The sequence below is a fragment of the Halobacillus sp. A1 genome (assembly GCF_024189295.1).
Taxonomy (GTDB): domain Bacteria; phylum Bacillota; class Bacilli; order Bacillales; family Halobacillaceae; genus Halobacillus_A.
Genome location: NZ_JAIZEN010000001.1, coordinates 1 through 56,924, shown reverse-complemented (window position 1 = coordinate 56,924; position 56,924 = coordinate 1). Strand labels below are relative to the sequence as shown.

Here is a 56,924-nt window from a genome sequence, read left to right as displayed (position 1 = left end):
GATGATTTAACTATATCAAGGAGTGATTATAGTGAGTAATGTTATGTTTACTTCTCATGCGACAGCTAAAGGCGGTCGTGAGGGTCATGTAAAATCAGATGACGGAATTATCGATGTAAATCTTGTACAGCCGGGCAGCGGCAATCAGGAAGGTTCCAATCCTGAGCAACTATTCGCAGCAGGATATTCAGCATGCTTCGACGGAGCATTAAATTTAATAGCAAGCAAACAAAGTAAAGATATTGAGTCCGAAACTACAGCAGACGTGAGTCTAATTAAAGACGAATCAGATGACGGTTTTAAAATCGGCGTTATTCTGAACGTAAGCGTTAAAGGAGTTTCTCAAGATGAAGCTGAAAAGCTTGTCAAAGATGCTCACGACTTTTGTCCTTATTCAAAAGCGACAAGAGGAAATATTGATGTGGAGTTGAAAGCAACAGCTGTTTAATTTCTCATTAAATCCAAGCCTCCTCGTATGCAGGGGGCTTGTTTTTTTACTTTTTCTTCGGCCGTCATGAGCATATCTTTACTAGAAAATCTAAAAAACATTCATAATAGAAGTATCCAGACGGCTTAAGGAGAGTACATGTATGAAAATCACAGATCAGGCTCGTGATTTATTGGATCAATTGATTGAAGATTCAGGGGGAGGGTGTCTTCGGCTGTATTTTGCAGGATATGGCTGCGGAGAACCTGACATCGGGATGACGATTGCTGAACCAGAAGCAGACGATGAACTCCAACATATCAATGCCATTCCAGTAGCAATTGATAAAAAAATTCTACATTTAACAGAGGACTTAACGATTGAAGGTAAGCAGACGATGGAAGGCCCGAAATTCCAAATGACAGGACTTCCCGAGAAAGATTGCTGAATCCCCATAAAAAAGAGCTGCCGGGTGTAGCTCTTTTTTTTATCAATAGGCACAGCAGCAATATGAAAGGAAGATCAATGTGCACTCATTCGATACATTATTTAACCCACATTCCTCTACCAGAATGACTACCTACGCTACGAAAGGAATGGTAGCTACGTCTCAACCGCTTGCTGCTCAGGCAGGTTTGGACATTTTAAAAAAAGGAGGCAACGCCGTTGATGCTGCTATCGCAACCGCCGCCTGTTTAACAGTCGTAGAGCCTACGTCCAATGGCATCGGTGGCGACGCTTTCGCTCTTGTCTGGATGAGGGATCACCTTTATGGCTTGAATGCAAGTGGACCTGCCCCCCACTCTCTTTCCATTCCAGCTGTAAAAGAAAAAGGGTATAAATCAATACCGGAGCACGGATTTGTCCCGGTGACGGTTCCAGGAGCACCAGCCGCGTGGGCGGAGCTATCCGATAAGTTCGGTAAACTCGATTTTCACGAATTGTTCACGCCTGCTATTTCACATGCCGAAAATGGTTATGCTTTAACGCCCGATCTGGGCAGGCAATGGGAGAAGGCTTTCGATAAATTCAAAGGTTTATTATCAGATGAACAATTCCAGCCATGGTTTGATACGTTTGCACCTTCTGGCAAGGCGCCCGGCATTGGTGAAGTATGGTCTTCTGCTGATCACGCCTCGACGTTAAGAGCTATCGCTGAGACGAAAGGCGCAGATTTTTACAAAGGTGATTTAGCGGGCCAGATCGATTCGTTTTCTAGAAAGTGCGGGGGGTTCATTCGAAAAGAAGATCTGCAGCAATTCAAGCCGGAGTGGGTAGAACCGATTTCCGTAAATTATAAAGGATACGACGTATGGGAAATCCCGCCGAATGGACAGGGTTTGATCGCTTTGATGGGATTGAATATTACGAACCATTTTCAATTCGAGTCGACATTTAACGTGGACGACTATCATAGACAAATCGAAGCCATGAAATTTGCTTATAGTGACGGGATGAATCAACTCACAGACCAAATGGATATGAAGCACACCATCGGAACTCTTCTTTCTCAGGAACGTGCTGAAGAAAGGGCTAAGCAGATTGATCAAGAAGCCGGCATTCCCAAAGCAAGTGAGCTTTCTCAAGAAGGAAATGTCTACTTAGCGACAGCTGATGAGGAAGGAAACATGGTTTCTTTCATTCAAAGCAACTATGATGGATTCGGCTCTGGAATTGTAGTGCCGGGAACAGGAATTGCACTGCAGAACAGAGGGAGCAGCTTTTCTATGAACGTGAAACAAGTCAATGCGCTGGCAGGAGGAAAACGCAGTTTCCATACGATTATTCCTGGGTTCATCACAAAAGATGACGAAGCGGTTGGTCCATTTGGAGTGATGGGTGGTACGGTGCAGCCTCAAGGCCACCTCCAATTGGTCAGCCAATTAATTGATGCTAAAGCCAATCCTCAGATGGCATTGGACGCACCTAGGTGGAAGTGGCTGAAAGAAAGAGAGGTCATCGTCGAACCCTCTTTTCCTAATCATGTGGCCCAGGGGTTGGAAAGGAAGGGACACAGAATAACTGTAGCCTTAAGTCGAATAGATTTCGGGCGAGGACAAATTATTGTCAGGCAGCCGGAGTCAGGCGTCCTTGCTGGTGGTACAGAGTCACGCACGGATGGGGCGATCGCTGTTTGGTAAGTTTACGGTAAATGAAAATTCAGGTAATATGAGAATGGCCCTGAGCTGGATGGTTCAGGGCTTAATTTTGTATGGATTGAGAGGGATCACGGTACACCATGATGGCATCTGGACACCAGGCTTTAGGTTTTACAAGCGGGCTTCTCACCCTGGCTATTCTCCCAGGATTCGGGGTTATGCCCGACACACCGTTAGAAGCGGTTTTATTTTTTTCGTTCGTCATGATCGGCTCTCTATTACCGGATATTGACACCCCTCATTCTAAGCTGGGACAGAAATTCTGGAGGGGCATTATGATCACGTTGATGTTCGCTTTAGGCATGTACTTATTCGCCCCCGATTATTTAGATGTGTATAGAGAAGAGTTGAAGATTTTTGTGTTTTTATGTTTACCACTGCTGATTATGGTGAAAAGTCACCGTAAAATGACGCACTCTATTTCATTTCTAGTTTTACTGGGGCTTTACCATATGCTGATCAGTGGAGTATGGGATATCCCATCGTTCTATTTTATAGGATTTATAGCGGGAGTTTTATCTCATTTAATAGGCGATTATATGACGAAGCGGGGCATTCCGGTATTTTATCCTTTTGTAAAAAAGTATTTTCGCTTTTTTATCACGTTCCGAACAGGTTCCTTAACTGAAAAGCTTATGATACTCATTCTTTCGATGTGGAATTTGTGGTATTTGGTTTCACAGGTTTTTTGACTTTCGGAGCAGATTGGTGGTTAAGCTCTTCTCTTTTCGTGGTACATACAAAAAGAAATGGAGTGTAAATAAAAAGGGGGGCAACCATCATGTTGATTACAGGAGTGACGGGGTTCGTCGGTCGTGAACTGGCTGGTTGGTTTGTGGACAAAGGCATTCCTTTTCGTTCAGCCTCACGTCACCCGGAAGCAGCAAGGCTATTATTCGATGACCCCCTCATCGATTGTAAACAGTTCGACTTTGAGAATTCTCAATCGTATGGGCAGGTTTTTGAAGGGATAAAGTCACTTTTTTTGACAAGGCCTACGGAAATTAAACACGTGGAGCCGATTATCGAAACTTTACATGCCGCAAAAGAGGCAGGAGTTCAAAAAATTGTGTTTTTATCGGTTCTTGGAGCCGAAAGAATGTCTTTTTTACCTCATAGAAAAATTGAAAAAAAGATTATCAGTTTAGGTTTTGACTATACATTTTTAAGAGCAAGCTCTTTTATGCAGGATCTTTTAAAGTCTCAGCTATATGACATACGGGAGCGCCATCAATTGAATATTCCAGCGGGTTCTGCTGAAATAAGTTTTATCGACAGCCGGGATGTAGCTGAAATAGCTTTTCTAGCGTTGATGGGTAAAACACCAGTCAATGATGCTGTCAAGCTGACGGGAAAGCAGGCGCTTACTTGTTATCAAGTCGCTGATATTCTTTCTGAAGAAATAGGAGAAGAAATCAAGTACGTTAATCCAACGAAGTATCAATTCCTACAGGATTGTTACCACCGCGGATATTCCAGTGATTTTGCTTCACAATTAGCGAATGTCTACACTTCCTCGAAAAATGGAATTTCCAGACGGATCAGTTTAGAAGCGGAGAAAATCCTGCAGAGGGAGCCAAGGTACATGAGGGAATTTGTCAGAGATTACAGAAACGCATTTATTAAAATAAATGCTGATAAAGCTTAATGTTGCTTATTCTGTAGGGTAGGCTAATCTTCAGGCGAGAAGCACGATTATAAATTTTCAGGTGGAATTTTGGAAAATGAAGTACTTAACAAAGCAGCGGATCTTCACATGGAGCCGCTGCTTTTTTTGTACTCTTCTCTCAATAAACCCATAAGCACCGTGTCATAATATTCTCCATCGATGAACTCGTTCTGACGAAGCTTACCTTCATGTTTGAACCCGCATTTCTCGTATAAACGAATAGCCTGATGGTTGCCGCTCCATGTATCTAATTGAACCCGCCGGACATTCAATGTGTAAAATAGGTGTTTAAGCATTGTCCGGATGATGTCCTGACCGTAACCTTTCCCCCAGAACGAACGCTCTCCTATATTAAGGCCGATTTCAGCACTTCGCGTGATCGGGTTGACTTGACGGAAATCACATTTTCCGATAACCTCATCCGTGGCCAAAGTATATACGATAAACACTTTTCCGTGAGTCCACATATCGTGAGAAGTTAAATTCTTTTCGTAATGAGCTTCAATGGCTTCTTTTGGATTATTGTTCTGTAGAGCGGCCGAGCTGCCGGATCCTAGCTGGGTCAGCTTCTCGTCATTCGCCCAGCGATACAGATGCGCTAAATCTTCTCGTGAAACAGGACGTAATTCAACAATTTCTCCCTTTAGCATGTATGTACCTCCCAAAAATGTAAGTTTCTCTATTCTAACAGATTCGATGTTGTAGAAAGTCTATTTATAGGGAATAGTAAAGTTTACAGCAGAAAGGGGAGAAGGCTTATATGTTTGAAACGTGCATGAATGCAAAAGAATTTATGGAAGGTTTTAAGGGCAAGTGGATGGTTGCAGGGGGATGGGCGATCGATTTACATATCGGGGAAGAAACGAGGGAACATGAAGATATTGAAATAGTGGTTTTTCGTGAAGATTTACAAAAACTGTCTGAGCACCTTCAAGGCTGGAAAACGTATGTCACGGAAGATGCTCAACTGGTGGAGTGGGATTTAAGTCAGCCATTCGATTCAAGGATCCATGAAATCCATGCTCGCCATGAGGAGGAGCAATTAGAATTTCTTCTTAACTTCAGGGAGAAAAACAAATGGAAGTTTCGAAGAGATGAAAATATCACCTTTCCGCTGGATCATATGAATTTGCATTCTGCACAAGGGATCCCTTACCTGAATCCAGAAATCGCCCTTTTATATAAATCCAAAAACACTCGTGAAAAGGACGATAACGACTTCAACTATGTATTTCCATTTTTGAATGAAAGGCAGAAGGAATGGCTGAAGCAGGCACTGATTCAACATTCACCCACCCATCCGTGGCTGGAAAAACTTTTGTATTAATTTTCCTGTAACTTTCATCCTGTTTATATTTTCCTAGCTGGGGTAATCTTTAATCATAAACCTCGTCACCGTCCCATCGATCGTTTTCTTCGAATAATCCCACAGATAGAAAAAAAATGAGTGAGAAAGGAGTCAATTATGAAAAAAGTCAGCACAGTATTTTGGGTTACATTAGCCATCGCTTTATTCTCGGTGGTATGGGGGGCCGTTGCACCTTCCAACCTCGAGAACATCACAGGGAAGATTCAAACTTATCTTTCCGTACACTTCGGCTGGTATTATTTATTAATTGTCACGGGGTTTGTCGTTTTCTGTTTATACATGATTGTCAGTCCTTACGGGAAAATTAAATTAGGTAAAAAAGATGACAAACCAGACTACAGTTATCCTACATGGTTCGCTATGCTGTTTAGCGCAGGGATGGGAATCGGTCTTGTTTTCTGGGGAGCTGCGGAACCGATTTACTTCTTCGGCACACAGCCTCCTACAACGGAAGCTGGTTCGGCTGCCGCTATGAAAGAGTCTATGCAATTCGTTTATTTCCACTGGGGCGTTCACGCCTGGGGGATCTATGCCATTGTAGCTCTTGTTTTAGCTTATTTTAAATTCCGCCGAGGCGCTCCCGCTCTCATTAGTTCAACATTAGAACCTTTATTCGGCGATAAAATGAAAGGTCCCTGGGGTAAAGTCGTGGACGTTATAGCCGTTTTTGCCACCATCGTTGGTGTAGCTACTACTTTAGGTTTCGGTGCTGCCCAGATTAACGGTGGACTTACTTATTTGACCGGGTTGGACGAGTCGTTCGGCCTTCAATTAGCAATCATCGGAGTCGTAACCGTATTGTTCATGATTTCTGCTTACACGGGTTTAAGCAAAGGGATCAAATACCTAAGTAATACGAACATGGTTCTGGCTTTAGCTTTACTCGTCATCATGTTGATTGTCGGGCCGACACTGTTGATCATGAATATGTTCACGGACACGATCGGCGCTTATATTCAGAACCTTCCTTCGATGAGTTTCCGAATGGCGCCCGGAAATGAAGAGAACCGCGCATGGATCCAGGATTGGACCGTTTTCTACTGGGCATGGTGGATTGCCTGGTCACCATTTGTCGGAATCTTTATTGCTCGTGTCTCCAAGGGGCGTACGATCAGAGAGTTTCTATCTGGCGTCCTGCTCGTCCCATCAGTTGTAGGTTTCTTATGGTTTTCAACTTTCGGGTCTTCAGCAATCGAGCTTCAGGATCAGGGCACAGCGGATATTGCCGGTTTAGCGACAGAACAAGCACTATTTGGGGTGTTTGATCACTATCCACTAGGATTAATCATGTCGATCATCGCGATGGCTTTAATCGGTACTTTCTTTATTACGTCGGCCGACTCTGCCACCTTTGTATTAGGGATGCAGACGACGAACGGTTCCTTGACGCCCCCTACGATGGTGAAGTTTGTATGGGGACTGGCTCAGTCATCTATGGCTGCGGTCTTGCTTTACACCGGTGGCCTTCAGGCATTGCAGAACGCATTGATTTCCGCCGCTTTTCCATTCTCGTTCATTATGATATTAATGGTCGTATCACTTTATAAAGCGCTTCGGGCTGATCGTGCGGATATTGAAAAGGAATACTGATGATTTCAAAAATAAGACTGTAGAACCATTTGCAGTCTTATTTTTATTGAAATAATAATATATTAAACTAATTTCTGATAAAATAAGAATGTTACTAATTAGATATAGACTGAGATGGAGAAGGAGAACTGAATTTATGTGGAAGTGGAAAAATATTTACCGCGGGATGCTCATGGGGGCAAGTGATGTTGTGCCTGGAGTAAGCGGCGGTACTATAGCTGTCGTGTTAGGGATATATGATCAATTGATTGCGGCCATCAACGGATTTTTCAGTAAAGAATGGAAGCATCACTTGAAGTTCTTATTACCGCTAGGTTTGGGAGTGATAACTTCAATATTGCTTCTGGCCAACCTCATTGACTGGCTCTTTGAGCATTACCCTGGACCGACACAATTCTTCTTTTTAGGCTTGATTATCGGAGTTCTGCCTTTTTTGACCCATAAAGCGGATGCGAAAAATAAGTTTGAAGGCAGACATTATCTTCTATTGATCATCGGTGCCCTTGTAGTTGGATCCATGGTCATTTTCCAAACTTCTGAAAGCCAACCTATGACAGACTTGACCTTTGCTTCCTACGCCGGTCTCTTTTTCTCGGGATGGCTTGCAAGCAGTGCTATGATTCTCCCAGGAATCAGCGGTTCCTTTTTATTGTTGATTATCGGCATGTATACCACGATTATCGAAGGTGTAGCTGATTTAAAACTGGATATCATTCTAACCGTTGGTTTAGGAGTATTGATTGGAATTGTTATTATGAGCAAAATCATTAAGTTCTTCCTGGAAAATTACACATCAGCTACGTTTGGTTTAATTATCGGCCTTGTCTTAGGATCCGTTGTTGTCATCTTTCCTGGTATTCCGGAAAACGGAGTAATGTGGTTAGTTAGCATCATTACTTTCCTGGGAGGTTTGACAGGCGCATGGGTACTCGGTAGATTCGAGTATAAGTGAGCTGGACATGAGACAGTTCGATGATTTTATCGTATGATGAAAGAATAGATTCAAAGATAGTAAAGGGGTCGATTAAGAATGGAATCAATTCATAAACTGGATGTTTTTCAGGACGTGATCCAAAGTGAGCAGCCGGTACTCATCAAATTCCAGGCGGACTGGTGTCCGGACTGCCGTCGGATGGACATGTTTATCGGAGACATTTTAGAGGAATATAAAGAATACAAATGGTACGACATCAACAGAGACGAACTTCCGGAAGTTGCTGACAAATATGAAGTAATGGGGATTCCAAGTATCCTGATCTTTAAAAAAGGCGAAAAAATCGCCCACTTGCATAGTGCTTATGCTAAAACGCCTGAGGAAGTCGAAGAATTTTTACAAAATCAACTGTAGCAGTCGCGCCCACATGGATTATCCGTGTGGGTGTTTTTAAAACGCAAAATTTAATAGAAGGCCGGTGGTTTTATGAGAAGGCGTTTGATCCTGGTCGGGGCAGGCCATGCTCATCTGGAAGTGATGAGGCTTCACAAAAACAATCCATTATCAGATATTGATATGTGTCTCATCAATCCCTCGAATTATCAATATTATTCTGGAATGTTCTCTGGCTACGCAGAAGGGCTTTATACGGAAGAAGAAACGAGAATCGACCTTGCAGAGTTCGCTGAAAGGTGCGGTGTCCATTTTATAAAAAAGAAAGCCAGCCGTGTTTTTCCGGAACGAAAGAAGCTCTTCTGTGAAGGGGGAGCGGTATACCCTTTTGATATCATTAGTTTTGATATAGGTTCAAAAAGCATTCCGTACGAATTTGCAGGATCGGATGCCAGGTCTGTAAAGCCGAACTACCAGTTTGTGGAGCAAATGGATGCTCTCCGGGCTACTTCAACGCCTCTTGTAGTCGGAGGAGGAGCAGCGGGGTGCGAACTCGCTGTTTCTATCCAAACGTTCAAAAATAAACATGAAATAGCCGGAAATGTCCGGCTGGTGACCTCATCAAATGTCCTGGCTGCTTCTCCCAGAAAAACGTCTAAAAAACTCAAATCGATTTTGGAGGAAACAGGGGTTCAGATTTGGGAAAATGAAAAAGTGAAAGATATTTATGATGAGTGTATCGTGACTGAGATGAATAACCGAATCCGACACACAGGCGTCCTTTGGCTTGGCGGACCATTAGCCGATCCGATCTTTGCCTTGTCGAACATCGAGGTCGATACCAGAGGATTCGCTTATGTAAGGTCCACTCTTCAATTTGAAAAACACAGATTCATGTTCGGCGCAGGAGACTGTGTAACTCTGCGGACATACCCTAATCTAGATAAAAGCGGGGTTTATGCTGTAAGACAGGGGCCAGTGCTTTTTGAGAATTTGAAAGCTTACTTGGATGATGAACCTCTTAAGGAGTTTGAACCTCAGAAAAAGGCTATGTATATTCTCTCGGCCGGTAAGAAAAAAGGGTTGTTAATGTATGGAGGATTCTCCCATTACAGCGGTAAAGCGTGGAACCTTAAGAATAAAATAGATACGAATTTTATGAAAAAATACAAATAAGACGTTCCATTTCTCTCAGGAGAAGGAACGTCTTATTTATTTGGATTTACTATTACTCGGTGATAAATCGAATGTGATGAGCTGAAGGCCCCACTGTATTCTCTCACCGTTGAAAAGGATTAAATTCTCAGATCTTTCTTAGATATAAAAACCGAACCATTTATTTAGTAAGCCAGGAGCGCACTTTGTTCCTGAATAGGAAAGTGATCAAAAGGAGCAAGGTAAAAACGGAAACGGCGCCGATAATCAGTGTGCGGTCACCACTGGCTAAGCTTGTTCCTACCAGGCTGTAGGCGAATGTACCAGGAAGCATTCCAATCACAGTAGCAAGAACAAAAGACCGTAACTTTACTCTGGCGATTCCTGCTCCGTAACTGAGAATGTCGAATCCTACAATGGGGATAAGCCGCAGAATTAAAACGTAAAGAAAGCCGTTATCGCTCATACGTTTGTAAAGGGGTCCTGCCCATTTCGAATCCTGGAATTTCACCACTGAATCTCCAAAGAAGCGGCCCATGATGTAACCGACAACGGCAGCCCCTGTAGCTCCGATCACGATATAAAGCATGCCAGGCCATAGCCCATACGCAAAGGCTGCCGCAAGCGATAAGATGGATGTAGGAAAAGCGACAATCGGACCGATGGTATACAATCCCATGAAAATCAAAGGACCGAGAAGACCGAAAGAAAGAATATAAGATCGGATCTCCTGAGGGGACGCATCTACTTGGCTTCTGATAAGCCAAGCGAGGGTGATGAAAGCGATAAGGAATAAAACAGCGCGCAGGATCAATTTACTGTTCATCATTACACTTCCCATCTGATTGGAAGTGTTGAACTGCGTCCTTAGGAATATACAGTTCAATATGCTTCGATAAATCATCATCAGGGGTTGGCAGAGTAATTTTTTCGTCAAACTCTTTCACGTAGAGGTGAGCGACTTTCTCGCTGAACCGGAACGTTGTTTGCAGCAGCTCAGCTTCGTACGTAATACAAGGGCCAGACGGTTCAGAGAATTGGATATCTTGTATGTGAACATACTGCTGATCGTTGAGAAGCAGGTGATGATCGAAAAATTCCACAATAAAAGGGTTGCGTGGATTTCGTTTGATTTCTTCAGCTGTAGCGAACTGCTGGAAAGTCCCCTCATGGAACACTCCGATTTTATCTCCCATCAGCATCGCTTCTTCCCGGTCATGGGTGACAAAAATCGAGGTGATGCCTCGCTTGTCCAGCAGATCCCTCACCCAATACCTCATGTCCTGTCTTAAGTTAGGATCGAGGCTGCTGAAGGGTTCATCCAGTAAAAGAATCTCAGGTTCATTGGCGAGAGCTCTAGCGAGAGCTGCCCGCTGCTGCTGGCCGCCTGATAATTCTGCGGGGAATTGAGCGGAAGCTTCTGTTAAGTTAACAGCAGCTAACAAGTCTTTTACGGTTGATTCGGTTTTCTTCCCATTCATATGAGCTCCATAAGCTATATTTTCTGCGACTGTCATATGAGGGAACAGGAGCGGCTGTTGAAAAACGAGTCCAATATTACGCTTGCGCGCGGATAAACGGGTTACATCTTTTTCTTCTAATAAAATGGTCCCCTGGTCTGGTATTTCCAACCCCGCTAAAATGCGTAGAAGGGTAGTTTTACCACTTCCAGAGGGTCCGACGATGCTCATTTTTTCTCCTGCTTCTAATTTGAAACTTAAGCTGTTCAGCACCTGGTCGATGCGAAACTTCTTAGAAAGACGTTCGACTTGAATAGTCATGTTTGGATCCTCCATGGTTTTCTTGAATAAGGGAGCAGCTGCAGCAGTCCCTCCACTACGATGTACATAACTAACGGGAGAATGGCAAACCAAACGGAGAAGGCAGCCATCACAGAGGCATTAGCTGTATCCAGAAAGGGAAAGAAAATCATCGGCAGCGTAATGACCTGCCCTCCTCCTATGATGGCAGTAATTGCATATTGACTTAAACTGATGACGATGGTTAGAAATGTAACGCTTCTGATGGACGTCCGCAATAAGGGCAGCTCAATCGTCAGAAACTGCTTGATCACGGAAGCTCCGAGCATTTGGGATTGTTCCATAAGCGGCCTGCCCACCTCACTGTAAGCATGATGAAAAATCTTGATGCTGTATGGGACGGTGGGAACGAGGTGAATCAATACGACGCCCACCCAGGTATCCGCTAAACCGACTCTGATCATAAAGAGGTGTAGGCCCATCGCGACCGCTAACACTGGAATCAGGATCGGTGCCAGCAGCAGACTCTCTACTATCGTTCTTCCTTGAAAGGAATAGAGGGCTAATGCTTTTCCACTCGTCAGTCCGATGAATACATTCATGAGCAGAACCATTGCTCCAATGACAAGCGACCATAGGGTGGCGCTCCAGAGGTTCGGGTCAGAAAACAACAAGCTCCAGCTGTTCAACTGGAACTGAAGCCCTTCACCACGTTGAAATCTCCAAGGAGCTGTAAAGCTTTGAACAAGGAGAAGGAGCGTTGGAGCAATGAATAATAACCCGGCAATAAAATAAAAAGGAAGATGGTTTCGTTTCATTACAATCTCCCCCTCATGGCGCGCATACGCTTGCGGTTTAAATAGAGATAAGCGGCTAACGCGCCCAGCATAATCAAGAAGCTTGTGCCCGTCATGGCGGCGAACGCCAGCGGCCGATCCTCAAAACTTCCACTGTAGAACCATTGATAACTTAGGACAGAAACCATTTCCGGAAAGGTAGTCCCAAGCAGTGCTGGCACTTCATAGGCTGTCAACGTAAAGGCGAAAATGATCAAAAATACTTCCAGCAGCACTGGCAGAATCCTCGGCCATTCGACGGTTTTGAACTGGTCCCATCGACTTCCTCCGAGTGTTTCTACCAGGTCATAATAAGAACGGGGGATGGCGCTGTAGACCGGAAATAACATTAAAATGACGAAAGGAATCTCCTTCCAGATGTACGTGAGAATAATGCCGATTCCATTCGAATCCCTCGTCCAAATTGGAAATTCATTTGAACTTTCAATCCAGCCCAGGGAGACGAGGAGCTGAGAGAACAGCCCAGTTTCAGCAAACAGCAGTATCATAATATATCCCCAAACGAGATGAGGAAAAACCATAGGCAGCCACACAGACAGCCTGGGTATATTTTTTTCTAAATAGCCTGAGAAGGTACGGGTGAGGAGTACACCCGCGGCAAGCGACAAAACACTCGCAATAAGGGCTGTCCGGACACTGAACAGGAAGGAGGCTGTGAAACGATCGGACGCAAATAGTGTTTCATAATGCTCTCCTGTAAAGCCATCTGTTCCTCTTATGCTTTCAAGGATAGCCGTCGCTAGACCATAAGAAGGGAGAATAAGAAACAAAAGAGCGGGCAGAAGGAGGAACCAAGGCTTATTTCTGAACAATCTCATCAAACCACTGATCCTCGATCCACTCTACATAGTCCGCTTCTGACTCCGGTAAAAAGCTCTCTTCCAACTCCTGCTGGTCCAACACACTGTCTCCTCGTTCTACTTTTTCGAATTCTTCACGCATGCTGTCTGGTAATTTCTCATAACTGATCGGCGTATTTTCACCCCAGTAGTCCTGCTTCAACTTTGAAAGCTGAGCCTCGGGTGAAAGCATATAATTGATGGCGGTGAGAGCTCCTTCTTTATTCGTACTATTGAATGGAATGGATAAAAAGTGAGTATTTCCTATCGAACCTGGCTCCATAACGAAGGATTTTGTGGAATCAGGGAAGGTACCTTCATCGATAAGTTTTTCAGCCCTCGCTTCGTTGTACCCCATTGTCATTGACACTTCACCTTCTCCGTATAAGCGGTCAAGCTCTGTCAATGAGTTCGGATAATGATCCCCGGAACGCCATAAGTCATGTTCTATTTCATTTAAATATGTCCACATTCCTTCTGCCTTTTCGTTCACCTCATCGGCTTCGAACGGCTCACTGTAAATGTCAGACGGCTGCTCGGTCTGTTCGTATAAAAGGTGACGCAAGAAAGCATTGCCAGTGAAATCTTCCGCATTAGGGTAAGTGAATTCCCCTGGATTCTCTAAAATCCATTGCTTCAGTTCAGCAAAGGAAGAAGGGGGCTGCTCCACTTTTTCACTATCGTAATGAAATACGAACTGAACCTTCCCCCACGGGGCTTCCATTCCGTTGACATCCGTTCCGAAGTCTGTCGAAAAAGCTGGGTCGTCCGTTTGATAGTATTCGTTGAAGTTCGGCAAAACATCTACAAAAGAGCCGGCAAGCAGGTCATTGTCTTTAGCCGTTTTGAAATTCTCCCCGTTCAGCCAAATGATATCAATGGTTCCTTCTTGCTTCCCGGCCTGCTGCTCTGTTTGGAGTTTTTGCAGAATTTCTTCGGTCTCCATAGGAATGCGTTCCAGCTCCACCCCGTACTCATCTTCTAATTGAGGCTGCAGCCATTCATCAATATATTGATTGATCCCTTCATCGCCGCCCCACATATAAAGGCGCACTTCTGTACCTTCTGATTCAGCTTCAATATCCGCCCACGACTGTGCGGTTATGTCGTCGATAGAAGAAGCGCCTTCTTCCTGACTGCATGCACTAATTATGAGAAGTGAAGCAAGGATGATTGGAAAATAAAATGTTTTCATGAGAATCTCCTATCCGAAAGGTGGTGGTCTTCGTAATGTAGCAAAGAAATCATAGTGTGTATGTAACCTATCATACAAATATTTTATGCTCAGGGAAACCATTTAAACTGCATGAATATGTAAAAACGGGGGTAGGTAATAAGAGGAGGTGGAACATATGCTGACGCATCAATTCGAACAGCCCAAAGGCCGGATAGGAAAACTGATCGGCCGTTTCATGGCTTATGAAAATAATGAACTAAACAATTGGACGCAATCCTTTTTGAATATAGAGAATGGAGATACGGTGCTTGAGGTGGGATTTGGTCCCGGAGAAGGACTCACTACGCTTGCAGAAAATTATCCAGCTTCCGATTTGATAGGGATCGATCCTTCGGAAGCTATGGTGGATATGGTAGTGAAAAAGCTGCATGAAAAAAGGGGAGACCAGCAGTTTCTTCTCATTCATGGGAAGGCGGAAACGATTTCCTCTGTGAGACAGCCGATAGATAAGGTGTATGCAGTGAATAATGTCACCTTTTGGGGTAACCCTGTGCAAAGGCTGAGTGAGATTCGTCAAAGAATGGTCAAGGGAGGAAAGATCGCTCTTACACTTTGTCCGCATGAAGAGGGAGCGACAGATGATACGACTGAAGTGCTCGGCGGGCAGTTGACCTCCTTGCTGCAAGATGCGGGGTTTCAGCAAATCGAAGTCTTTATTAAGCCGACAGAACCGAACAATACCGTATGCGCTGTCGCTATGAATTGATACATGGCTTATTTAATGTATGGGGTGACAGTACATGGTGAGACCGGAAGGCGTTAGCCTGACCACCTGGAAAGAGAGTGATTTCCCGGACCTTCAACCGCAATTTTTGTCACGGGAACTTCCTGAAACCAGCTTCCACTCTTCACGATGACAGAACGGTTTCAGTAGGATTTCCTCCTTAAGTTTAGGATGTGCTAATATAGAATCATCCAGGGAGGGAAGACGATGATCAAAACGTTGACTAAAGAACAAAGAGAATACATGGTGGAACGCATTCAGACTTATTTTGAACTGGAGCGAGATGAAGAAATAGGTACGATTGCGTCAGAGCAGCTGCTGCAATTCATGATCCAGGAGCTCGGTCCTTTTATGTATAACAAAGGGATAAACGATGCCCGTCAGATGGTAGAACAGAAGGTAGTGAACCTTGATGAAGACTTATTATCGCTAGAACGTCCATCAGGTCATTCTTCCCGATGATTTCTCTTAAATGTTTACGATAAAAACGAATTTCCCCTTCAAAAAAAGGAAGGGTATTGATAAGTGAGTTATTCAACAATATGGTAGGATACTTGAAGACTTGAATTCGAGACATTGGGTGTGTGGATCAAAGCGGCGGGGAATGACTCGCTTTCCGTGGAAGCTCACCACATGCCCACGGAAAGCGATCCGTTTTCTAAAGCCACCATATCCTCATACAAAAGTCTCGAAACTAAGTATTAAGAATAGGGTGCTTATTTGATATCAACACGGAACTTTAACATAGCTTAAATGAAAAAACGCGTGAAATCAGTCTTAGAATACTGATTTCACACGTTTTTTGTTCAGAGGTTGTTTTGTCCTGCCTCTTAGTTTCAACGATGCTTTAATAATCGCAAACTATTTAAAGTAACTAAAATAGTAGCTCCCATATCAGCAAATATAGCGATCCAAAGCGTCAGCCAGCCAGGAATGACGAGAAGCAGCGCCACGAGTTTGATCCCAATGGAAAATGTAATATTCTGCTTGATGATGGAAAGCGTATGGCGGCTGAGACGAATGGTGAACGGAAGTTTCGATAAATCGTCCTTCATGAAGACGATATCTGCCGTTTCTAAAGCGGTATCCGTTCCCGCACCTCCAAGTGAAGTGCCTATGTCGGCTGTCGCAAGGGCTGGTGCGTCATTCACGCCATCGCCGATCATCATGATTTTTCCGTATTTCTTTCGGTATTCTTCAATCGCTTCCAGCTTCTGCTCAGGCAGGAGTTCAGCTTGATAATCAGTGATCCCGATTTCTTCTGCAAGGGACTGGGCGGTTCTCTTGTTATCACCAGTCAGCATGGTCGTACGATTGATCCCTATTTCATGCAGACGCTGAACGATTTCGCGGCTTTCTTTCCGCACACGGTCCTTACTGGCTAATAAGGTGTGCAGAGCTTCTTCTGTGCCAGCGGCAATTACAGTATGGCCTTCTGCCTGCCACTTCTCGATCAACGATAATTGATCCTCATCCAAATGACCGTGGAAAAGAGAAGGGGAACCTACATAGTATGTCTTTCCGCTAATTTGACCCATTACCCCTCTCCCTGTCATTGACTCAAATTCCTCTACAGGAAGGTTGTAATTGGTTGAATCACTCTCGGCCTTTTTGACAATAGCCGAAGCGAGAGGGTGGTGCGAGTATTTTTCGATCGCAGTAATCCACGCCATGTTTTCAGCTGGATTCCCTTGATAGTGGTGAACATCCGTAACTTCAGGAAATCCTTTCGTCAAAGTACCTGTTTTATCAAAGGCGACCGTTTGTATCGTGCCGGCTTGCTCCAAGTAAACACCGCCCTTGATCAATACTCCGTTTTTTGCGGCATTGCCGATTGCCGTCACGATTGATACGGGAGTAGAGATAACTAAAGCACATGGGCAGCCGACGACAAGCACGGCTAAACCTTGGTATATCCATGTAGACCACTCAGCTCCCAGTAAAAGGGGCGGAAAAACAGCTGTAATTACAGCTACAACGATGATCGCAGGCGTGTAATAATGAGCGAACCGATCCACGAAATGCTGAGACGGGGCTTTTTCAGACTGTGCCTTTTCAACCAACTCAATGATTTTAGCAAGCTTTGTATTTGAGGAAGTTGAAGAAGCGGTTACTTCCACGTATCCGTGCTCGTTTAAGGTCCCAGCGAACACCTCATCTCCCACTCCTTTTTGTACAGGAATGGATTCTCCGGTAATCGCGGCCTGGTTGAAGGAAGAGTTCCCTAATGAAATTTCTCCATCGACAGGGATTTTCTGGCCGGGTTTAATGAGCAGTGTGTCGCCTATAATAATTTCTTTTGAGGCTATTTCCTGTTCGACTCCGTTGCGTCGTACGAGAGCTCGGTCCGGCGCCATGTTAAATAAAGTTCTAATAGATTCACGGGCTTTGTTCATCGAATTTGCTTCCAAAGCTTCACTGATCGCAAAAAGAATGACGACTACAGCAGCCTCGCCCCATTCTCCTAGAATCGAAGCTCCGATAATAGCGAGCGTCATTAATGTCCTCATATCGAAAGTAGCCCGGGTGAGATTTTGCAGACCTGTAATGAATAGTCTGGTTCCTCCTGTGAGGATGGCAGCTATGAATAATCCCGTTGTATAAATGGATGGTTCACCTGCAGTCCAGAGCACTGTATAAGCCGCGATAAGGAAAAATGCAGCCAGTAACTCCCGAAAATATTTCGAGAAAAAGTGAGGGGAGGGAGCAGGTGATTCCGACTGATCCTCGCGAACGCTTAATTTTTCAAAAGCGCCTGCTTTTTCCAGCTGTTTGACAGTAACGTCACCTGAGACCGTGATTTTGGAGGCGGCAAAATTCACCTCAGCATGATCCACCCCTCGAATATTCTTGACGTTTTTTTCAAATGTCCCCGCACAGCCGGCACAAGAGAAACCTTCTACGTAGTACGTTTTTTCTGTTTGTTCAGACATGTGCACCACAACCTTCATTTAATTGAAAAGCCATAGTTACCATCTGTTTCACCGTAGGGTCAGCCAACGAGTAATAAACTAGCTTGCCTTTCTTTTGCTGTTCCGCTAAACCGAGCTTCCTTAAGTGTCGTAGATGATGGGACGCGGTAGCGGATGAACCACCGATGATGTTAGCCACATCACATACACAGAGTTCATCTTCGATCGTAAGCGCAAAGGCTATTTTAAGACGCGTCTGATCCGCCAATACCTTGAAGATTTCTGAGGCATTGGGCTGAAAGTGCTGATCTATTTTGGATTGGACATGATCGACTGTGTCCTGGTGGATACATGTTACGTCACATGTTTCTTTAGGCATATTCATTCCCCTAACATTCAAATGATTGTTTGATTATATTATATTCAAGTGGTCGTTTGAATGTCAATGTCAGCCCGCCTTTTTTTGCTGCCCCTTTGTGGCTTGTCCGCCATTATGAAATCGTTATTCATGATGATACAGTATGGTCGCGGCCTAATTTATGGTAATAAAAAAAGCCGCGGACTGCGGCTTCTTCATGTTAACTAGCTTCAGCTCGAAAATTTTCCGTTTGAAGCGGTTCAACCGTGGCATTTTCATCTTGGATATCCCACTGAAAATGCTCCAGATGCTGATTCAATTCACTAACCATATATTCGAGATCGTCGGCTTCCTTCCTCAGCTGGTTGAACGCGTGCTGTTGTTCTCCCGCACTTGCTGAGATTTCCTCCGTACCGGCTGCCGTTTGTTCGGTGATGGCACTTACGTTTTCTATGGATGAAGTGACCTGGGAGCTTTGTGATTTAGATTCAACCATCCCTTCTACAAGTCCATTCAGCTGTTTGTAAATAGCGTCGACTTGCGTGTGAATCACTTTAAATGATTGTTCTGACGCATCAAGGGACTGGTGCTGTTGTTTTGTAAGCTCCATGGTTTCATGCATTTCTTTTTCAATGGTGGTGACACCGGTTTTGATTTGCTGGACCATCGTTGAAATCTGTCCGGTAGCTTTTGTGGATTGGTCAGCAAGTTTTCTAACTTCTTCTGCTACGACTGCAAAACCTTTCCCGTGTTCACCGGCACGGGCCGCTTCGATCGCAGCATTCAATGCCAGCAGGTTTGTCTGCTCAGCGATATCATTCACAAGCTTAACCGTCACTTCAATTTGGTCGGTATAGCCGATAAAATCATTCACCGAGTTCTCGACGTTGGTGATGGATTGAGTGTTTTTTTCCATGACAACTCGCTGATCTTCAATAGCAGATTGACCGTTTTCTGCGGAAGATAAAGCTTGCGTGCTTTTTTCGGAAGCTTTTTTACTTTCTTCCGTATTCATCTCAAAGCTGCGGTTCATATTTTCCATCAAGGAAGCGACGTCCTGAATATCCTGAGAAATAGACTGACTCCCCTGGGCAAGCTCATCAGTGGAGCTAGTTACCTGTTCGGTCACCTCAGACAGCCCGTTCATTTCATGATTAAGTTTAGAGCTGAACTTCTCTACATTATTTCCGATACGATGCACCGATTGCATCGTAGAGGTAAGGTTTCTGATCATAACCTGAAATGCCTGCTTGAGCTGCCCGATCTCGTCTTTTTCTTTATCTGACGTTTCAATCCTGGTCGTTAAATCTCCTTCTGCTACACGAGAGGCTTGCCTTGCCAGTTCCTGTAATGGTTTGGCGATTGATTTAGTCAAGCGGGAAGTGGAGAAGATAGAGCTGGCGATCAAAACTACAGCTGCTGCAACCGCAAATAATATCAAACTGCGGATATCATCCGCTTGAGCTGCCACTTTGTTGTCATACCATGCTTGAGCTTCTCTTTGCAGCATATACATGTCGTTGATGATGCCTGAAGTACGGGAAGCCTGGCGCTGCACTTCGTTACGGTCTTCACTCTCAAGTGCAGCTGCTGCGGTTTGCTGCCAATCTGCATATTTACTTTCGGCCTGCTCATACCATTGTTCCTGAGCTGGCGTCTGAACCATAGATTCCAGGCTCCCAAATGCTTCATCTGTTACTTCAATTTGAGTAAGAGCTTCATCCTTCGTAGCAGCGGAAGGACTGAAGCCATATGTATCTAATGCTTGTTCCACAGAAATAAGCTGGCTGTTCACTTCCTTACCTTCTAATAAAAATTGCACATCCTCATTAGTAGAGCTTTCAAAGCTGAACATCTGGAAAATTATATAAGAGATAAGCAATAAAACTAACAGCAACGGAAGCAGTGTGAGCGTATATAACCTTTTGCCTATTGTCATTGGGCAACCTCCTCATCCATACGGTTCTGCTCTTCATCAGTCAATTCAATCAGACGGATTGGCGCAAGACCGACACCTTCTTCCTCAATGCCGAGTTCCTTTAAGCCACCTTCTAAAGATTCACCTTCCACGAGCTGAGCCATTACATCATAAAGAGCAACATTCAAGTTTTTAATCATTGAAGATACGACAGCATCTTCTGCGACATAGTATTGATCACTGTCAGCGCCGAATGCGTAGATCCCTTGTTTTTGAGCCTCTTTCATCACACCGACACCTGTAAATCCGGCGGCGTGGAATATGTAGTCTGCCTCTTTTTCTACCATAGATCCAACGATGTCAGCGCCTCTTTTATCATCATCGAATGTCTGCGCATATTCGATCAGCACCTCTGCCTCTGAATTGACTTCAGCCACACCATCGCGAAAACCTGTTTCGAAACGTTCGACCACCTCAATCTGTTCCCCGCCGACAAAACCGACCACATTCGACTCTGTTTTCATGCCGGCAAGCAGACCAATTAAATAACTACCTTCATCCTCTTTAAACGTGATTGATGTCACATTTTCGAACTCTGAAACGGCATCAATCAACACATAATGCTGCTCAGGATACTTTTCAGCTAACGCATCTATGGAAGCCTGCGAATCATAGCCGAGCCCGATGATAACATCATGTTCCTGATCAATTAATTCTTCCATGTCTTCTTCAAAATCTCCTTCAAAAGGTTCTCGATAATCGAATGTGATGCCAAGTTCGTCCCTGGCTTGCTCCAGTCCTTGAAATGCCGAGTCGCTAAACGAATCGTCACCAAGCCCGCTTTCTGTAACGAGCAGGCCGGCACTGATGCCATCAGCTGCACTCGCAGACTCTGTTTCCCCTTTACTACAACCCATCAACGCTAAACATAAAATGATGAAACCGATCCATCCTCGTTTATTCATGATGCCCCTCCTCCTATAAGATGTCTGACAACCTAATTATCGGTTAATTTTGGAAAAAATTAAGTTTTAGAATCTAAAAAAGAGCGATGAAATGAATCATCGCTCTTCTTATGGTCATCTATAATTGGAAGGTATCGAAATGAACAAATATGTGCTGCCCTTTAGTGAGGATAAGCTCCCCGTTTTGTAACGGCCAACGATAGGTCAATTGGGAAGGCTCTTCCATGTTTTTAAGCTGGAACGTGTGTACGAGTACTTCTTTATAGCGTTCAATTTCCTCCGTCCCTATGGACAGTGACTGGAACTTTTCTGCATTAATGTCGGAAGCCTGACTGGGTTCATTTACACCTTCCCATTCGATCAGGAAAGGGAGAGGAGGGAGGCCGGCTGGTCCTTTAGGAAAAAGCATCCTCCATTTTAAAACCGAACCATCCGGCCGCATCCTTTCACCTGGAAATGGACCAGTATACGCTATGTTCTGTGATCGGAAATAGCTGATATATCCATCCATATCGGTAGTACGCAGCGCAAATTGAAAAGGGCCCATATTACCTTGGTCAAACGTTTGTTTAAACTGCTGAATCAGCGGATTATCTGATTGAGAAGCTGTATCGGGATGCTGTAAGCCTAACCATTCGATATAATTCCGGTTGGAAAAATAGGATAATTCATTGAAGGTGCCCCAGTTTTCATGATGTCCGCCAGGAACCCCGGTCAAGTTATATTTCTCTGTCAGCTGTCTCCGGTCATCGAGGGGGTTTTCGGAAGCAACAACGATATGGTCAAAAGCAAGCATTTGAACCACTCCTTAAGATGTTATGGGGTGTTTTCCCTTTTAGATTTGTTTTGTTTTCATCTCTCGGATAACCCAGCGACCAGCTGACTATACGAAGAATTAAGTTACCTTTATTGGAAGGCTCAGTTTAAAGATTTTAGAGCTGTTTCCGTGACCACTCATAGTGCTTGAAGGTCCGTTAAACCACTCGCTTTCCATGGGCGTACGGTGAGCTTCCTCGGGCTAGCGCCCCCGGGATCTCACCCTGTACTTTCATCCCATAGGAGTCTCGCAATTTCCCGGACCTTCTTGCGCTTGTTAGGTTCACGGAAACCCCTGAGACAGTGCTTTGAGTGAAGTACAGCTATTTTGAGTGGCAACGACAAGTCGTCCCATTTCCAATACCCCATTACAACAAATTATTCTTTTCATGGCTACATGTTTACTGGACTGAGCTGGCGGAGATAAAGGGAACAAGAACAAAGTGATTCGATGTTGATATACCAGGCTCGTTAGTCACTAAGCACTATAGCAGGAATACGCGGCTTAGATGAGAATTCAAAAGTCTTTTCTATTCCAATGCCAGGGGGTTCGTTCTTTCCATTTCGCATGGGGTGGTTGGGAAGCTTTCGAGACTCCCGTGGGAGAAGGATGTAGGCGAGATCCCACAGGGCTGCAAGCCCGAGGAAGCTCGCCACTTCCCCCACAGGAAAGCGAGTAGCTTCCCAATCATCCCCCACTTTCATTACGGCAACGAACCCCGGTTTTCTCGAAATCAACTACGTCTTGTAACAGAACTTAATTGAAAAGCTTCCGCTAATAGTCGATATGATGTTAATCGTGCTTCGAACGGAGAAATAATAGTATTAACAATTACTTCATCGACTTTATAGTAGGCAGCCAATTCTTCGATATCTTCTTTCACTTTGTCAGGCGGCCCGACTATGATACGGTTTCTATTTTCTTGGATTTGCTTTTCTTCATGCCACGTATATGAATAGTTCAGGGCGTCCTCAGGTGTCGGGAAATTATGACGGATACCGCCCTGTTCTATTTTTAATATAGCCAAGTCAAGACTTCCGGCCAAATATTCCGCTCGCTCCATTGTTTCGGCGCACACGACGAATACGGATACGTTCCCGGACGGTTTTTCCTGTTGGATTGATGGGGAGAAATAATCGTAATACCGCTGCATCGCTTTCGTGCCTCCATGACCATTGATGAAGTGAGCGAAGGAATATGAAACTCCGCAGTCAGCAGCTACTCTTGCGCTCGTACCGCTTGAACCGAGCATCCAAATCGGCGGGGTCGTCTTACCTTGAGGTGAAGCGTGAATCCCCATGTCATGAGGATCATCTCCATGCAGGTAGGCGATCAGTTCTTCTACTTGGGCGGGGTAGCCTTCGATAGAAGGGACTTCTCCCCGATTCAAAGCCAGGTTTACGTTTGGAACTCCCCCCGGGGCGCGTCCTACTCCGAGATCTATCCTTCCCGGATACAGCGTCTCGAGTACGCGGAAGACTTCTGCGATTTTAAAAGCACTGTAATGGGGAAGGAGAATCCCTCCCGTTCCGATGCGGATATTTTTTGTTTCATTGGCCAAATGAGTGACTAGAATTTCAGGTGAGGAACCTGCGAGACTGGTCGTGCTATGATGTTCTGATACCCAAAAACGGTGATACCCGAGCTCGTCAGTTAATTTGGCAAGCTCTGTTGTTTGCTGAAGTGCGTCTTGTGGTGTCATCCCTGATAAAATCGGGGATTGATCGAGTACGCTTAATTTCATGAGATAGTCCCCTTTAACCGATAATCTACTATATCCACTATATATCGTGGCACGAGGCTATCTATTTTGCAAAAGCTTTGCTAGTTTTAGCGATTTAGAAGGCCGAGCAGAATCTTCTCTTTCATTTGCGCGCTGAAATTCTGGAAGATTTCTTTATATTTCAGGTTTTGACTATCGATAGGTGTGATGAAAATTGTTCCATCTTGAAATTGGTCTTTGCGTTCCTTTGCAAGCTGGGCAGGATAGTCGAGTCCATCAATGATTTCTACTTTGTCATCTTCTTGAAGTCCTGTCTCCAATGTGCGTTTTCTTAAGATACCTTCATTCGTCATTTCCCAGGCATAAAGATTTTTATCGGTGACAAGTGACTCCTCAAAGGCCGTAACAGCTTCAAGTGACTGGTCGGTGATCACTTCCACGTCCGCGTGGTATCCAGTTTTGACTTCATCATCGATATCCGTCAAAGCAATTTCAAATGGGTATTGGCTTACTTTGTCTACATGGGTGTGTTCTGATACGGAAGAGAGTTGGTCAATCGTGCCTGTCAGTTCCACCTCATCCAGGCCATCTGTCCTGATTCTGGCTTCCATATCTTCCTCAATGACTTTATGATCCTCTTCATTGACCTCTCCTTCGAGTTTCAACTCTGCAGAAGACAAGGTCAATAGCGGCGACTGTAAATTTTCAGAGCGTTCAGTCACAAACCCATCTATTGCGCTGGTCACTGTAATTGTCTGGCCGGTGGTAGTAAGCTCATCCAGCTGGTCTTCCACCATAGTCAATTCGGCTTCTTTCTGGGAACGTTCTTTTTCCTGGGCAGCGATTGCTTCCTCTTTGAGCAATTCCGCTTCAGCTGTAGAATTTTCTTCTGCCGTTTCCTCAAGCTCGTTCTCCAGGTCTTCCTCTTCTTCCAGTTCACCAAAAGGATTGAAGGAAGTATCGTTACTGCTTTCTTCTTCGATTGTGTAATTCTCTAATTCGCTCACATATGTATCAATGGCGTCTATTTCGCTTTGAATCTTTGCAGCAGTTTGCTCGAGTTCCGTGGATTGCGCTTCGTAATCAACGACTTCGTACGAGTACAATTCATCTCCTTCATTCACTTCATCTCCGACTTTGACTGAAAACTCCTGGAATGCCCCGGTTTGTTCGTCGAAATAAACGGGAGATGCATCTGCAGATGAGAATACGCCGCGCAGTTCAATGGTCTCCTCAAGGTCAGAAACGAAGGTTCCTGACCATTCTGAGACGAAAGATTTTCTTTCTACTTTTTGCTGGGAATCGAAATATAGTAGAAGGCTGTTCGCAGCCACAAAGATAAATACGCTGATCCCGATCCACCAAGTTTTGCGTGATGATTTCATAAGCTTCATCCTTTAAGAGAGAAGTAGTTGTACTATTGTTGTGTCAAAATAGGATAATGCAGCTGTTCCTGCAAAAAGGAGCAGGTTCCAGAAAATCACTCCTGTTACAACCCACCATTTTCTTGAATTCGATATAAAGATGGCTGATTTGATTTGCAGCCAGATAATGATGAATTGAAATAAAGAAACGGAGCCGAAAAAGTAAATGACCCAATCCAGGGAGGTAGTATAAGAAGCAATGATCCCTAAAGAAAGCGGGGAGACATACCAATCCAGTCCTAAGTACACCATAAATGGTATCCAGGTCAGCCGTTCGATAAGCATGATCAGCCAGACACTCATTTGGACGACCATCATCTTCTTATAAGGGAGATCGAATAAAAGCCAGAATATGAACGTACTGAGAAATATCGTCCCTAGCATTAAGGTTAATCCAGTAAGCAGTCTTCCTAGTAAAAACCATACTTTATGGAATTCGTAATCGTTGCGGCTGAGCTGATTTACACCCGTTGATAATGGGTCAGTTCCAAGGCCGATCCACGCTGCCGCCGCATATGTAAGTAGTGTAAGCATTACTAATAATAATAAGGAAAGCCAGACACGGCGGATACGTTCAGCTTTGCGTAAAACGAATAATTGATCGTGCCGCCTAAATAATAATTTGAATAATTGAATCTTGTAGGTCAATACCAGTCACCCTTTATGAATACGTCTAGTCCTAAGTGTAACTGAATTCTATGTTTCTTTCTATCAATTTTTATCATTTATTGGTAAAAAATGCCGCCCTTATATTAACAAGAGCGGCCCTTTATTCAGGAAGAGCTGGGAACTGGTTTATAGTCGGCAGGATCTTTCTTTTTAATAAAAAATAGATGACGGTCACCATATAAAAAGTAGACTGATAGAGTGAATGCCAGGACGTCAGCTATCGGAAAAGCGAGCCATACTCCTGTTACACCGAAAAAGTGCGGCAGAATCAAAACGAGCGGAATCAAGAACAGCACCTGTCTAGCCATAGAAAGAATCAAAGCGGGTTTGGCTTTTCCTAAAGCTTGGTATAAACCACCACTTACAACTTGCACACCGATTAACAGCGAGGCTGCAAACATGATTCTTATCGCAAACGAACCTTCATCAATGACGGCTGGATCACCACTGAATATCCGCATGAGTAATTCTGGGAAGATCATCATCACGGCAAAAATAACGCCGGAGACGATGGTGACGACTTTCATACCGAGTACGACAGTTTCGCGCAGGCGATCGTGGAGATTGGCTCCATAGTTATAACCGATAATCGGCTGCATGCCTTGAAGGACTCCAATCATCGGCATAATCGTGAACATCGTCAGCTTTTGCACAATACCGAAGACGCCTACTTCAAAGTCGCCGCCAAATTTAATGAGCATAAAGTTGATGGCGATCATCATCGCACTGCCGGAAACTTGCCGGATAAAGGCAGGAAAGCCAATGGTAAGTGTCTCTTTGATGACAGTATACATAGGCTTCAAGTTTGCGAGTCTCACTGTTAAAGATGATTTTCCCGTAAGGAAATAACGCAAGATGACCACACTGACCGATGCTTGAGAAATGACGGTAGCTAATGAAGCGCCTTGTACCCCCATATCTAAACCGAAAATGAAAATCGGGTCGAGAATGATATTCAACACCGCGGGGATAATCATTGTCATCATAGCAAATTTAGAGTTGCCTTCGGACCGGATGATGCTGTTCGTCGTAAATGCTAAAGAGAAAAACAAGGAGCCAAGCATAATAGGAAACAAATAATCGACAGCATGCGGTAGAATATCAGGCGTTGCTCCAAAAAGGATAAGCAGAGGTTCCATAAAGGTGAAGGCACCAATGAACCCGATGAAGCTGACCGATACGATCATAAACAATACGTTTCCAAATACCTTGTTCGCTTCTTCCTGTTTATTTTCACCTAATCGTCTCGAGATGACAGAGGCTCCCCCGATGCCGACAGCCGCCGCAATAGCCATGATAATCATCATGACAGGGAATCCGATGCTAACGCCGGCCACTCCCTCAATCCCAACTCCCCGAGCGATGAATAAGGTGTCAACTACGTTATAAAAAGCCATGACAAACATCCCGATCATTGCCGGAAGTGAAAGGTTCAATAATAGCTTAGGAATTGGTTGAGATTCTAAGCGTTGACTTTGTTCTTTCATTTATTTCCCTCCCCCGTGAGCGTCTGGCCGCATGTTTTGCTGGATTTTTTTCATAAGGGAAATCATTACGTGCTGCTCTTCTTTCGTAATTCCTTCTCCGATTTCTTCTTCCAATTCAAGGACTACCGACCAAATCGTCTGTTCCAGCTTTTCTCCTTTATCCGTCAGGTGGATGACTTTGGTCCGTTTATCTTCCTTGCTGGATTCTTTCGTAATACACTCATTTTTTATGAGCGATTCAATGATGCCATTCATGGAAGATGCTTTAATGTACAATCTATTTTGCAAATCGGTTTGATTCTGTGAGCCGTGGGCGGATAAAAAGTAGATGACTTTAGCCTGTGAGCTGGTCAATCCATACTCACTCAGTTTTCTGTTATATTTGTTTTGTATAAAATGGGAAATAACGTTGAAGTTATATCCTAGCAGTGGTTCAATTTCACGTTGCATAAATTAGTTAGCCTCCTAAGTAAATATAAGTATAATCTGTTTAGAAGAAAAGGTAAACCTATTTGTTTGATTCATATAAACGTTTCAACCAGAGGGAATAGGGCAAATATATAATAATGGATTGCATTCAAAGGAGGTCGTATGATGCCTCGTTATCAACGTGGGTTATTTATATATAATGGCAATGCGGGCAGTGGAGAACTGGATCAGAATCTTGCCCAGACTCTCCCTGCTCTTACAAAAGAGATCAAAGAGTTTCAAGTGATACAAACGGAAACGCTTGAAGAATTCAAGGAAACTTGCTGTGATTATGGTCCGGAAGTGGACGTTCTGTTCATTATGGGAGGGGATGGCACTGTCCACGAATGTATTAATTGTCTGGCAGAAATCGAGAATCGCCCGGTTATCGGCGTCCTTCCTGGAGGGACAAGCAACGATTTCAGTCGAGTACTAGGTACTCCGCAGCAGATGCAGCAGGCGGCACAAGCAGTCATTAATGGAGAGGAGATGTCCATTGACGCAGGGCAAGCCAACGAGCATTATTTCGTGAACTTCTGGGGAATAGGGCTGGTGACAGAGACATCATCGAATATTGATTCTCTGCAAAAGGACCGTTTCGGTGTTATAAGCTATTACATCAGCGCGTTTAAAACAATGAATCAAGCAGACTCCTTCCATTTTACGCTGGAAATTGACGGTGAAAAGATTCAAGATGAAGCTGTAATGATCCTTGTCATGAACGGAAGATTCATAGGAACACAGCAAGTACCGATGCCGGAAGCTCGCCCGGATGACGGGCTGCTTGATGTGCTGGTCGTAAAAAATTCGAACCTGACCTTGTTCAAGGAACTTCTCTCTATGAATAAGCCTTGGTCGGATCCTAAAAATCACCAGGAGCTGATGTACAGGCAGGGAAGGGACATCAGGATTGATGTCGAAGTGGAGCAGGAAGTGGATATGGATGGTGAAATCAAAGGATCTACACCGGCTCATTTGGAAGTTCTTCCAGACCATTTCACTTTCTTGGTGCCGGACCCTGCACTTGTGAAAAATCTCCCTAAAGTAAATAATAAAGAAACGACTTGAAGCGCTTCATGAACCTAAATGATAGCGTTTTGTGAGTCACTTGCAGTTTTAGATCAAGGGGATTTCTATACTGGGTCAGGAAACACCCTTTTGAAAGGGCTTAAAGTTTGATATATTAAACCTAACTAGAGGGTTTTGAGAGGAAGAGAATAATGGACGAACAAGAATTATACCAAGTAAAGAAACAGGACCCATCCCTTAAACTATTCGTTGTGCTGTCAAAAGCCCACCGTTCAATTGCTGATCTCGTAAAAGACGATATCCAGGGGCACGGGTTGAATCCTACTGAATTCGGAGTGCTTGAACTGCTTTACCACGAAGGGGATCAGCCGCTGCAGAAAATCGGTGAGAAAATATTATTAGCGAGCGGAAGTATCACGTATGTCGTTGATAAGCTTGAGAAAAAGGGACTGATTGATCGAGTTCCCTGTCCTAACGATCGCAGGATTACCTATGCGGCGATCAATGAAGAAGGAAGAGCACTGTTAAACGGTATCTTTCCTGATCATTGGAAACAAATCGAAAAAATCACGAGCGGCCTGACAGAAGATGAGAAGAAACAAGCTATTGATCTGCTGAAAAAATTAGGTACGCACGCCGATCTGCAAAAAGGATAGTAACGCTTTCACTTTTCATGTATACTGTAATATAACTAAAGACGAAAAGGAGGGTATGAAGATGTTATCTAAGCATGTGATTGATCGTGAACTTTTATATATCAACCGTGCGCTTTTTCATGATGAAACTGTACAAGGGACAAGTATGTCCAAATATACAGTTGAATAGAAAAAGATAACGTCTCATATCTGATTATCATCGGTAAAATAAAGTCAGGGGTCTTGAGGCCTCTGGCTTTTTTTGTCTTTAGGAGGAAGAACAATGAATATTACATTAAAGAAAGTATATAAAATTATCGGCGGAAAGGTTTTGTTCGAATCACTGAATTTCGACATTATGGAAGGTCAGAAGCTGGGACTTGTTGGACGAAATGGCTGTGGTAAGTCGACGCTTTTTCGGTTGATCACTAAAGAAGAAAGTATTGACGGCGGAGACATTTTTATTAAAAAAGGTTTAACTATCGGCTATTTGAAACAAATTCCTGATATATATGAAGGTTCAGGGCGAGAGTACTTGCAACAAGCTTTTTTACATCTATCCGAAATGATGGTTGAAATGAAAAAACTTGAGGAAGCCATGACCGACCCGGAACAGATGGAAAAAGCGTTATTGAAATATGGAGAACTCCAGGATCGTTTTGCCGATTCAGGCGGCTACGAAATGGATGCAATGATTGAGCAGGTAGCGAATGGGCTCCAAATCGGTGAGATGCTCGACCAGCCGTTTACCCATTTAAGCGGCGGGGAGAAAACGAAGCTCTCGCTCGGAAAGATTTTACTTGAGAAACCGGATGTCCTGTTGCTGGATGAACCGACGAATCACCTTGACCTGCATGCCATAGAATGGCTGGAGCAGTATTTACAGCAGTATCAAGGGTCTGTATGCATCATTTCCCACGACCGGGAATTCCTTGACCATACTGTCCAGACGATCGTTGATTTAGAAGACGGGGAGTGCGAAGTGTATCGTGGCAACTACAGTTCGTTTGAAAAGCAAAAAGAAGAAAAGCTTCTCGTCGAGTTTCACCAATTTCAAGAACAGCAGAAGAAAATCAAGAAGATGAAAGAAGCGATTCGCCGATTGAGACAGTGGGCCAATGAAGCGAATCCGCCAAATGAAAAACTCTTCAAAAAGGCGAAAAGCATGGAACGAGCACTGGAACGTATGGAGAAATTGGAGCGCCCGAACTTGGATCCTAAAAAGATGAATCTTGAGTTGAAAGCAGAAGGGCGCAGCGGTAATGATGTCTTAGCTGTGCAGGGCGTAAGCAAGTCTTATGAAAGAAGACAGGTACTGGACGATTTGACTTTGACCCTCAAGTACAAAGACCGTCTGGCGATTGTTGGAACGAATGGGAGCGGAAAATCCACCCTTGTTAAAATATTAATGAAGCAGGAAGCTGAAGATCGAGGTGAGGTTCGCTCAGGAAGCTCCGTTACAATTGGTTACCTTGCGCAGGACCCGCTGCACGGCGTCGATGAAAATAAGCGGCTGATCGACCACTTCCGTGATCAGATCATTGTGACGGAAGGGCAGGCCCGCCATATGCTGGCAGCTTTCATGTTTTATGGGTATGATGTATTTCAGAAAATTTCCCGGTTAAGCGGCGGGGAGCGGATGAGACTGAAACTAGCAGTGTTCATGCATAAAGGCATCAATTTCCTTGTGCTTGATGAACCGACGAACCACCTCGACATCGAATCCCAACAAGTATTAGAAGAAGCACTTCAGCGATTCGAAGGGACAGTCATCGGAGTTTCTCACGATCGTCACTTTTTGAATGAGTGTTTTCCAGAAACTGCATACCTGGTCGCCGGGCAGCTTCATCGGTTCTTAGGGACGTACAAGGAAACCAGACATAAGTGGGAAGCTATTCTTGAAAACAGTGCTGAAGCGAAAGCAGCAGTTTCTGATGAAGAAACTTCAGCAGAAAAAGACCAAAGGAGCTATGAAGAGCAAATTGAAGAGCTTGAACTGCAGTTGGAACAGGCGGGTGGCGAGGACGCTGGAAGTCTGAAAGCGAAGCGCAGTCACATTCAAGGGAAAATCGACCACCTGTATAAGTTGTGGATAGAAAACTAAAAGAAGCACGGCCTGTTGCCAGGGCCGTGCTTTTTTTTGCCATTAGCTATATTAAACACCGTTGTTGATTTTTAATTTCATTCAGGCTCTGTTACGTCCTATAGGCTCCATCCCTAATGACAAACCTCTGTTCCATACCCGTGCTGACATTCATATAAGCTTCCGAAGAATCAGTTTAGAGATTTTCGGCCTGTTTCCTCCACAAAAATAGTGCTTGAAGGTCCAGGAAATCACTCGCTTTCCGTGGGCGTACGGTGAGCTTCCTCGGGCTAACGCCCTCCGGGATCTCACCATGTACTGTTCTCACATCTCTTACACGTCAATTCGTCTAGAGCCGTAAATCAGTTCATAAGCCTTAGGTGGGACTGTCCAGCTCCAGCGCTTAGCGGCTATTGAGACTTCCTTCACTTCTGTACGATAAGTCAATATCGAATCACTCCGTTCTTCGTGTTTCCTTTATGTCCGTCAGCTCAGTCCAGTCCATATGCCGCTGAACGAAGCGCTTCCGCTTTTACAAAAGGAGTCTCGCAATTTCCCGGACCTTCTTGCTTTTGTGAGGATAACGGAAACATCTTATGTGGTGCTTTACATAAAAAATAACTGCTTTTAAGTGATAACCAGCGGGACTTCTGTATGCAAGAAAACGCTTGGAACTACCTCGAAGTGCAGGAAGTTTTAAAACTAAATGCTATATCCAGAGCACTGGAGTTTAATGCTCTTACTATTACTATGAAGGTTCTTTTTTAAGCGATTTCGAGAAGCACATCTATAGTGAGAGGCGGCGGGGAATGGGGAGACTCCTGTGGGAAGAGAGTGCTGGGTGAGATCCCGCAGGACGGGACGTCCGAGGAAGCTCACCGCGCTCCCACGGAAAGCGAGTCATTCCCCGCCGCCCTGATCCACTCACCCAATGTCACGAAATCAATTCTTCCACAATTATTCCATATCATTGAAGAAGCAGCTAAAAAATAGACACGTGTTTATCTTGTTCTTTACGATGAGCCTCATAATAACGAACTAACGCCGGGATGTAACTGGCTAAATCAGGACAAGTAATCTTCGTTCCGCTCAAATCAGCAATGGTGTTGTCCTGATTGTATTCACTTTCACACGTAAAGTAGTCGAGCGCCTGCTTTTGCAGACCGGTGAATTTCCGGACCGGTTGGACGGCAAGCCCAGCTTTTGCTACAGGCAGGGGGAGGGTAAGTCTAGGATGCCGGTTCAAGAAAGCTTCCGCGAACATCTCGTAAATTCGTCGTGCAGAATAAGGGGAGGGGTCTGTTAAATGATAGGTTTTCCCGATGCTCTTATCATGGTGGGCAAAGAAGGTCGAAGCTTGAATGACATAATCCTGAGGGACAATATTGACTAACGCCTGTCCCTCTCCAAAGTACGGAAGAATAGGGGACTGCCTGATCCGGTGGAATAAATTCAAGATGAAATATGGACCGTCAAATTTCATCGTTTCTCCAGTGATGGAATGGCCGACGACAATGCCTGGCCTGATGATTGTGGAAGGGATATCCGAAGCCTGGACAATTCGTTCGGCTTCGTATTTCGTATATTCATAATGGTTTTTAAACCCTGCGTCATGCCAGAGCTCATCTTCATAAATCAACTCTTCGCGCCGCCCGGAAACAAAAGCGCTGCTGAAATATATAAAATGCTTCAAACGGCGCCCTTTTTGCAGCCATTCCATTACATGGCGGGTGCCATCTACATTAATCTGCCACGATCTTACGAAAGGAGCGGCTAGATCATACAAAGCAGCGAGGTGAAAGAAGTGGGTTACTTTATGTTGAAGTTTTTGTGATAAAAAGGGCTCTAAACCAAGGATTGGCTTCGTGATGTCTCCTTCCACCAATTGCACTTTTTCCGGATTGACAATCCCTTCAGCTATCAATTGATTCAACTCTAGATGAGCAGCGGTTTTTACCGCAGGCAAGTGCAGTAAATAGACACACTCCGCTGGATATTCTTTGTCAGCTATTTCTTTAAGAAGCTTTGTAGCCAGGTATCCGGGAAAGCCTGTAAACATATATGTATTCCCCATAGTATAACTCCTCCTCTTCTTTCTTTATAAATTCGCCCGATCGTTTCATTTTTCCTGCTGGGTGTAATGATTTTAATGGCAGTAGTTAGTAGATGTGGAAAGCTCCGAGCAGCTTGCATCGTTTAATTTTTGGAGAGTAGGGAACTTTACGGATGTAGAAGAAGTACTGAAGGTTTTTCATACTTAAGGAGGAAGGAACATGCGTGTATTAGTAATAGGAGCGAATGGTAAAGTAGGAAAACATATAGTCGATAAGCTGAAAAGTGCGGATCACGACCCTGTAGCGATGGTGCGGGATCCTGATCAAGTTCCTCAATTTGAGGAAAAAGGTGTAGATACGGTATTAGGCAACTTAGAAAAAGATTTTGAATCCGCTTTTTATAAAATAGATGCTGTAATATTTGCGGCAGGATCCGGTCCGGATACGGAAGCGGATAAGACGATTTTGATCGACCAGGAGGGCGCCATCAAATCGATCGAGCGTGCTAAACATTTCGGGATCCAGCGGTTCGTCATGCTGAGCTCAATGCTGGCCGATCGCCCGGAATCAGGTCCTAGTGGTATGAAGCATTATTTATATGCCAAGCATAGGGCAGATGAGCACTTGAAACAATCGGGGCTCGATTACACGATCGTCCGCCCAGGCGGTTTGACGAATGAGCCCGGGACAGGACGTGTGATGTTACAAGAGAACATGAACAATTTCGGTGAAATTCCTAGAGAAGATGTCGCAGAAACGATCGCTCATCTTATATCCTTGCCTAAAGCAGAGAATAAAAGTTTTGACTTGATCAGTGGCAGCGATCCTATTAAAGAACTGCTATCCTAATATACGAAATGGGGAGGAATTCCAGATTTCTCTCCATTTTTTTACAAATGAATGTTAATTCTATGTTTATTTTTTTATGGTGGGGGTATTAAATGAGTAATGATACATTAGAACTAGTTAAGCTCAGGAAGAGGAGGAGCACCTATGACTCAGCATAGTGTCATCGTTTATACCAGTGATCAATGCTCTCAATGTGAAAAGGTTTTAGCCAAGCTTTCCGAATGGAACATTGAGTATAAAGAAAAAAACATTTCACGGGATAATTCATATTTTAAAGAGCTGCAAAGCCAGAAAATATACGGCACACCCGCTACATTTATTAACGACGAAAAGGTACTCGGGTTTCAGGAACGCAAGTTAAAGCGTACACTCGGTATTCAAGACGCCGGCCGTTTCCAAGATACGGACACCATACATTTCTCATAAACAGTATATTTTCATGTGTGAAAAAGAGCTCAAGTGATTCAGTATCACTTGTTTTTTTTTACACTTTTTTCATGAAATGACATAGGCTGTAGTATAAAAAATAAAGGTGGTCCTCCTATGTATAACAATCCAAATTATTACTGGCAGCCACCGTATTCTCCTTATGGAAATGAAGAGATCGATCGCAGCTATGCACAGTATTATCAGCAGATGCAATCCGTTAACAGCTGGAATCCATCGATGACATACCAGCAGCCTTCATATCAAGATGGATCGCAATATATGGATCAGAGGAATTCAATGAGGTACCAAGATCCTTCCCAGGCGATGTATCAGGAGCCCTCCGCGTTCCAGGGGTCGGCTCAGCCTGTGTATCAGCAGGATGCGTCCATGTACCAGGACCCAGCGCAATCCATGTATCAAGATCCTTCCATGTATCAGGCGGCTTACATGAATGGGTACGGGTATTCAGGTTATAATGGTGGAGGAGAAAACGGTTTTCAGAAAAAGAATGTGATGGCGTATTTCAAAGACGAACAAGGACAGATAGATATCGATAAGATGATGAGTACGACCGGGCAGGTCGTCCAGACGATTCAACAAGTATCGCCGATGGTCAAAGGAATTAGTACATTTGTAAAAGGGCTGCGATAAGCTGCACCCTTTTTACATAAACAAATGGATGGTGAATGAGAATGAGTACAGGATGTCTATGTATACATGGTTATACTGGGAGCCCGGTTGAGGTGGAACCTTTAGTGAATTTCCTTGAAGAGCAGACGGACTGGGAATTATCCGCCCCGACTCTACCGGGTCATGGGGAGGAGCTGGATCTTAAGGGGCATTATTATCAAGAGTGGATTGCTGCGGCAGAACTTGCTTTATTAGAACTGAAGAAAAAACATGATACGATTATCCTCATTGGTTTTTCCATGGGGGGCATGATCGCCTCTTACTTAGCGGCCAAGTATAAAGCGGATCGTCTCATACTGTTATCGGCAGCTTTGAAGTATATCAGTTTTCCGCAGATGGCGAGAGATACGGTCGGGATTTTGAGTGATGCTTGGAAAGGCTCGTTGGCAGAAAACCAGCTTTTTATACGATATCAGACGAAGGTGAGCCAGACCCATTTCCTTTCAAGCTTAGAGTTCATGCGCTGCGTGGAATTCACTAAACCTTATTTAGCCCAGGTGGAATGTCCAACCCTTATTATGCAGGGGGAATTGGACGGAATGGTTCCTAGTAAAGCGGCGAACTTTTTAGAGAGTGAAATTGCTGCTCCGAAAAAAGAAGTTGTATTCCTGCCGCAATCAAAGCATCTTGTTTGTCATGATCTCGACCAAGAGGTGCTTTTCAATAAGGTCATCGAGTTTTTAAGCGATTTAGTAAAACAGAAAACCTGATAGCTTTCTCGGGCATTAAAATGAGGTTTAATGATACTCGAAGGCTGGGTTTTGTGACTTTGTAGTGAAGAGACACAAAAACGTCCATGGTTTCCTCCATGGACGTTTTTGTGTTCATTACTTTACGAATTCACGCTTTCTCTTAATATGAAACTCCTCAGTACTTTTAGTATCTAATCCTTGAAAAAGGCGATTACAAGGCCGCCTTCCCCGGCATATGTGGAAATAAGCGGACCGGTTTCGGTGAAAATAGAATCCTTGAACGGATACTTCTCTTTGATCGACTGCAGTACTTTCCTACCGCGTTCTTCATCATTGCTATGGGACATCGCGATCACTTTATCCTCGAATTGGTGCGCGTATTCTCCAATTTGCTCAATGAAGCGCCGGATCGACTTTTTATCTCCACGGACTTTTTCAGTGACCGCGACAGAGCCTTCTTCGTCAGTTGCCTTCATAAGAAGCTTGATGTTTAATGTTTTGGCCAGCGTTCCTTTCACTCGATCCAAGCGCCCGCCTTTAATCACGTTCTCTAATGTTTTCAGAATGAATAAAGTAGTCGTTTTCTCAATCTTGTCATTCATATGCTCGACGATTTGATTAAAAGGCATGCCTTCTTCAATTTTAGCCGAAGCTTCATGAACGAGCAGTGCTACGCCGCATGAGGCTGTCTTTGTATTGAGTACAGCGATCTCACGGTCGGGCTCTTCTTCGAGCAGCATATCACGGCCCATAATGGCGCTGTCGTAAGTGCTGCTCAGCCCCTGGGTAAGGGCCAGTACGAGAATCTGTTCTTCAGGACCCACTTGTTTGAATTTCTCATAAAAATCGTTAGGACTTGGAGAAGAAGAGGTCGGCAGCTCGTCCGCCTCTTTAAGCTTCTGGTAGAAGGTGGATAAGTCAATCGTCAATCCTGTTTTGTATTGCTCGTCCCCGAAGTGAATGTTCAAAGGGACGACCTTTAATTGGTGTTTTTCAATCATTTCCTGTGGCAGATCTGCCCCTCCGTCAATAATCATCTGGATTGTCATCTCTTCACCTGCTCTCAAAATAATAATCGTTCTTTATCTTTCTATAGTATAACAAACATGCGGTGTTTAAAGCTTTCTAGAACGATGGATGATTTTCGGCTTCATCATCTTTTTAGTACTGATAATGAAAAGCATCAATCCGAAAATTACGATCGATCCTCCTAACCACTGGGACCAGGAAACTGCTTCATTTAATAGGAAGAAAGCCAGAATCGAAGCCCCGATCGGTTCAAGCAAAATACTCATGGAAATTTTCGAAGCGCTCATCCAACGTAAAGACCAATTGAACAAGGAATGTCCCAAAAAGGTAGGGATGATTGCCAGACATAAAAAGATCAGCCATTGGCTGCTGTTATACCCGCCGAAAGATACGTTCAACCCAAGGTTGTAAATGAGCAGCGTCAAAGTAGCGGCGGAGTAAACGACAAACGTATAAGAGGTCAGCGAAAGTCGTTTGCGAAGATTCTGGCCGACCAGGAAATAACCGGTGACCATGATCGCACCGAGTAAAGCCAGGATATCTCCCAGGAACGCAAGCCCGCTTATTTGGAAATCTCCCCAACTGATAATCACACTTCCCGTGATGGCAATCAGCATGCTGAGTACAGCCCCAGCTGAGAAACGTTCTTTGAAGAAAAGGTAAGTCCCAATGAAAGCGAAAATGGGCTGCATGGAAACGAGTACGACAGAGCTGGCAACGGAAGTATAGTTCAAAGACTCAAACCACAAAATAAAATGGAAGGCTAGAAAAACACCTGAAACCGCTGCTAGTGTGCCGTCTTTTTTTGAAATACTGAATAAATCGTCGGAATGTTTAAGAAAAACATAAGGGGCCATAATAATAATGGCAAGTAATAAACGATAAAAGGCGATCATTGAAGCAGGAGCGTCTCCTGCTAATTTAACAAAGATCGCCGAGGTGGAAATAGAAATCACCCCGACCATCAATAGAATATATGGATTTAATGGAGGCTTATCCATAGGGAGACCCTCCTTTGAACAACGGTTTTCTTAATTTTATCATTGTTAGGTTTGAAAAGCATAACAAAAATGTGTAGAATTAAAACAGTTATGTGTGTTATGATGGATGAATCAATCAGGCAGGTGTTTTCGAAGCCTCTCCGTATATTAAAACAGGAGGCTTTTTTACTTGTGTTTATCATAGTTGAGGTAAATAATATTACCACTGTCTAACAAAGCTGATAACTCGCCTTTCTTCTTTTAACGGAACGAATGAAGTGAAGGGAGAAGTCACGCGGTTAGACCGCATCTTCCAATTGACCATTCCATTTAGGATGGATTTCACTTTAAAAAAAGAAGGAGTATGAAAATATAGTGACGACATTTAATTCATTAGGTTTATCAAGCCCAATACTAAAAGCATTAGACCATATGGGGTTTGAAGAAACCACACCGATTCAAGAACAAACAATCCCTCTAGGTTTACAGGGGAAAGACGTAATTGGCCAGGCTCAAACAGGAACAGGTAAAACAGCAGCATTCGGAATTCCAATGATCGAAAAAATTGAGAAGGACGTTCGCTCTGTACAGGGCCTTGTTATAGCACCAACTCGTGAATTAGCTATCCAGGTAGCTGAAGAAGTAAACCGTCTTGGTAAAAATAAAGGCGTTCGTGCTCTTCCGATTTACGGAGGATCAAATATGGATCGTCAAATCCGTGCGTTAAGAGACAATCATATTGTCGTAGCAACGCCGGGACGTCTACTTGACCATATCCGTCGTAAAACGATTAAGCTTGAGAATGTTCATACAGCTGTTTTAGATGAAGCTGACGAAATGCTCAACATGGGCTTCATCGACGATATTCGTGACATCTTAAAATCCTTGCCAGAACATCGTCAGACGCTATTGTTCTCAGCAACGATGCCGAAAGAGATCCGTAATATCGCAACAACACTTATGAAGCAGCCTGAAGAGGTTAAAGTTAAATCGAAAGAAATGACAGTTGAAAATATTGAACAGTATTATGTTGAAATTCCTGAGAAGCATAAGTTTGATACTCTAACTCGTCTACTTGATATTGATGCGCCTGCTCTAGCGATCGTGTTTGGTCGTACGAAGCGTCGTGTTGATGAAGTAGCAGACGGACTTCAGGCTCGTGGTTTCCTTGCAGAAGGTATTCACGGAGACTTAACTCAAGGAAAGCGTATGTCCGTTCTGAATAAATTCAAAAAAGGACGTATCGAGATTCTTGTTGCTACAGACGTAGCCGCTCGTGGACTTGATATCTCTGAAGTTTCTCACGTGTATAACTTTGATATTCCACAAGATCCAGAAAGCTACGTACACCGTATTGGACGTACTGGCCGTGCTGGTCGTAAAGGTAAATCAATCTCTTTCGTGACGCCTCGTGAAAAAGCTCAATTGAACTTGATCGAGAAACTTACGAAGAAACATGTAGAACGTCTAAGCGTGCCATCATCTGATGAAGCTCGTCGTGGTCAGCAGCAAATGGCTGTCGATAAGATTGTCCAGACGCTTGATCAGGAAGATGTTTCTAAATACCAGCAGTCTGCAGGCGAATTATTAGAGCAGCATGATGCTTCTGATATTATTGCAGCTGCCCTGAAACAGATGACGAAGGAACGCAGTGAAGTTCCTGTCAGACTTTCATCAGTTCAGCCGATAAGTGTCAAAGGCGGCGGTGGCGGTGGCGGCCGTGGTAAAAAGCCGTACCGTAAAGACGGCAAGCGCCCGTATAATAAGCAAAACAACAATAAGTCCCGCAACTTCAAAGGTAAAGGAAATCGTAATTTCCAAAGCAAAGGACGCAACTCTTCTAACTAAAAGAGATATAAAAGAGACCCGATCGGATTCATCCGATCGGGTCTTTTTTGCTTTATTGCATTTGATTGTTAATTTTTTATGGGCTTTGTTAAAGTTCCATGTTGATATTCATATAAGCTCCCTTATGCTGAAGACTCAGCTTCGATATGTTTGGGGTGTTTTCGTTACGTTTAACAGTGTAAAGAACTCCGTGGGAGCGCGGTGAGCTTCCTCGGACGTCCCGTCCTGCGGGATCTCACCAAGCACTCTCTTCCCACAGGAGTCTCGCAATTTCCCGGAGTTCTTTACGTCCTTTAGTAGAACGGAAACTCCAATGACGGAAATGCAGCACGTAAGAATCGAGAAAAGCCTAATCATAAAGGTTACTTTCAAAAAGGCTAGCGGAAGACGCACATCAACTCTACACATACAGGGAGTCATAATCAGGTGAGTAACAGAATGAATAAACTAAAATGCTTAAGATGAGTACCACGCACGTTGCAAAGTTATCTTACTAAGGAAAATATGATCAGAATTGGCATCCTACTGATTGTCGTTACGAAGTAGATCATTTGATTTAGAACGCTATATTTTCAGAGGTAGGAACCGGAAAGACGCTTTTTATTAAGCGGAGGGTGCGTTTCTCACTTCTATCGAATGGGGTGGTGGGGCAGCTGGGAGACTCCCGTGGGAGAAGGAGCTAGGTGAGATCTCACAGGGCTTTAGCCTGAGGAAGCTCGCCAGTTCCCCCACAGGAAAGCGAGCAGCTGCCCCACCACCCCTGACTCTTATTACGGCAACGAACCCAGAGTGTCTCGAAATCAAGTATTCAACAATCCTGACATATTGTTGAATAACTCAATTATCTATATCAACAGCCACCGTCAACATAGACTTTTATTAAAATAAATTACCTAGAAAAGCCATGGCCACAAGGAAAAAGATAATTCCCCATAGAATGTATTTTCCATAATTCTTAGAAGAAAATCGCTTGTTCTTCCATCGATTCGGGTTAAAGCTCACTTCGTCACGATCCCGATTTGCGAACTTCGCACGGTTCTGCCAGACCGAAAAAGGGCGAGCATTTTTCAATAACGGAGGAGCGACAGCAAATCCGCCAATCAGCCCGAATAAATGAGCCCATACATTAATGCCCGGGCGCATGAAGGTCATGAAGAAACCGATGACGAAAATGGTCATGACAAGTTGTGAGTTAGCCGCGCCAATCAGAGATTTACGATAGATCACCATATAGGCATACACACCGAATAAGCCAAAAATCGCCCCTGACGCGCCGAGGTGTTGATAGAATTCATTAGGAGCCATTAAATAGGTTCCGATGTTCCCCGCGATGCCTGCTGCTAAGTACATAGTGATGAACTTTGCTTTGCCGAGCATTTGTTCAAGGGCCGGTCCGAACAGCACGAGGGAGAAAGAGTTGAATAACGCGTGAGCAAATCCGCCATGGAGAAAGATCGGTGTGACGAGTCTCCAGTACTCTCCTTGTCCTACCAAGTAGTTATTGCCTATACCCTCCCGCAAAATCTGCAGCGCAAAAGGCAGCTGGAGGATATCGATGAAAAACCAGAGAACAAAATGGATAATCACCAGTCCACAGACAATCGGATAAAATTTAAGAAATTCCTGGAAGCTTTCGGTTCTCACAAACATGGCGCGCTCTCCTTTAAAATTGAGGGTTATTCTTCACTATAAGTAATAGTTAGATAGAGTATTCATTTTTAAGCTTAAGAAGTTCGGGTATACTTTAAAGAAATCGTTTAAAAGGAAGATGGATATGATTAAAGGAATCGGTATCGATTTAATTGAACTTTCACGTATTAAACAAAGTATAAAGCGAAATCCACGTTTTGTTCAAAGGATATTAACTGAAAGAGAACAGGAACATTACGGAACGCTTAAGGATCGCAGGAAAGTGGAATATCTTGCGGGCAGGTTCGCAGCGAAAGAGGCGTTTGCTAAAGCAGTCGGAACAGGAATAGGGAAATTAAGCTTTCAAGATATTGAAATTCTTTCCACAGAAGAAGGAGCGCCTAAGATGGTGGTTCGTGCCCGTGAACACCTGACGATCTGGGTGGCGATCACTCATAGTGACAGCCAGGCCGTGGCTCAAGTTGTACTCGAGCAAGTGTGATTGGACATATTTACATAGATGAACTCATAGCATGGTAATGCGGGTAGGAGGGAACGAATTGGAGATTGTGACCGCACAAGAAATGTATGAATGGGATCAGACAGCTATTCAAACGACGGGTTTGAGTGGGACGATGCTCATGGAGAACGCTGGGCGATCGGTCAGTGCAGAAGTCGAGAAAAAAATTAATCGACAACAAAACGTGATCGTGCTCATCGGCGGGGGAAATAACGGGGGAGACGGCTATGTCATCGCTCGTACCTTGTTGAATCACGGGTATCGAGTAGAAGCATGGCAAGTAGTCCCGGATGAAAAAATACATGGAGACGCTTTGACTCACAAAGAAATATTCCTTCGGTCTGGGTATGTTGTGACACATACCAAGGACGTGAGTGTTTTGGGGAAGGACATGCAGCAGGCTGATGTGATCATCGACTGTATGCTGGGAATCGGAGTCAAAGGGAAGCTGCGCTCACCAATCCGTGAAGTGGTGGAACTGGTTAATGAGCAAAATGCCTATACCATTTCGATCGACATTCCGAGCGGTGTTCCTGCGGATGAAGGATTCGATGAATTTGATGCTGTCAAAGCGGATGAGACGGTAGTGATTGCCGCACCAAAAATGAGCGCTTTTCTTGAGAGTACAAGCTGCTATTATGGGAAATGGACCGTAGTGGAAATCGGCTTGCCGGTTAAGCTGCTGCCGAATCCGCGAAGACAGTTTTGGACGAAGAGGGACGCTTTTACAACGGTTCCTATCAGGTCAAAACATTCCCATAAGGGCAGTCATGGAAAAGGTCTCGTTATTGGCGGTTCCTATCACATGCCAGGCTCGATCGCGATGACGGGTCGTGCTGCTTTGCGTAGTGGAATCGGGCTTTTATCCATCGCCACACCTACAACGGCAATTCCTTCAGTGGCATCTTTCCTGCGGGAAGCCACATTTGAACCGCTGCCCGAAGAACAAGGGGTTATGATGGATATCAGCGGAGTGGACTGGTCGAAGTATAATGGTGCAGCGATCGGGATGGGAATGGGCAGAGAAGTAAATGCATCCCTTATATTCCAAACCCTTTTCCAACACGCCAAAGGTCCAATATTGATTGACGCAGACGCGCTCTACCATGTAAAAGATAAGCTGATGAAGTATGCCGATCGTCCGGATCCAGTTATTTTGACTCCACACCCGGGAGAATTCGCTCACTTGATTGATCGTTCGATTCCTGAAGTGATGCAGTCTCCTTTTACACTCACTCGAGGTTTTGCTGAGAAGTACGGAGTGTACGTAGTGTTGAAAGGCCCCGCTACGATCATTACTTCTCCTCAAGGCGACCAGCGAGTGGAGCTGTCAGGCAATGCTGGATTAGCCAAAGGGGGAAGCGGTGATGTCTTATCAGGAGTTCTACTCGCACTCACCCTCCAGTCAAAATCAGTGTTTGATGCATTAGCGAACGGCTGCATGATTCATGGGTTGACAGCGGAGCGGCTGACCGAGAATCACCACTCAACCACTGGTTTACTAGCCTCTGATCTCATAGAAGGGTTATCTGAAACCTTCCGTACATTTTCTGTTTCCACGTAAAGACCGTTCCCTTTGTCCTTCAGCAAGAGACAAAGGAGTTGAAACAAAAATGAGACGTTTTCCGATCCTTCTCTTTGTGATTATGGCACTTACCCTCTTTCTTACGGCATGTGGGGAGCAATCGAAAGAAGATGTCGTTCAGAAACTAGAAGAACAGCAAAGTGAAATGAAAGGTTATAAGACCGACGCCAGCATGACGATGAAGACTGGAAAAGAAGAGCAGAAATACCATATTCAAATTTCTCATAAGAAAGATGATTTTTACAGAGTCGAGCTTGAAAATGATAAGGATGAAAAAGGCAGCCAAATCATATTGAAAAACGATACCGGTGTATTTGTTCTGACTCCTGCTTTGAATAAGAGCTTCAAATTCCAGAGCGAGTGGCCCGAGAACACCAGCCAGCCTTATTTGTTCAATTCATTGGTGAAAGATATCAAGGCGGATGATCAGTCGGAGTTCAACGCCACTGAAAATCATTATGTGTTCAAAACCAAGACGAATTATCAAAACAACCAGGCTCTGCCGTTTCAGGAAATCTACTTTGATAAGAAATCCTATGCACCGGTCATGGTCAAAGTCTTCGATCAGGATATGACAGCTTTAGTCGAGGTGCAATTCTCGAATTTTGCCGCCAACGATTCGTTCAAAAAAGAAGATTTTGATGTGGACGAGAACATGGCCATGAGTTCTTCTGATGTGCCTGTCACTGCTGAGCCAGAGGAGAAGATTGAGGCAGAAGTTCTGTATCCGGAGGAAACACTTGGGGCAAGTCTGTGGGACAAGCAAGAGGTCGAAACGGAAACGGGAAGCCGCGTCATCATGACATATAAAGGAGAGAAAGACTTCACACTTATCCAGGAGACTGCAAAAACGGAACCTGCCAGCGCCAGACAGTCGGTGGAAGTGAATGGGGAACCGGTTCAGCTGTCAAATGGAGCTATGGGTGCTATTACTGAGAAGAAACTGGAATGGAACGATCAAGCTTCGACTTATCACCTGGCAAGTGATGAATTGACAGCGGAAGAGATGGTCGTCGTCGCTAATTCTATTAGCGGATACTCTGAGAAATAATAACAATTTGCGAGCAGGCTTAACGGTCTGCTTTTATTTTTCTAGCGTACGGGGTTGCCATTGACACGCTCTCCCCCTCGTTCAATAATAGAAAGATATTGAATGAGAAAAGGTGGTTCTTTTGAGTATGGATAGTTTTTACCGTGATACTTGGGCAGAAATCGAATTGTCGAATATCGACTTTAATATAAAACAGTTGAGGAACCGCTTAAAACAGGAAACCGGTATTTATGCAGTTGTAAAAGCCAATGCTTATGGTCACGGTGATCTTCAAGTCGCTCATCAAGCGCTGGAATCAGGAGCAGATCGGCTGGCGGTCGCTCTGCTGGATGAAGCGATCAGATTGCGAAAGGCGGGGATCACCGCTCCTTTGCTTGTAATGGGTTGGGTCCGTCCGCAAGATGCTTGGCTTGCAGCGGAACATGATATAGCTGTCACCGTGTTTCAAAAAGAGTGGCTGCAGCAATTAGACGTATCTTCTCTCCCCGGCAGACTCCGTATCCACATGAAGTGGGATACAGGGATGGGGCGGATCGGTATCCGTTCAACTGAAGAAATGGATGATGTCTTGAAGGAGATTGAAAATAATCGCCAATTGATACTTGAAGCCATTTTTACGCATTTTGCGACAGCGGACGAGGAAGATACGGGTTACTTCAACGAGCAGGAAACACGGATGGCGTCCATGCTGTCCCATTTTGAAAAGGTATGGCCTGATCCAGTCGATGTTCACACAGGAAATAGCGCGGCGAGCATGCGGTTCCCTGGACGGATGAAGCAATTCGTCCGCTTTGGGATCAGTATGTATGGTCTTTATCCATCACCAGATGTCAAAAAGGAACGGCCCATTGATTTGAAACCGGCTTTTTCCTTGCACAGCCGATTGATCCATGTAAAAAAAGTAGCTCCCGGCGAATACTTGAGCTATGGAGCGACTTATGAGACATCCGGTGAAGAGTGGATCGGAACTGTCCCCGTCGGATATGCGGATGGATGGATTAGGAAGCTGCAAGGAATGGATGTGCTTATCGAAGGAAAAAGGCGGCCGATTGTCGGACGAATTTGTATGGATCAATTCATGATTCGGCTCGATCAAGAATATTCTATAGGAAGTAAGGTTACATTAATTGGAAAGCAAGGAAATGAAGAAGTTCATACTGATGAAGTGGCTGCACAATTGGAAACAATCAATTATGAGATACCTTGTATGATAAGTTCCCGAGTTCCACGCATGTATTTGAAAAATGGGCATATGGTAAAGGTAGATAACCCTTTATCGCTTGATTTTTAAGAGACGATCCTCTTCATTTCAACCGTCAAGCAGCATCTTTCTATAAAAAAACCCAAGACTCCTTTGCATTAGACACGAGCCAATGATAAAATTAAATTGGACTTATTTGACTGGTTTCTTTTGGGTAAAAGATGGTGGAGGTGTATGGTTTTGTCCGATAGCATGCGAGAGATTGTCATTCGGATTCCGGATAACCTACTAGTTGAAGTTGATGGACAGGTTCAACTCGAAAACAGTGATCGGAGCGATTTCATGTGTAAAGCAACGAAAATGTATTTGCGTGAAGAAAAACAGAGGCATATTTTAGAATCCATGCGACGTGGATATATGGAAATGGCTAAAATCAATCTTAATATCGCTTCAGAATCGTTTCAGGCCGAAGAGGAGGCAGATCACACCCTGGAACAATTAGTGAGCGGGGTGTGAAGTCGGTGATAGTCAAACGAGGAGATGTTTATTTCGCTGATTTGTCCCCAGTTGTAGGATCGGAGCAAGGTGGAGTCCGTCCAGTGCTCATTCTTCAAAACGATATCGGGAATCGTTTCAGCCCCACAGTAATTATAGCCGCGATTACCGCACAAATACAAAAAGCCAAACTACCAACTCATGTCGAAATTAATGCTGAAAAATATGGTTTCGAACGAAATTCTGTTATTCTGTTGGAACAAATCAGAACGATTGATAAACAGCGTTTGACCGACAAGATTACTCAACTAGATGAGCCGATGATGCAGCAGGTGAACGAAGCGCTGCAAATCAGCTTAGGGCTTATAGACTTTTAATGATAAAGTTGTCCATCAGAGGCAGCTTTATTTTTATTTGCTGAAAAAATGATAGAATAGCTTGGAACGAGACCATGAAGCTGAGTATTCTGGGGCCTTATAAAGAAGGAAAACCAGGCTGCTGCTTTCATGGTTTTATTTGCCATAGTACATTAAACACATGCCACAGGTATGTTTTTGTTAAATAACGTGGAAAAGTAACTAATTTAGTTGGCGTCTTGGACTTAAAAAGTATAAAATAAAACTAATTAGTATATTTACGTAGTAATTTTTGATAACATTATTTTTGTATAATGTTTTGACCGTGAGAAGGACGTCTAGGAGATAAAGAATGCAGGAAATTCGGAGGTTTAGTATGGATCAGAAACTGAAAGATATTGTAATTGGACATAGTGATGACATCGTCAAGATGTGGCTTGAGGAAGTGAATAAGAAAAAATCCAGTGATTATACAGCTACGATTTCCGATGAGCTTTTTGAAAGCACTAACCGTGAATTCGTGAATGTCATATTCACTAGTATCGAAAAATCGGGACTGACTAATGACTTGAATGATTTTTCTGAACGTCTTATCAACCTCGGGTGGCCGCTCAGCTATTTGACGGATGGGATGCAGGTGTTCCGTCGAGTCATCACAGAATACATTCTCAAACAATCTGAGCAGATCGACTCGGATTATTTTGCAGAAGTACTTAGAAAAGTTGATGGGTGGGTCGACCCCGTCATCAACCAGCTTGTGAACGAATATTCTGGAAGCTGGGAACACATCGTATCTCTCCAAAGAGTTGCTCTTCAAGAATTATCTGCACCTTTAATTCCAGTTATGGACAATATCACGATCATGCCTCTCATCGGAACGATCGATACAGAGAGAGCCAAACTGATCATGGAGAACCTTCTTGATGGTGTGATCAAGCATAATGCGGAAGTCGTCTTGATTGATATCACCGGAGTTCCCGTCGTCGATACGATGGTCGCGCACCATATCATCCAGGCGGCTGAAGCTGTGCGTTTGATTGGCTCACGCTGTATATTAGTAGGAATACGACCTGAAATTGCTCAAACTATTGTCAATCTGGGAATCGACCTAGGCAAATTCCCGACGAAAAGCTCCCTGAGAAAAGGGTTCAAGTCCGCACTGGAATTGACGAACCGCACGATTGAAGATGTACAGCCAAAAGAACAAGATATAGAAAAATTAATTGATTCTCTAAACAGGGAGTGATCGAGATGAGAATACCTATTCTGAAGCTTCATAACTATCTGCTCATTTCAATTCAAATCGATTTAGATGATCAGACGGCTATACAGTTTCAAGAAGATCTATTGAGTAAGATCCATGAAAGTGGAGCGACTGGTGTAGTCATTGACCTCACATCAGTAGATATTATTGATTCATTCATAGCAAAAGTACTTGGAGACGTAGTGACTATGTCTGACTTGATGGGTGCTAAGGTTGTATTGACTGGAATCCAGCCAGCCGTTGCAATGACGCTTATCGACCTTGGCATTCATATGCAGGATGTTCCTACTGCTCTAGATTTAGAACAAGGGTTGATCAAACTTCGCCAGGAATTGGAGGAGTAGTTATGGACTTCCAATCCTGTGTCAATATTAAAAAAGAATGGGATATTGTCGGAGCGCGTCAGCTTGGGCGTGATATAGCCCGTAAGATCGGATTTGGAACTGTCGATCAAGCACGTATAGCCACTGCAATCTCAGAATTAGCAAGAAACATTTATTTGTATGCTGGGACAGGTAAGATATGCTTTGAAGCTATTGAAGATATGAATCATAAAGGTTTAAGGATAGTAGCAATGGATGACGGACCTGGAATCAAAGAACTGAGTCAAGTGATGGAGGATGGTTTTTCAACCTCCGGAGGACTTGGAGCTGGGTTGCCTGGTGTTAAACGATTGATGGACGATTTTGATATTCAATCAGAAGACGGTAAAGGAACAGAGATTAAAGCAGTCAAATGGCTCCGTTAAAGGAGGTTAAAGATGAGTACACTTAAACTCGATTTAGAAAACTATAAAGAGCTGATGCAGCAATATATTGAAACGCAAGATGAACAAGCTCTCTATCAGGCAGAGCAGTTCAGCAAGCATTCTATGCAGCAGAATATTTCACCAGAGGAAATTATTAATGTGCATGTCCAGTCTTTACAACACTTGTACCCGGATATGCCTGAACATATTCGTTCTTCTCTGGATTTTTTATTAGAAACGATGATTTCTTATGGATTGGCTTATCAGGAATATCAATCTCTAAGAGAGAGACAGCTGGAGTTGAAATCGGAAATTTCAGTAGCTGCTAATATGCAGAAAACATTGCTGGCAACGGAAAAACCGGAGATAGACGGTCTTGATGTAGGAGCGATCAGTATTCCCGCTAAGCAGATGAATGGGGACTACTACCATTTTGTAAAAGATGACAGTGGAGCTCTCGGTGTAGCAATTGCTGACGTAGTCGGCAAAGGCGTGCCTGCTGCATTATGCATGTCGATGATCAAATACTCTATGGACAGTTTTCCTGAAAACCGTATGGATCCAGGGGTCATCCTTGGCAGCTTGAACCGAGTAGTCGAAAGAAACGTAGATTCCAGTATGTTCATCACGATGTTCTATGGCTTATATAATATTAACAATCATACCTTCCGTTTTTCTTCGGCCGGTCATGAGCCGGGGTATTATTATGATAGCAGACAGGACCATTTCGAAGAGATCGATGCATCCGGCCTTGTACTGGGTGTTTCTCCTGAGGCTACCTATGAACAATGTACAAAGGAAGTCCACGTTGGAGATATGATCATCATGCTGACAGATGGAGTCACTGAATGCCGTCAGGGCGATCGATTCATCGAAGAAGATGAAGTGTTGGAGATCATTAAACAATACGCACATCTGCCGGCGCAGGAAACAGTAGAACATGTGTACAAGCATTTTGAAAGACTACAGGACTTTCAACTGAGAGATGATTTTACTTTAATCATTTTAAAAAGAAAGGTTTAAGCTAAGTTCATGAAGGGTATGCTCCCTCTAATGAGCTATTTTAGGAATACGGGAGGCGAATGGAATGAACCTGACGATAGATGTGACAAACAAAGAGAAAATTACCACTGTTTCTTTAGCGGGAGAAGTCGATGCATTTACGGCTCCGAAGTTAAAAGAAACTTTATTGCCTTTGACAAAAGAAAGTGGTCAAACGATAGAGGTCGACCTTCAAGAAGTAAGTTATATGGATTCTACCGGACTGGGTGTATTTATCAGTGCGCTGAAATCAACGAAAGAGCATGATACTGCACTCAAGCTTATTCAAATGCAGGAACGTGTCTACCGATTATTCAAAATTACCGGCCTGACCGAGATTATGGACATTGATAATACAGTACGAGGTGGAATGTAATCATGGAACCATTTGATTTTGTTGAGGTTAAAGTTCCTGCAAAAGCTGAATATGTTGGTGTTGTACGTTTAAGTACTTCAGGAATTGCCAATCGGATGGGCTTCGCCTATGAAGAAATCGAAGATCTGAAGGTCGCAATTTCAGAAGCGATTACGAATGCTGTAAAGCACGCGTACAACGATTCTGGCGAAGGCGAAATCACGATCGGTTTTGGGGTATATCAAGACAGGCTGGAAGTCATGGTAGCAGATCATGGCGGAAGCTTCAATTTAGGTGAAATCAAAGAAGATATCGGACCATACCAGCACAAAGATGATATCGGCGAGCTGCGGGAAGGTGGTTTTGGTCTCTTTTTGATTGACGCTTTAATGGATAAAGTAGAAATCAACAGTAAATATGGAGTTATTGTCCTAATGACAAAATACCTTCATGAAAATGAGGTGGGTCAAGATGGCGACCAAATCTCAACATCATAATGATGAGGTGTACGAATGGATCGCATTTTTACAAGAAAATCCGCGCGACGAAGAAGTACAGGAAAAGATTGTTCTAGTCTATAATGATTTGGTTGAATCGATCGCAAGGAAGTATTCCAAAAACAGTACCATACATGAAGATCTGGTGCAGGTAGGAATGCTGGGTCTGCTTGCGGCAATACGCAGGTACGACCCGGAGTTCGGTAAATCATTTGAGTCATTCGCCATTCCGACGATCATTGGTGAAATCAAACGTTTCATTCGTGATAAAACTTGGAGTGTTCATGTACCAAGACGAATTAAAGAACTTGGTCCTAAAATCAAGAAGGCTGCAGAAGAATTGACGAGTCAGCTTCAGCGGTCACCATCCGTAATTGAAATTGCAGATTATCTTGAGGTTTCTGAAGAAGATGTGCTGGAGACGATGGAAATGGGCAAAAGCTACAAGGCACTTTCCGTCGATCGTAAAATTGAAGCAGATTCAGATGGCAGCACCGTGACCATTCTCGACTTGATCGGCAACCCGGAAGGCGGATATGATCAAATTGATCAAAAGATGCTCCTTCAAAAAGTTCTGCCGATCTTAAGCGAACGCGAACAAGAAATTCTTCAATGCACCTATTTTGAAAATATGAGCCAAAAAGATACAGGTGAACAATTGGGCATCTCGCAAATGCACGTTTCCCGCCTTCAGCGTCGCGCACTCAGGAAATTGAAAGAAGCTCTTCAGGCAGAATCGGTCGAGGCGTTCTAATTGCAAGAAGAGTTATCAAGAGTAGCTATTTCCATATACCAGAAGGCGAAAAAAGGAAACTACTATTGTGGAGATAGTTATTACTACAAAGAGACTGATGAAGGATTTATTTGTGCTTTAGCTGATGGTCTAGGCAGTGGGGAAATGGCATGGGATTCTTCTCAGGCCGTGATGGATGTGATCGAGCAATATCCGGATCTGGACATTGAAACGATCATAAAAAAATGCAATGATGCTTTACTCGGAAAACGCGGGGTAGTGCTAGGCATACTTAAGATCGACTTCAACAAACAATCCTATTCATATTCCTCTATCGGAAATATCGGCATCATTACGATCGATATCGATGGTAATCGAGGCCGTAACATTCCTTTAGCGGGCTATCTAGCTGGTTACCCTAGAAAACTTAGAGTATCGCACGGGAAAGCAGAACCTGGTATGGTGTTCCTTCTATTTTCAGATGGGGTGCTGGATCGCCGCTTATCTCCCAAGCATACGAGCAGCCGCAATATAAAGGTGATCACCGAACAGTATAAAGAACTTTATGGAGAATCACGGGAAGACGATACAACGTTGATCGCCATGAAGTACAAATAGTAGGGACCTTACTCTGAGTATTACAGATAAGGTCCCTTAATTGTGGAGAAAATCTGATACAATAATAAGGAAGTATAGTGAGGGGGCTTATTTTTGAGTAATACGAATGAACTGATGCAGTTAGTAGCAAAACAAACACAGTTGGCGATTCAACCGATCCAACAAGTCATTCAGTTATTAGATGAAGGTAATACCGTACCGTTCATTGCGCGCTATCGTAAAGAGCTGACGGGCGGTCTTGATGAAGTGCAGATCAAAACTATCGAAGATCAATGGACATATGTACAAAATGTTTCACAGCGAAAAGAAGAAGTAATTCGTCTTATAGATGAACAAGGGAAACTGACCGATGAACTGAAAAAAGATATCGAACAAGCAACCCAATTACAGAAAATCGAAGACCTCTACCGTCCATACAAACAGAAACGAAGAACCCGGGCGACAGTAGCGAAAGAAAAAGGACTGGAGCCTCTCGCTTTGAAAGTGTGGGAGCAGAACAATTTCAATTTTGAAGAAGCAGCAAAAGAGTATGTCTCCGAAGAGCACGAGCTTACTTCTGTTGAGGATGTCACTCTTGGAGTGAATGATATTCTAGCGGAATGGATTTCTGATGATCCTGACTATCGCGATAAAATCCGCCAGCAGACGTTCAAGTCAGGAACGATAGAATCGAAAGCGAAGAATGTGGAGAAGGACGAAAAATCCATATTTGAAATGTATTACGAATATCAGGAGCCTGTCCGCTCGATCGCATCGCATAGAGTCCTTGCATTAAACCGCGGGGAGAAGGAAGATGTCTTGAAAGTGGCCGTGCACCCGCCAGAAGAAAGCATCATTTCTTTCTTGGAGCGACGGGTCATTAAATCGTCGGCATCTGATGAAGTCCGGTCGATTTTAAAGACAGCCATCTCTGACAGTTATAAACGATTGATCCAACCTTCCATCGAAAGGGAAATCAGGAATGCTCTGTCAGAAACCGCGGAAGAAAAAGCGATCGATGTCTTCTCAAGCAACCTGAAGAGCCTGTTATTACAGCCTCCTCTTAAAGGAAAGGTCGTATTAGGTGTTGACCCTGCATATCGGACAGGCTGTAAACTGGCCGTCATAGATGAAACAGGGAAGGTGTTAGAAATATCGGTCATCTACCCGACACCGCCAAGAAGTGATGTAAAAGCTTCTCAAGATAAAATTCGTTCATATTTCAATAAATACCCAATCGAATTGATTGCGGTAGGTAACGGAACCGCATCAAGAGAAACAGAACAATTTATTGCGGACATGATCCAAACTTATTCCCTGGATGCCGCTTATATGATTGTCAATGAGGCAGGTGCAAGTGTATACTCAGCCTCGAAACTGGCTAGAGAAGAATTTCCTGACCTGCAGGTGGAAGAGAGAAGTGCAGTTTCCATAGCCCGTCGCGTCCAGGATCCTCTTGCTGAACTCGTAAAAATCGATCCGAAATCAATTGGTGTAGGCCAGTATCAACACGATGTGACCCAGAAAAAACTAAACGAATCTCTTACCTTCGTCGTAGAAACAGCCGTGAACCAGGTGGGGGTCAACGTCAATACAGCTTCATCTTCTTTGCTGCAATACGTGTCAGGTCTGAGTAAAGCAGTCGCAAATAATGTAGTGAAGAAGAGGGATGAAGTCGGAAAGTTTACGAGCAGGAAGCAGTTGAAAGATATTCCTAGACTCGGAGCGAAAACTTTCGAGCAAAGTATAGGTTTCCTTAGAGTGCTTGAAGGTGAAGAGCCGCTTGATAAAACATCAATCCACCCGGAAAGCTATAAAGCAGCCCGTTCTCTTTTGAAACTGGTGGACGCGTCACCTGCAGACCTTGGGGAAGAAGAAGTCGGTGAAAAGCTTGCTAAGCTGGACGTAAAAACGACGGCTGAACAGCTTGACGTAGGCGAGCCGACTTTAAAAGATATCATCAAGTCTCTCAGAGAGCCTGGCCGTGATCCGCGTGATGATCTACCAAAACCTCTGTTAAAAACGAACGTATTATCTATGGAAGATTTGGAGCAAGGCATGGAGCTAGAAGGAACGGTCCGAAACGTAGTCGATTTTGGCGTGTTCGTGGATATCGGCGTGAAGCAAGATGGGCTTGTTCATATTTCCAAACTCTCCAACAAATTCGTGAAGCACCCAATGGACGTCGTTTCAGTAGGAGACGTAGTGACGGTATGGGTAGAGACTGTTGATACAAAGAAACAACGGATCGCATTGACGATGCAGAAAAAATAAAATCAACCAGCCTGGGAGACCTTGTCTTCCAGGTCAATTTTTGTACCGATGACGATAAAAGTACCAGCACTGATTAAGCATCTTGATTTGATACTTATCTTTATTTAGAAACGCATTCGACATTTGCTTCTGCAACCAACGGGGCACAGAAATCTCCTCCCTTTGAATTTCAGGAATATCCCATTTATAATAAAGTATGCAAAAACAAGGAGGGGTGTGCGTCATGAATGTAAGTCAACAGGAATTGCAGCAATGGACCGATCAGGTGTCCAGGCGTTTTTTCGGAAAACCTTATATTGATTATGTAGAATTCAACCCTCGTTTAAGAACGACGGGCGGTAGATATATCCCGTCCAGAAGAATCATTCAACTTAACCCGAAGTACTTGCGGGAACTGGGAGAAGAGGAATTCGAAGGGATCATCAAACACGAACTCTGCCACTACCACCTTCATATAGAAGGAAAAGGATTCAATCATAGAGACCGTACCTTCAAGGACCTTCTGCGGAAAACCGGGTCTCCGAGATTTTGTAAACCGCTGCCTTCAGAAAAAGATAAACAACACCACACATACAAGTGCTCTACATGCGGACAAAAGTACACGCGCAAGAAGAAAATAAATGTCTCCAGGTTTGTATGCGGAAAATGTAAAGGGAAACTTAAAAAGCTGTAAAAAATACATTGACGAAAAACAGCTCCCCGTGTTAAATTAAATAAGCCCTAAACGAAAGGGCGAGTCGAAAGAACGGCTTTCTATTATTTTTTTGAAAGAGCATTGACAACCTTATCGAAATGTTATAAGATATAAAACGTCGCTGACATTGTCAGCTTCCGAACACTTACATAGTTAAAGTAAGTATTTCTAACATTATTCCATCGTAGCTCAGTGGTAGAGCAATCGGCTGTTAACCGATCGGTCGTAGGTTCGAATCCTACCGATGGAGCCATTACGGAGAAGTACTCAAGTGGCTGAAGAGGCGCCCCTGCTAAGGGTGTAGGTCGCGCAAGCGGCGCGAGGGTTCAAATCCCTCCTTCTCCGCCATTTTTTAATGTTTAAATGGCCCGTTGGTCAAGTGGTTAAGACACCGCCCTTTCACGGCGGTATCACGGGTTCGAATCCCGTACGGGTCACTTTTGATTTTTTACATAGTAAGGTCCGGTAGTTCAGTTGGTTAGAATGCCTGCCTGTCACGCAGGAGGTCGCGGGTTCGAGTCCCGTCCGGACCGCCATTTTCGTTGGGCCATAGCCAAGCGGTAAGGCAACGGTTTTTGGTACCGTCATGCGCTGGTTCGAATCCAGCTGGCCCAGCCATTTTCTTTTGTTTTTATGGTTGACATTATCATCGATTCATTATATGATGTTCCTTGTCCTTAAAAATGAAACAGCTTGCAACACGACGAGCATCACAAACAACATTACCAGAACTTTTATTTCATTAAGAGCCATTAGCTCAGCTGGTAGAGCATCTGACTTTTAATCAGAGGGTCGGAGGTTCGAGCCCTCCATGGCTCACCATTTATTTGCGGGTGTGGTGGAATTGGCAGACACGCTAGATTTAGGATCTAGTGCTTCACGGCGTGGGGGTTCAAGTCCCTCCACCCGCATTCAGTAAGTCAGCTTAGCTGCTTACCTAACTTTTTCAATTAGCGGTCGTGGCGGAATCGGCAGACGCGCTAGGTTGAGGGCCTAGTGGGGGCAACCCCGTGGAGGTTCAAGTCCTCTCGGCCGCACTAAGGTTTCTTTTAAAAAACTATTGCATTCTGAGCTGACACATGATATATTAGATATTGTCGCTTCAAAAGGCGCCCGTAGCTCAATTGGATAGAGCGTCTGACTACGGATCAGAAGGTTAGGGGTTCGACTCCTCTCGGGCGCGCCATTACTTACGGGAAGTAGCTCAGCTTGGTAGAGCACTTGGTTTGGGACCAAGGGGTCGCAGGTTCGAATCCTGTCTTCCCGACCATCGATGTTCTAACTCTAGCAAACATAAAACTTCCATATATAACGCGGGTGTAGTTTAGTGGTAAAACCTCAGCCTTCCAAGCTGATGATGAGGGTTCGATTCCCTTCACCCGCTCCAAAAAACTTTACCATTGGGGCCTGTAGCTCAGCTGGTTAGAGCGCACGCCTGATAAGCGTGAGGTCGGTGGTTCGAGTCCACTCAGGCCCACCATTGAACATTTGATCTTTGAAAACTGAACGAACCAACCAGTACGTCAAGTCTTCTTTCTATTGTATAGAAGGAAGTAAAACAAGCACATTCGGTGTGCAAATGAGCAAGTCAAACTAACTTTTATGGAGAGTTTGATCCTGGCTCAGGACGAACGCTGGCGGCGTGCCTAATACATGCAAGTCGAGCGCAGGAAGCAAGTGGATCCCCTTCGGGGGTGAAACTTGTGGAATGA

58 protein-coding genes, 12 tRNA genes and 1 rRNA gene are annotated in these 56,924 nt (G+C 44.0%); 50 read left to right on the top strand and 21 right to left on the bottom strand.

Going from position 1 to position 56,924, the window contains the following annotated elements:
* The first annotated feature begins 31 nt into the window (after positions 1–31).
* The 5 genes from LF817_RS00350 to LF817_RS00330 all read left to right on the top strand — a co-directional run bounded on the left by LF817_RS00350 (position 32) and on the right by LF817_RS00330 (position 4,234).
* Positions 32–448, top strand: a complete 417-nt coding sequence (locus tag LF817_RS00350) for an organic hydroperoxide resistance protein (RefSeq protein ID WP_253933768.1) — start codon at positions 32–34, stop codon at positions 446–448.
* Positions 449–590: 142 nt separating this feature from the next.
* Positions 591–875: an iron-sulfur cluster assembly accessory protein gene (locus LF817_RS00345; protein WP_253933767.1), complete on the top strand. Its 285-nt coding sequence runs from the start codon at positions 591–593 to the stop codon at positions 873–875.
* Positions 876–999: 124 nt separating this feature from the next.
* A complete protein-coding gene (locus LF817_RS00340; protein WP_253934261.1) occupies positions 1,000–2,568 on the top strand; it encodes a gamma-glutamyltransferase family protein in 1,569 nt (522 codons plus the stop codon).
* Positions 2,569–2,666: 98 nt separating this feature from the next.
* Positions 2,667–3,278, top strand: a complete 612-nt coding sequence (locus tag LF817_RS00335; protein ID WP_253933766.1) for a metal-dependent hydrolase — start codon at positions 2,667–2,669, stop codon at positions 3,276–3,278.
* An 89-nt stretch (positions 3,279–3,367) separates the two neighbouring features.
* Positions 3,368–4,234 carry an NmrA family NAD(P)-binding protein gene (locus LF817_RS00330; protein WP_253933765.1) on the top strand — a complete coding sequence of 289 codons (867 nt, stop codon included), beginning with the start codon at positions 3,368–3,370 and terminating at the stop codon, positions 4,232–4,234.
* 104 nt (positions 4,235–4,338) lie between these two features.
* On the opposite strand, the gene LF817_RS00325 is transcribed toward LF817_RS00330, so the two are convergent.
* Positions 4,339–4,905, bottom strand: a complete 567-nt coding sequence (locus LF817_RS00325) for a GNAT family N-acetyltransferase (protein WP_253933764.1) — start codon at positions 4,903–4,905, stop codon at positions 4,339–4,341.
* A 110-nt stretch (positions 4,906–5,015) separates the two neighbouring features.
* Between LF817_RS00325 and LF817_RS00320 the strand changes: the two genes are divergently transcribed.
* The 5 genes from LF817_RS00320 (at position 5,016) to LF817_RS00300 (ending at position 9,717) form a co-directional block, all read left to right on the top strand.
* Entirely contained in the window at positions 5,016–5,582 is a 567-nt protein-coding gene (locus LF817_RS00320) for a nucleotidyltransferase domain-containing protein (protein ID WP_253933763.1), read from the top strand.
* Positions 5,583–5,720: 138 nt separating this feature from the next.
* A complete protein-coding gene (locus LF817_RS00315; protein ID WP_253933762.1) occupies positions 5,721–7,214 on the top strand; it encodes a glycine betaine uptake BCCT transporter in 1,494 nt (497 codons plus the stop codon).
* A 136-nt stretch (positions 7,215–7,350) separates the two neighbouring features.
* Complete coding sequence (locus LF817_RS00310) at positions 7,351–8,166, top strand: DUF368 domain-containing protein (RefSeq protein ID WP_253933761.1); 816 nt, start codon at positions 7,351–7,353, stop codon at positions 8,164–8,166.
* Between the two features lie 78 nt (positions 8,167–8,244).
* Positions 8,245–8,562 (top strand): thioredoxin family protein, encoded by a 318-nt coding sequence (locus tag LF817_RS00305; protein WP_253933760.1) that lies wholly within the window; start codon positions 8,245–8,247, stop codon positions 8,560–8,562.
* Between the two features lie 72 nt (positions 8,563–8,634).
* Positions 8,635–9,717: an FAD-dependent oxidoreductase gene (locus tag LF817_RS00300; RefSeq protein WP_253933759.1), complete on the top strand. Its 1,083-nt coding sequence runs from the start codon at positions 8,635–8,637 to the stop codon at positions 9,715–9,717.
* Positions 9,718–9,877: 160 nt separating this feature from the next.
* On the opposite strand, the gene LF817_RS00295 is transcribed toward LF817_RS00300, so the two are convergent.
* Genes LF817_RS00295 through LF817_RS00275 form a run of 5 tightly spaced genes read right to left on the bottom strand, consistent with a single transcriptional unit; the run spans position 9,878 to position 14,347 of the window.
* Positions 9,878–10,522, bottom strand: coding sequence for a TVP38/TMEM64 family protein (locus LF817_RS00295; protein WP_253933758.1), 645 nt, complete (start codon positions 10,520–10,522; stop codon positions 9,878–9,880).
* Positions 10,512–11,477 carry a heme ABC exporter ATP-binding protein CcmA gene (gene ccmA / locus LF817_RS00290; protein ID WP_253933757.1) on the bottom strand — a complete coding sequence of 322 codons (966 nt, stop codon included), beginning with the start codon at positions 11,475–11,477 and terminating at the stop codon, positions 10,512–10,514. The genes LF817_RS00295 and ccmA overlap by 11 nt, the downstream gene beginning before the upstream one ends.
* Positions 11,474–12,274, bottom strand: coding sequence for an ABC transporter permease (locus LF817_RS00285; protein WP_253933756.1), 801 nt, complete (start codon positions 12,272–12,274; stop codon positions 11,474–11,476). Before LF817_RS00285 ends, ccmA begins: the two co-directional genes overlap by 4 nt.
* Complete coding sequence (locus tag LF817_RS00280) at positions 12,274–13,131, bottom strand: ABC transporter permease (RefSeq protein WP_253933755.1); 858 nt, start codon at positions 13,129–13,131, stop codon at positions 12,274–12,276. Before LF817_RS00280 ends, LF817_RS00285 begins: the two co-directional genes overlap by 1 nt.
* A complete protein-coding gene (locus tag LF817_RS00275; protein ID WP_253933754.1) occupies positions 13,112–14,347 on the bottom strand; it encodes an ABC transporter substrate-binding protein in 1,236 nt (411 codons plus the stop codon). The genes LF817_RS00280 and LF817_RS00275 overlap by 20 nt, the downstream gene beginning before the upstream one ends.
* 157 nt (positions 14,348–14,504) lie before the next feature.
* On the opposite strand from LF817_RS00275, the gene LF817_RS00270 reads away from it, so the two are divergent.
* Positions 14,505–15,095, top strand: a complete 591-nt coding sequence (locus tag LF817_RS00270) for a class I SAM-dependent methyltransferase (RefSeq protein ID WP_253933753.1) — start codon at positions 14,505–14,507, stop codon at positions 15,093–15,095.
* 225 nt (positions 15,096–15,320) lie between these two features.
* Entirely contained in the window at positions 15,321–15,575 is a 255-nt protein-coding gene (locus tag LF817_RS00265; RefSeq protein WP_253933752.1) for a DUF2164 domain-containing protein, read from the top strand.
* Positions 15,576–15,949: 374 nt separating this feature from the next.
* On the opposite strand, the gene LF817_RS00260 is transcribed toward LF817_RS00265, so the two are convergent.
* The 10 genes from LF817_RS00260 to LF817_RS00215 form a co-directional block, all read right to left on the bottom strand.
* Positions 15,950–18,064 carry a heavy metal translocating P-type ATPase gene (locus LF817_RS00260; RefSeq protein WP_371924978.1) on the bottom strand — a complete coding sequence of 705 codons (2,115 nt, stop codon included), beginning with the start codon at positions 18,062–18,064 and terminating at the stop codon, positions 15,950–15,952.
* Positions 18,039–18,404 (bottom strand): ArsR/SmtB family transcription factor, encoded by a 366-nt coding sequence (locus LF817_RS00255; protein WP_253933750.1) that lies wholly within the window; start codon positions 18,402–18,404, stop codon positions 18,039–18,041. The genes LF817_RS00260 and LF817_RS00255 overlap by 26 nt, the downstream gene beginning before the upstream one ends.
* 199 nt (positions 18,405–18,603) lie before the next feature.
* On the bottom strand, positions 18,604–20,322 hold the full coding sequence (locus LF817_RS00250) for a methyl-accepting chemotaxis protein (RefSeq protein WP_253933749.1): 1,719 nt from the start codon (positions 20,320–20,322) through the stop codon (positions 18,604–18,606).
* Positions 20,319–21,266, bottom strand: a complete 948-nt coding sequence (locus tag LF817_RS00245) for a BMP family lipoprotein (protein ID WP_253933748.1) — start codon at positions 21,264–21,266, stop codon at positions 20,319–20,321. Before LF817_RS00245 ends, LF817_RS00250 begins: the two co-directional genes overlap by 4 nt.
* Before the next feature lie 118 nt (positions 21,267–21,384).
* Entirely contained in the window at positions 21,385–22,062 is a 678-nt protein-coding gene (locus LF817_RS00240; protein ID WP_253933747.1) for a VOC family protein, read from the bottom strand.
* Positions 22,063–22,816: 754 nt separating this feature from the next.
* Positions 22,817–23,827 carry an LLM class flavin-dependent oxidoreductase gene (locus LF817_RS00235; RefSeq protein WP_253933746.1) on the bottom strand — a complete coding sequence of 337 codons (1,011 nt, stop codon included), beginning with the start codon at positions 23,825–23,827 and terminating at the stop codon, positions 22,817–22,819.
* An 86-nt stretch (positions 23,828–23,913) separates the two neighbouring features.
* Positions 23,914–25,191 (bottom strand): efflux RND transporter periplasmic adaptor subunit, encoded by a 1,278-nt coding sequence (locus LF817_RS00230; protein ID WP_253933745.1) that lies wholly within the window; start codon positions 25,189–25,191, stop codon positions 23,914–23,916.
* A 12-nt stretch (positions 25,192–25,203) separates the two neighbouring features.
* Positions 25,204–25,878, bottom strand: coding sequence for a hypothetical protein (locus LF817_RS00225; protein ID WP_253933744.1), 675 nt, complete (start codon positions 25,876–25,878; stop codon positions 25,204–25,206).
* A 125-nt stretch (positions 25,879–26,003) separates the two neighbouring features.
* Positions 26,004–27,386 (bottom strand): MATE family efflux transporter, encoded by a 1,383-nt coding sequence (locus LF817_RS00220; protein WP_253933743.1) that lies wholly within the window; start codon positions 27,384–27,386, stop codon positions 26,004–26,006.
* Complete coding sequence (locus tag LF817_RS00215) at positions 27,387–27,836, bottom strand: MarR family winged helix-turn-helix transcriptional regulator (protein ID WP_253933742.1); 450 nt, start codon at positions 27,834–27,836, stop codon at positions 27,387–27,389.
* 144 nt (positions 27,837–27,980) lie between these two features.
* On the opposite strand from LF817_RS00215, the gene LF817_RS00210 reads away from it, so the two are divergent.
* The 4 genes from LF817_RS00210 (at position 27,981) to abc-f (ending at position 31,622) form a co-directional block, all read left to right on the top strand.
* Positions 27,981–28,922: a diacylglycerol/lipid kinase family protein gene (locus tag LF817_RS00210; protein ID WP_253933741.1), complete on the top strand. Its 942-nt coding sequence runs from the start codon at positions 27,981–27,983 to the stop codon at positions 28,920–28,922.
* A 152-nt stretch (positions 28,923–29,074) separates the two neighbouring features.
* Positions 29,075–29,539 (top strand): MarR family winged helix-turn-helix transcriptional regulator, encoded by a 465-nt coding sequence (locus LF817_RS00205; RefSeq protein WP_253933740.1) that lies wholly within the window; start codon positions 29,075–29,077, stop codon positions 29,537–29,539.
* A 61-nt stretch (positions 29,540–29,600) separates the two neighbouring features.
* Entirely contained in the window at positions 29,601–29,708 is a 108-nt protein-coding gene (locus LF817_RS20315) for an RAxF-45 family protein (protein WP_305882198.1), read from the top strand.
* A 93-nt stretch (positions 29,709–29,801) separates the two neighbouring features.
* Complete coding sequence (gene abc-f, locus LF817_RS00200; RefSeq protein ID WP_253933739.1) at positions 29,802–31,622, top strand: ribosomal protection-like ABC-F family protein; 1,821 nt, start codon at positions 29,802–29,804, stop codon at positions 31,620–31,622.
* Positions 31,623–32,583: 961 nt separating this feature from the next.
* Here abc-f and LF817_RS00195 read toward each other — a convergent pair.
* The gene (locus tag LF817_RS00195) at positions 32,584–33,675 is read right to left on the bottom strand and encodes an SDR family oxidoreductase (RefSeq protein WP_253933738.1); all 1,092 of its coding nucleotides are present in this window, start codon (positions 33,673–33,675) and stop codon (positions 32,584–32,586) included.
* Positions 33,676–33,874: 199 nt separating this feature from the next.
* Here LF817_RS00195 and LF817_RS00190 point away from each other — a divergent pair, with 199 nt between their 5' ends.
* From LF817_RS00190 to LF817_RS00175, 4 genes are all read left to right on the top strand, one after another.
* Positions 33,875–34,504 (top strand): SDR family oxidoreductase, encoded by a 630-nt coding sequence (locus LF817_RS00190; protein WP_253933737.1) that lies wholly within the window; start codon positions 33,875–33,877, stop codon positions 34,502–34,504.
* A gap of 144 nt (positions 34,505–34,648) precedes the next feature.
* Positions 34,649–34,930 carry a glutaredoxin family protein gene (locus LF817_RS00185; RefSeq protein ID WP_253933736.1) on the top strand — a complete coding sequence of 94 codons (282 nt, stop codon included), beginning with the start codon at positions 34,649–34,651 and terminating at the stop codon, positions 34,928–34,930.
* Between the two features lie 117 nt (positions 34,931–35,047).
* The gene (locus LF817_RS00180) at positions 35,048–35,584 is read left to right on the top strand and encodes a YppG family protein (RefSeq protein ID WP_253933735.1); all 537 of its coding nucleotides are present in this window, start codon (positions 35,048–35,050) and stop codon (positions 35,582–35,584) included.
* Positions 35,585–35,619: 35 nt separating this feature from the next.
* A complete protein-coding gene (locus tag LF817_RS00175) occupies positions 35,620–36,333 on the top strand; it encodes an alpha/beta hydrolase (RefSeq protein ID WP_371924977.1) in 714 nt (237 codons plus the stop codon).
* Between the two features lie 173 nt (positions 36,334–36,506).
* On the opposite strand, the gene LF817_RS00170 is transcribed toward LF817_RS00175, so the two are convergent.
* Positions 36,507–37,364, bottom strand: a complete 858-nt coding sequence (locus LF817_RS00170; protein ID WP_253933733.1) for a DegV family protein — start codon at positions 37,362–37,364, stop codon at positions 36,507–36,509.
* Positions 37,365–37,430: 66 nt separating this feature from the next.
* Positions 37,431–38,345 carry a DMT family transporter gene (locus tag LF817_RS00165; RefSeq protein ID WP_253933732.1) on the bottom strand — a complete coding sequence of 305 codons (915 nt, stop codon included), beginning with the start codon at positions 38,343–38,345 and terminating at the stop codon, positions 37,431–37,433.
* A gap of 354 nt (positions 38,346–38,699) precedes the next feature.
* Between LF817_RS00165 and cshA the strand changes: the two genes are divergently transcribed.
* Positions 38,700–40,172, top strand: coding sequence for a degradosome RNA helicase CshA (gene cshA / locus LF817_RS00160; RefSeq protein ID WP_289216982.1), 1,473 nt, complete (start codon positions 38,700–38,702; stop codon positions 40,170–40,172).
* Positions 40,173–41,051: 879 nt separating this feature from the next.
* Here the strand turns inward: cshA and LF817_RS00155 are convergent.
* Positions 41,052–41,822 (bottom strand): rhomboid family intramembrane serine protease, encoded by a 771-nt coding sequence (locus LF817_RS00155; protein WP_253933731.1) that lies wholly within the window; start codon positions 41,820–41,822, stop codon positions 41,052–41,054.
* Between the two features lie 124 nt (positions 41,823–41,946).
* On the opposite strand from LF817_RS00155, the gene acpS reads away from it, so the two are divergent.
* The 15 genes from acpS to LF817_RS00080 all read left to right on the top strand — a co-directional run bounded on the left by acpS (position 41,947) and on the right by LF817_RS00080 (position 54,518).
* The gene (gene acpS / locus LF817_RS00150) at positions 41,947–42,303 is read left to right on the top strand and encodes a holo-ACP synthase (protein WP_253933730.1); all 357 of its coding nucleotides are present in this window, start codon (positions 41,947–41,949) and stop codon (positions 42,301–42,303) included.
* A 67-nt stretch (positions 42,304–42,370) separates the two neighbouring features.
* Positions 42,371–43,885 carry an NAD(P)H-hydrate dehydratase gene (locus LF817_RS00145; RefSeq protein WP_253934259.1) on the top strand — a complete coding sequence of 505 codons (1,515 nt, stop codon included), beginning with the start codon at positions 42,371–42,373 and terminating at the stop codon, positions 43,883–43,885.
* A 49-nt stretch (positions 43,886–43,934) separates the two neighbouring features.
* Entirely contained in the window at positions 43,935–44,957 is a 1,023-nt protein-coding gene (locus LF817_RS00140; RefSeq protein WP_253933729.1) for a LolA family protein, read from the top strand.
* A gap of 127 nt (positions 44,958–45,084) precedes the next feature.
* The gene (gene alr / locus LF817_RS00135) at positions 45,085–46,248 is read left to right on the top strand and encodes an alanine racemase (RefSeq protein WP_253933728.1); all 1,164 of its coding nucleotides are present in this window, start codon (positions 45,085–45,087) and stop codon (positions 46,246–46,248) included.
* 144 nt (positions 46,249–46,392) lie between these two features.
* Positions 46,393–46,674 carry a CopG family ribbon-helix-helix protein gene (locus LF817_RS00130; RefSeq protein WP_253933727.1) on the top strand — a complete coding sequence of 94 codons (282 nt, stop codon included), beginning with the start codon at positions 46,393–46,395 and terminating at the stop codon, positions 46,672–46,674.
* A gap of 5 nt (positions 46,675–46,679) precedes the next feature.
* The gene (locus LF817_RS00125) at positions 46,680–47,030 is read left to right on the top strand and encodes a type II toxin-antitoxin system PemK/MazF family toxin (protein ID WP_253933726.1); all 351 of its coding nucleotides are present in this window, start codon (positions 46,680–46,682) and stop codon (positions 47,028–47,030) included.
* Between the two features lie 355 nt (positions 47,031–47,385).
* A complete protein-coding gene (locus LF817_RS00120) occupies positions 47,386–48,255 on the top strand; it encodes an RsbT co-antagonist protein RsbRA (RefSeq protein ID WP_253933725.1) in 870 nt (289 codons plus the stop codon).
* Positions 48,256–48,260: 5 nt separating this feature from the next.
* Positions 48,261–48,617 carry an STAS domain-containing protein gene (locus LF817_RS00115; RefSeq protein ID WP_089654561.1) on the top strand — a complete coding sequence of 119 codons (357 nt, stop codon included), beginning with the start codon at positions 48,261–48,263 and terminating at the stop codon, positions 48,615–48,617.
* Between the two features lie 2 nt (positions 48,618–48,619).
* A complete protein-coding gene (locus tag LF817_RS00110; protein ID WP_253933723.1) occupies positions 48,620–49,021 on the top strand; it encodes an anti-sigma regulatory factor in 402 nt (133 codons plus the stop codon).
* Between the two features lie 12 nt (positions 49,022–49,033).
* On the top strand, positions 49,034–50,044 hold the full coding sequence (locus LF817_RS00105) for a PP2C family protein-serine/threonine phosphatase (RefSeq protein ID WP_253933722.1): 1,011 nt from the start codon (positions 49,034–49,036) through the stop codon (positions 50,042–50,044).
* A 64-nt stretch (positions 50,045–50,108) separates the two neighbouring features.
* Positions 50,109–50,438, top strand: coding sequence for an STAS domain-containing protein (locus LF817_RS00100; protein ID WP_253933721.1), 330 nt, complete (start codon positions 50,109–50,111; stop codon positions 50,436–50,438).
* 2 nt (positions 50,439–50,440) lie between these two features.
* A complete protein-coding gene (gene rsbW, locus LF817_RS00095) occupies positions 50,441–50,914 on the top strand; it encodes an anti-sigma B factor RsbW (protein WP_253933720.1) in 474 nt (157 codons plus the stop codon).
* Positions 50,889–51,668: an RNA polymerase sigma factor SigB gene (sigB, locus tag LF817_RS00090; RefSeq protein WP_253933719.1), complete on the top strand. Its 780-nt coding sequence runs from the start codon at positions 50,889–50,891 to the stop codon at positions 51,666–51,668. Before rsbW ends, sigB begins: the two co-directional genes overlap by 26 nt.
* On the top strand, positions 51,669–52,265 hold the full coding sequence (locus LF817_RS00085; protein ID WP_253933718.1) for a SpoIIE family protein phosphatase: 597 nt from the start codon (positions 51,669–51,671) through the stop codon (positions 52,263–52,265).
* A gap of 114 nt (positions 52,266–52,379) precedes the next feature.
* Entirely contained in the window at positions 52,380–54,518 is a 2,139-nt protein-coding gene (locus LF817_RS00080; protein ID WP_253934258.1) for a Tex family protein, read from the top strand.
* A gap of 33 nt (positions 54,519–54,551) precedes the next feature.
* On the opposite strand, the gene cmpA is transcribed toward LF817_RS00080, so the two are convergent.
* Entirely contained in the window at positions 54,552–54,665 is a 114-nt protein-coding gene (gene cmpA / locus LF817_RS00075; protein WP_253933717.1) for a cortex morphogenetic protein CmpA, read from the bottom strand.
* Between the two features lie 76 nt (positions 54,666–54,741).
* Between cmpA and LF817_RS00070 the strand changes: the two genes are divergently transcribed.
* The 14 genes from LF817_RS00070 to LF817_RS00005 all read left to right on the top strand — a co-directional run.
* Positions 54,742–55,191, top strand: a complete 450-nt coding sequence (locus LF817_RS00070) for a SprT family protein (protein WP_253933716.1) — start codon at positions 54,742–54,744, stop codon at positions 55,189–55,191.
* Positions 55,192–55,390: 199 nt separating this feature from the next.
* Positions 55,391–55,465: transfer RNA gene (locus tag LF817_RS00065), tRNA-Asn, on the top strand.
* A 4-nt stretch (positions 55,466–55,469) separates the two neighbouring features.
* Positions 55,470–55,560: transfer RNA gene (locus tag LF817_RS00060), tRNA-Ser, on the top strand.
* Between the two features lie 17 nt (positions 55,561–55,577).
* Positions 55,578–55,649 (top strand) — tRNA-Glu (locus tag LF817_RS00055).
* A 22-nt stretch (positions 55,650–55,671) separates the two neighbouring features.
* A tRNA-Asp gene (locus LF817_RS00050) sits at positions 55,672–55,748 on the top strand.
* Positions 55,749–55,755: 7 nt separating this feature from the next.
* Positions 55,756–55,830 (top strand) — tRNA-Gln (locus LF817_RS00045).
* Positions 55,831–55,958: 128 nt separating this feature from the next.
* Positions 55,959–56,034: transfer RNA gene (locus LF817_RS00040), tRNA-Lys, on the top strand.
* A gap of 7 nt (positions 56,035–56,041) precedes the next feature.
* Positions 56,042–56,123, top strand: a tRNA-Leu gene (locus LF817_RS00035).
* 42 nt (positions 56,124–56,165) lie between these two features.
* Positions 56,166–56,249 (top strand) — tRNA-Leu (locus LF817_RS00030).
* Positions 56,250–56,321: 72 nt separating this feature from the next.
* Positions 56,322–56,398: transfer RNA gene (locus tag LF817_RS00025), tRNA-Arg, on the top strand.
* A gap of 7 nt (positions 56,399–56,405) precedes the next feature.
* Positions 56,406–56,482 (top strand) — tRNA-Pro (locus tag LF817_RS00020).
* A gap of 43 nt (positions 56,483–56,525) precedes the next feature.
* Positions 56,526–56,599 (top strand) — tRNA-Gly (locus LF817_RS00015).
* 16 nt (positions 56,600–56,615) lie between these two features.
* Positions 56,616–56,692: transfer RNA gene (locus LF817_RS00010), tRNA-Ile, on the top strand.
* Positions 56,693–56,811: 119 nt separating this feature from the next.
* Positions 56,812–56,924, top strand: a 16S ribosomal RNA gene (locus LF817_RS00005); the annotation flags it as partial.

Coding starts and splice junctions, on each gene's coding strand:
- LF817_RS00285 (WP_253933756.1), bottom strand. CDS start 12,274: ATGAAACGAAACCATCTTCCTTTTTATTTTATTGCCGGGTTATTATTC.
- LF817_RS00325 (WP_253933764.1), bottom strand. CDS start 4,905: ATGCTAAAGGGAGAAATTGTTGAATTACGTCCTGTTTCACGAGAAGAT.
- sigB (WP_253933719.1), top strand. CDS start 50,889: ATGGCGACCAAATCTCAACATCATAATGATGAGGTGTACGAATGGATC.
- LF817_RS00100 (WP_253933721.1), top strand. CDS start 50,109: ATGAACCTGACGATAGATGTGACAAACAAAGAGAAAATTACCACTGTT.
- LF817_RS00280 (WP_253933755.1), bottom strand. CDS start 13,131: ATGAGATTGTTCAGAAATAAGCCTTGGTTCCTCCTTCTGCCCGCTCTT.
- LF817_RS00130 (WP_253933727.1), top strand. CDS start 46,393: ATGGTTTTGTCCGATAGCATGCGAGAGATTGTCATTCGGATTCCGGAT.
- LF817_RS00215 (WP_253933742.1), bottom strand. CDS start 27,836: ATGCAACGTGAAATTGAACCACTGCTAGGATATAACTTCAACGTTATT.
- LF817_RS00340 (WP_253934261.1), top strand. CDS start 1,000: ATGACTACCTACGCTACGAAAGGAATGGTAGCTACGTCTCAACCGCTT.
- LF817_RS00120 (WP_253933725.1), top strand. CDS start 47,386: ATGGATCAGAAACTGAAAGATATTGTAATTGGACATAGTGATGACATC.
- LF817_RS00230 (WP_253933745.1), bottom strand. CDS start 25,191: ATGAAATCATCACGCAAAACTTGGTGGATCGGGATCAGCGTATTTATC.
- LF817_RS00250 (WP_253933749.1), bottom strand. CDS start 20,322: ATGACAATAGGCAAAAGGTTATATACGCTCACACTGCTTCCGTTGCTG.
- LF817_RS00300 (WP_253933759.1), top strand. CDS start 8,635: ATGAGAAGGCGTTTGATCCTGGTCGGGGCAGGCCATGCTCATCTGGAA.
- LF817_RS00180 (WP_253933735.1), top strand. CDS start 35,048: ATGTATAACAATCCAAATTATTACTGGCAGCCACCGTATTCTCCTTAT.
- LF817_RS00320 (WP_253933763.1), top strand. CDS start 5,016: ATGTTTGAAACGTGCATGAATGCAAAAGAATTTATGGAAGGTTTTAAG.
- LF817_RS00110 (WP_253933723.1), top strand. CDS start 48,620: ATGGACTTCCAATCCTGTGTCAATATTAAAAAAGAATGGGATATTGTC.
- LF817_RS00235 (WP_253933746.1), bottom strand. CDS start 23,827: ATGAAATTAAGCGTACTCGATCAATCCCCGATTTTATCAGGGATGACA.
- LF817_RS00240 (WP_253933747.1), bottom strand. CDS start 22,062: ATGCTTGCTTTTGACCATATCGTTGTTGCTTCCGAAAACCCCCTCGAT.
- LF817_RS00220 (WP_253933743.1), bottom strand. CDS start 27,386: ATGAAAGAACAAAGTCAACGCTTAGAATCTCAACCAATTCCTAAGCTA.
- LF817_RS00140 (WP_253933729.1), top strand. CDS start 43,935: ATGAGACGTTTTCCGATCCTTCTCTTTGTGATTATGGCACTTACCCTC.
- rsbW (WP_253933720.1), top strand. CDS start 50,441: ATGGAACCATTTGATTTTGTTGAGGTTAAAGTTCCTGCAAAAGCTGAA.
- LF817_RS00335 (WP_253933766.1), top strand. CDS start 2,667: ATGATGGCATCTGGACACCAGGCTTTAGGTTTTACAAGCGGGCTTCTC.
- LF817_RS00195 (WP_253933738.1), bottom strand. CDS start 33,675: ATGGGGAATACATATATGTTTACAGGCTTTCCCGGATACCTGGCTACA.
- abc-f (WP_253933739.1), top strand. CDS start 29,802: ATGAATATTACATTAAAGAAAGTATATAAAATTATCGGCGGAAAGGTT.
- LF817_RS00210 (WP_253933741.1), top strand. CDS start 27,981: ATGCCTCGTTATCAACGTGGGTTATTTATATATAATGGCAATGCGGGC.
- LF817_RS00165 (WP_253933732.1), bottom strand. CDS start 38,345: ATGGATAAGCCTCCATTAAATCCATATATTCTATTGATGGTCGGGGTG.
- LF817_RS00305 (WP_253933760.1), top strand. CDS start 8,245: ATGGAATCAATTCATAAACTGGATGTTTTTCAGGACGTGATCCAAAGT.
- LF817_RS00345 (WP_253933767.1), top strand. CDS start 591: ATGAAAATCACAGATCAGGCTCGTGATTTATTGGATCAATTGATTGAA.
- ccmA (WP_253933757.1), bottom strand. CDS start 11,477: ATGACTATTCAAGTCGAACGTCTTTCTAAGAAGTTTCGCATCGACCAG.
- LF817_RS00295 (WP_253933758.1), bottom strand. CDS start 10,522: ATGAACAGTAAATTGATCCTGCGCGCTGTTTTATTCCTTATCGCTTTC.
- LF817_RS20315 (WP_305882198.1), top strand. CDS start 29,601: ATGTTATCTAAGCATGTGATTGATCGTGAACTTTTATATATCAACCGT.
- LF817_RS00105 (WP_253933722.1), top strand. CDS start 49,034: ATGAGTACACTTAAACTCGATTTAGAAAACTATAAAGAGCTGATGCAG.
- LF817_RS00175 (WP_371924977.1), top strand. CDS start 35,620: ATGAGAATGAGTACAGGATGTCTATGTATACATGGTTATACTGGGAGC.
- LF817_RS00070 (WP_253933716.1), top strand. CDS start 54,742: ATGAATGTAAGTCAACAGGAATTGCAGCAATGGACCGATCAGGTGTCC.
- acpS (WP_253933730.1), top strand. CDS start 41,947: ATGATTAAAGGAATCGGTATCGATTTAATTGAACTTTCACGTATTAAA.
- LF817_RS00260 (WP_371924978.1), bottom strand. CDS start 18,064: ATGAAGGTTGTGGTGCACATGTCTGAACAAACAGAAAAAACGTACTAC.
- LF817_RS00190 (WP_253933737.1), top strand. CDS start 33,875: ATGCGTGTATTAGTAATAGGAGCGAATGGTAAAGTAGGAAAACATATA.
- LF817_RS00205 (WP_253933740.1), top strand. CDS start 29,075: ATGGACGAACAAGAATTATACCAAGTAAAGAAACAGGACCCATCCCTT.
- LF817_RS00185 (WP_253933736.1), top strand. CDS start 34,649: ATGACTCAGCATAGTGTCATCGTTTATACCAGTGATCAATGCTCTCAA.
- LF817_RS00315 (WP_253933762.1), top strand. CDS start 5,721: ATGAAAAAAGTCAGCACAGTATTTTGGGTTACATTAGCCATCGCTTTA.
- LF817_RS00245 (WP_253933748.1), bottom strand. CDS start 21,266: ATGAATAAACGAGGATGGATCGGTTTCATCATTTTATGTTTAGCGTTG.
- LF817_RS00275 (WP_253933754.1), bottom strand. CDS start 14,347: ATGAAAACATTTTATTTTCCAATCATCCTTGCTTCACTTCTCATAATT.
- alr (WP_253933728.1), top strand. CDS start 45,085: ATGGATAGTTTTTACCGTGATACTTGGGCAGAAATCGAATTGTCGAAT.
- LF817_RS00265 (WP_253933752.1), top strand. CDS start 15,321: ATGATCAAAACGTTGACTAAAGAACAAAGAGAATACATGGTGGAACGC.
- LF817_RS00170 (WP_253933733.1), bottom strand. CDS start 37,364: ATGACAATCCAGATGATTATTGACGGAGGGGCAGATCTGCCACAGGAA.
- LF817_RS00330 (WP_253933765.1), top strand. CDS start 3,368: ATGTTGATTACAGGAGTGACGGGGTTCGTCGGTCGTGAACTGGCTGGT.
- LF817_RS00310 (WP_253933761.1), top strand. CDS start 7,351: ATGTGGAAGTGGAAAAATATTTACCGCGGGATGCTCATGGGGGCAAGT.
- LF817_RS00115 (WP_089654561.1), top strand. CDS start 48,261: ATGAGAATACCTATTCTGAAGCTTCATAACTATCTGCTCATTTCAATT.
- LF817_RS00155 (WP_253933731.1), bottom strand. CDS start 41,822: ATGTTTGTGAGAACCGAAAGCTTCCAGGAATTTCTTAAATTTTATCCG.
- LF817_RS00255 (WP_253933750.1), bottom strand. CDS start 18,404: ATGCCTAAAGAAACATGTGACGTAACATGTATCCACCAGGACACAGTC.
- LF817_RS00270 (WP_253933753.1), top strand. CDS start 14,505: ATGCTGACGCATCAATTCGAACAGCCCAAAGGCCGGATAGGAAAACTG.
- LF817_RS00080 (WP_253934258.1), top strand. CDS start 52,380: ATGCAGTTAGTAGCAAAACAAACACAGTTGGCGATTCAACCGATCCAA.